Here is a 57671-nt window from a genome sequence, read left to right on the forward strand (position 1 = left end):
CCGCGAGAGCTTCTTTTTTTTATGAAAACGCCGCAAACGATGCGGTTTATCTGGCAAACACCGCGCCCTTGGCCGCAGAAGCCGCCAAGCGGGCGTAGCGGCGCAGGAAGGGGGAAGTGATTTCCCGTTCCCGTGGCTTCCATTTTTCCCGTCGGGCCGCGAGCTCCCGGTCGTCCACCAGAAGGTTCAGCTTTCTACCGGGGATGTCGATCTCAATGCGGTCGCCTTCCTGGACCAGCCCGATGGGGCCGCCTTCCACCGCTTCCGGGGAGGCGTGACCGATGGCCGCGCCGCGGGTGCCGCCGCTGAACCGGCCGTCGGTGATCAGGGCCACGTCCTTGTCCAGGCCCATCCCGGCAATGGCCGAGGTGGGGGTGAGCATTTCGCGCATTCCGGGGCCGCCCTTGGGGCCCTCGTTGCGGATGATCAGCGCGTCGCCAGGGTTGATCCGGCCTTCGAGAATGGCCGCCACGGCTTCTTCCTCGCCCTCGAAAACCCGGGCCGTGGAGGTGCGGACCAGCATCTCCGGGGCCACGGCGGACTGTTTGACCACCGCGCCGTCCGGGGCCAGGGATCCCTTGAGGATGGCTATGCCGCCCTCGGGGCTGTAGGGCGCGGTGATCGGACGAATGACCCGGTCGTCCAGCACAGCGGCCTTTAAGGCCCGCAGATTGTCACCGAGACTGGCGCCGGTGACGGTCTGGACCGAGAGATCCAGCAGTTCGGCCTTGGCCAGTTCGGCCAACACCGCCTGGATGCCTCCGGCCCGGTGCAGATCCTCGATGTGGTCGCTGCCCGCCGGGGAAAGTCGGCACAGGTTCGGCGTGGAGCGGCTCAGTTCATCAAAGATGTCCAGGTTCAGGTCCAGATTCGCCTCGGCGAAGATGGCCGGCAAATGGAGCACGGTGTTCGTGGAGCAGCCCAGGGCCATGTCTGCGGTCACGGCGTTGCGCACCGACGCCGGGGTGACGATGTCTCGGGGCCGGATGTTCTTTTCCAGCAGTGTCATGACCTGGGCCCCGGCCTGTTTGGCCAGGCGGATCCGGGCCGCGGTGACGGCGGGGATGGTCCCGTTGCCGGGCAGGGCCAGGCCGATGGCCTCGGACAGACAGTTCATGGAGTTGGCCGTGAACATCCCCGAACAGGAGCCGCAGCCGGGACAGGCGCAGGTTTCCAATTCGTCCAGTTCATCCTGGGTCATCTGCCCCTTGCGCACCTTGCCCACGCCCTCGAAGACGGAGATCAGGTCCACGGCCTTGCCCTGCCACGCTCCGGCCAGCATGGGCCCCCCGCTGACCAGGATGGATGGGATGTTCAACCTGAGCATGGCCATGAGCATGGCCGGAACCACCTTGTCGCAGTTAGGGATGCAGACCAGGGCGTCGAAGGGATGGCCCATGGCCATGGCCTCGATGGAGTCCGCGATGATCTCCCGGCTGGGCAGGCTGTAGTGCATGCCCGGATGATTCATCGCCAGCCCGTCGCAAATCCCGATCACCGGAAACTCCATGGGCGTGCCCCCGGCGGAGCGGATGCCGTCCTTGACCGCCCGTGAGATGGTGTGCAGGTGAATATGGCCTGGAACCACCTCGTTGGCCGAGTTGACCACGCCGATCAGAGGGCGACGCATTTCGTCCCTGGTCATCCCCAGGGCGTGCAGAAGGGAGCGATGAGGGGCTTTTTCCAGGCCTTTGGTCATGGTGTCGCTACGCATGGGTACTCCTTAAAGCGGGTTTGGTTCGGCAAGATTTAAATAAATTACAAAAGTTTGAGGTCATTCTTGGTCATCTTTTTTCCCACAACGCCACCCAGCTGCTCAAAATTCCCATGCCCACGAGAACGGCCAGAAAACCCAGAATCTGAGGGGACGGCAGATAGTCCAGGCGCAGCCACAGGGGCGGGAAGTGGAGCAGGTCTCGCAGGCTGAGTTGGACGCCTTTGAGCATCAACAGGGCCAGAATTCCGCCGAGCAGGCCGAGCACGGCGCCGGTGACGAGCATGGGCAGTTGGATGTACCACCGGGCCGCGCCGACCAGGCGTAGGATTTCCACCTCGTTCCGGCGGTGCAGTTGGGACAGCTTGATGGTGTTGCCCACCACCAGGGCCAGAACCACGCCGAGAAAAAGGATCAGCGGCCAGATAACCTGATTGCTGAACCGGGCCCAACCTCGGGCCAGGTCCAATTGCAGAGGATTGAAGCTGACCTTCTCCACCCCCTCCAGGGACTCCAGATACAGATATGTGGCCTTGGCCCAGGTCTGCTGGTCGTCGTCCCGGACCGAGAAGGTCAGCAGAGCCGTGGCTGGAAGGGGATTGTGGCCTTGCAGCCAGACGAAGTCCCCGGTCCCGCCGAGTCGCTGCATGAGCAGTTCCAGGGCCTGGTCTCCGGAAAAAGTCTTGATCTCCGCGAGGTGCTCCAGCTCCCGCAAGGCGTCCCACTGGGTCCGGACCAGTTCCTGTTCCGCCTCCGGCTGCCAGTAGATCTGGAACTGGATGTCCCCGCCGGCGCGTTGCAGCTCCAGATCCAGATTATGCAGCACGAGCAGGAACAGCCCGCCCAGGAAGGCAACCAGGGTCACGGCGGCCAGGGTGAGTACCTGGATCCAGGGATGACGACGGATATCCGTCACTCCCTGGAGCATCAGCTTGAGCACGATACGGAACATCAGCGTTCACTCCGGACGGTTCATGTCGGAACGTCCATGTCCCAGTTGGTCCAGTTCACGGCCCCGTCCTCAAGGTGCAAAATCTTGGCGTCCGGCACGCAGGCCAGGATTTCCTGGTTGTGGGTGGCCAGGACGATGGTCGTGCCGTGGGCGTGAAACTGGAGGAAGATGCTCATCAGGCGCATGGCCAATTCCCGGTCCAGGTTGCCGGTGGGCTCGTCGGCCAGGAGCAGTTGCGGCCCCACCACCACGGCCCGGGCGATGGCCACCCGCTGTTGTTCGCCGCCGGAGAGTTGGGCGCAGGGAACGTGCATCTTGTTTTCCAGGTCCAGGCCCCGGAGGACCGCCCGGACCCGCCGTTCGGTGTGGGTGCGGGGCATGTTCCGCACTTCCAGGGCCAGGGCCACGTTGGCGAACACGGTGCGTTCCGGCAGGATTTTGAAGTCCTGAAACACCACGCTTACCTCCCGGCGCAGGAGGTGAATCCGCCGGGCCTTGAGGGTATGAAGGTCGAACCCGGCCACGGTTCCCTGGCCCCGTTTCAGGGGTATCGCGCCGTGGAGCAGGCGGAGCAGGGTGGTCTTACCCGCGCCGCTGGGCCCCACCAGGAACAGGAAATCGCCCTTGCGAAGCTCCAGGGAGATGTTCTTCAGGGCCCACTGGGTCCCGAAGCTGTAGGAAACGTGGCGCAGGCTGATCATCACGTTCGCGGGGTCATCCGCATTTGGTGTAGCCGCAACCCTGGCAGACGAAGCAGCCTTCCTGGAAGATCAGCTCCTTGCCGCAGTCCGGGCATTCCGGCTTGACCAGCGAATTGGTCATTTCAGCCTTGCGGCCCTGGAGATACCGGCTTTCAAGAATCCAGGACACGGCGTCCGGGATGGACAGCAGCATGTCCTTTTTCTGGAACACCGGGTGCTCGCCGCCAATGCCCTTGAGCTGACTGACGATGTCCTCCACGCCCACTCCGGAACGCAGGGCCAGGGAGACCAGCCGACCGATGGCCTCGGCCTTGGCCGTGATGGACCTTCCGGACTTGCCGATGGTGGCGAAGACCTCGAAGGGCCGCCCGTCCACCTCGTTCACCGTGAGATACAGAAAACCATAGCCGGTCTTGACCTTCTGGGTGAAGCCGTAGACCACGTCCGGTCGATCCCGGACCACGCGATGGGACTTTTCCGCCTCCTTGGGCTTGCCGCCGTCTCCGGTGCAGAGCACCTGGGTGCTTTTGCAGCCGTCCCGGTAGACCGTGACGCCTTTGCACCCCATTTCATAGGCCATCCAGTAAATGTTCCAGATGTCCTCCTGGGTGGCCGCGTGGGGCAGATTCACGGTCTTGGACACGGCGTTGTCCGTGAACTTCTGGAAGGCGGCCTGCATTTTCAGGTGCCAGATCGGCTCGATGTCGTGGGCCGTGACGAAGACCTTGCGGACGTCCTCCGGCAGGTAGTCGATATGATGAATGGTTCCTTTGGCCGCAACTTCCTCCATCAGTTTGGGGCTGTGGCATTCGGCCTCGTGCAGGGCCTGCTCGAACCAGGAGTTGGCCTCCAGCAGCCGTTCCCCGTCCATGACCTGACGCACGAAGCTCAAGGCGAAGAGCGGCTCCACACCGGACGAGCAGCCGGCCAGGATGGACAGGGTGCCCGTAGGCGCGATGGTCGTGGTGGTGGCGTTGCGAAACGGCCCCTGATTGTGTTCGGCGAAGGTGGACTCCGCGAAGGCCGGAAAGGGTCCGCGTTCCTCGGCCAGCTTTTTGGAAGCGCTTTGGGACTCGAACTGAACGAAATGCATAATCTTTTCGGCCAAATTCAGGGCTTCCTGGCTGTTGTAGGGAATATGCAGCCGGAACAACAGGTCGGCCCAGCCCATAACGCCCAGTCCGATCTTGCGGTTCATCCGGACGGTCTCGGTGATCTTTTCCAGCGGATAGCGCGACGCGTCGATGACGTTGTCCAGAAAACGGACGCAAAGATGAATGTCCCGCTTCAGGTCGTCCCAAAGGATGTCGTCCTTGCCGGAGTTCTGGACATACCTGGAAAGATTGATGGAACCGAGGTTGCAAGCCTCGTAGGGGAGTAGCGGTTGTTCACCGCAAGGATTCGTGCTCTCGATTTCGCCCTGCTTGGGGGTGGGATTGTCGCGGTTGATGCGGTCCAGGAAGATGATGCCGGGGTCGCCGCTTTCCCAGGCCTTTTGGACCAGCAGGCCGAACACCTCGCGGGCGTTGAGTCGGGCCTTGACCTGTTTTGTGTGTGGCGCGAAAAGGTCATATTCCTCGTCTTTTTCCACGGCCTGCATGAACACTTCCGTCAATCCAATGGAAAGATTGAAGTTGTTCAGATCCCCGTCTCGTTCCTTGGCCCGGATGAAATCCAGAACATCCGGATGGTCCACCCGGAGGATGCCCATGTTCGCGCCGCGCCGGGTTCCGCCCTGTTTGACCTGCTCCGTGGCCGTGTTGAAGATCCGCAAAAAGGAGATCGGTCCGGAGGCGATGCCGCCGGTGGAGCCGACCCGGCTTTTCTGGGGCCGCAGGCGGGAGAAGGAAAAGCCCGTTCCGCCGCCGGATTTGTGGATCAGGGCCGCGTACTTGATGGCGTCGAAAATCTCCTCCATGGAGTCTCCCACCGGGAGCACGAAACAGGCGGCCAGTTGACCGAGATCCGTGCCCGCGTTCATCAAGGTCGGCGAGTTTGGCAGGAAGCGGTATGTGGTCATCAGCTCGTAAAACCGATGGGCCAACTCGTCCACGGAATACGGAGAAGCCGGGTATTTGGCCTCTTCCTCGGCGATGGCTGAGGCCACGCGCCAATAGAGTTCCTGGGGCGTTTCCAGGATTTCCCCTTGGCCACCCTTGCGCAGATAGCGCTTGTTCAGAACGACTTCGGCGTTGGGCGGCAGAACGGGATGGGGAAGGTCATCGGGAACCGTCGTCGGTTCCGAAACAATGCCGGCGGCAATGGAGGGTGACGTCACAAGCGGTCTCCTAGGTAAAAAAGCATGATCGCCGCTCATCACGGCGGTCATGCGCGGTTTAAGAAAAGGGTAACTACTACTCAGCTCATCCAAAATTCGGACTGGATACCCGTGAAGGCGGGTATCCAGCTTCGGGGTGAGGCTCTAACCAAGCTGTGCTGAATAGTTACAGAAAAGGAGGTCATGGAACAGGTCGGAGAGTCGGGCCTACTGTATCATCCAGCGGCCCTGATCCACCTTGACGATGATCAGGGAGTCGGTATCCAGGCCGTTGTGGTCTTCCTCGGACAGGGTGAAGATGCCGCTGACCCCGACGAAGCCGGAGGTTTGACGGATGGCGTCCCGGATAGCCGTTGGATTGTCCGGGCCGACCTCGCGCAGGGCGTTGGCGATGAGCATGATCGCGTCCCAGGCGTAGCCGGAGTGGGTGTTCAGGGGATACTGGCGCTCGAAGTCGTACACTTCGCGATAGAGCCGGATGAATTCCGTAACCACGGCCTTTTGCGGATCGTCGTCCGGAAGCTGGTCCGCGGCCATCAGCTTGGTGGAAGGCATGTAGGTGCCTTCGGCGGCGTCGCCGGCCAGTTCCAGATACTTGGGGTCCGGAATCCCGTGGCAGTGCATCAGGGGAATGTTCAGACCCAGCTGCTGGACGTTCTTGCTGACCAGGGCCGCGGCCGGGCCGATGGTCCAGCAGATGATGAATTCGGGATTCGTGGCTCGGATTTTGACCAGTTGGGTGGTCATGTCCGTGTCCGTGGGGGCGAACTGCTCGTTGGCCGTGATGGTGATCCCGAAATCCTCGGCCAGACTGGTCAACCAGGTCAGACCGTCCCGGCCGAAGCCGTCGCCGGCCGTGAGCAGGCCGACCCGGGTCACGCCTTGGCTTTGTAAATACTCATAGACCCGGCTCACGGCCACGGAGGAACGCTGCGGGCTTTTGAAGATCCAGTCGAAGTCTCCGAAGCGTCCGCCCATGATTACGGGATCTCCGCCCACGGTCATCACGGTGGGCATTTGGCGCTGATGCAGATAGGCCTTGACCGCCATGCCGGTGTCCGTACGGGTCGGTCCGACCAGGGCCGTGACCCGCTCCCGCTCCACCAGTCGGCGGGCGGCCAGCAGAGCCTTCTGGGGATCGCTCTCCGTATCCGCGACGACCAGTTCCAGAGGGCGACCGTTGATGCCCCCGGCCTGATTGATCCGGTCCACGGCCATTTCCGCCACCAGCTTGGTGGGCGTGCCGATGAACGCCGCCGGTCCGGAGAGGGCGAAGAACGCGCCGATCTTGATGGGTTGTCCGGCGGGAGCGGTTCCGGAAACGCAGAGCAGGGCCAGGGTTGCGATAAAAGTAACAACTTGTTTTTTCATGTAAAAACCTCCTTGTGCAACGACAGGGTCAATCTTGATATTCCTAATGGATAGCCCGAGGAAAGTACACCTGAAGAAAAAGGCGGAAAGCGGGAAAAAGTGGAGCGGCGTTCAGCGTTGAAAATGATCAAAACCTTGAGATCGCATTTTTTTTCCATTGAGAAGGATTCCGGGTTCCGCCGTCACGACGCCCAATCGCCGTACCGTGGAATTTATTTCCCGCAGCCGCTCCCAATCCGTTGCCGCTACAACTCCCAGCAATGCGTAGTCTTCCCCTCCCAGCACCGCCCATTCGGCCCCGTCCACCCCGCTTTGCCGGGCAAACAGGCGCAATTCCGGATGTAGCGCCTCAGTGCCCAGGGTCAGGGAACATCCCAGGCCCGCCCCCAGGAAACGCGGTAAATCACGGGCCAGCCCGTCGGAAACGTCCATCATGCCGCGTACCTCGGGTGTCCGGCTCAACGCCGTGGCCGTCGAGACCCGCATGACGGGTCGCAAATGGGCCTGGACCGCGACGGGGCAATCCGCCGGAGTCGAGTTGTTCTTGATGGTATTTGGATTCAGGCCGCCCTCGAGAAGGGCCAATCCCAGCCTGGCCAAGCCTATTTCGCCCACCAGAAAAAGCACGTCTCCAGGTCGGGCTTGAACCCGGCGCAGAAACCTGCCGCCCTCGGGCCGTTCCCCCCAGATGGTCACGGCCACGCCCAGATACGGCGCATCGGAGAGATCGCCTCCGGCCAGATACAGGTCATGTTCCGCGGCCAGTTCGGCCATGCCGCGAAAAAAGGCTTCCCAGAATCCACGTTCCAGGTGTTTGGGGGCCATCAGGTTCAGGACGAACCCCAGGGGTTTGGCCCCCATGGCCGCGATGTCGCTGATGTTCACGGCCAGGGCTTTGTAGCCGATATTCTCCGGCGCGAAGTAGGCCATCCGGAAATGGGCGTCCTCCAAAAATAAATCCGAGGACACGCACAGGGATTCCCGGCAGTCGATCACGGCGCAATCATCGCCCCGGCCAAGAGGCAGCCGGTGGTGGGTGCTGGGAAAATAGCGGTCGATCAGGGCCAGAAAGGCGTCTTCGGAGCGAAGGCCGTCGGGATGGGGGGGGGCAAGGGGGATTGCGGTGGTCATGCGGTGAAGGGTTGGCTTGGTGTGGGCAAATTACGGTTCGTCGATCCGCTACGGTCTTTTCGCTCGAAGCGCTCCAAAAAGCAACGAGCGCATTCCCCGAGCCCCTACCCAAGTAGTTGACCTTTTCTTCACAAGAAGGAATAAAGGTTTTTTTCCACTGTTCGCGGATTCGCGTTCCAAGCCTCGCGGCTTTTCATTCGTGATTTTGGCCCCAATTTTCATCCCCCTGTCAAGGAGGTTGTCTCGATGCTGTTTTCTTTTGGCCCCGGTCCCCAAGGCCCATACGACCCGCGGGATCCATTTCCGCAGTTCAAGGTCGAGGAGATGGATTTTTCCAAGTTCCATCGCTTCCTGCGGTTGGGCCTGCTTGGTTTGGCGTTGATCATCCTGTGGTCCGGACTGAACTGGGCCCAGGGCTTTTACACCGACTGGCTCTGGTACAGTTCCCTGGACCATCAAAGCGTGCTTTGGAAGGTCGTGACCACCAAAGTGTGGTTGTATGTGGGAGCGGTGCTCGTCTTCCTGGCCCTGGCCGTCCCCAATCTGGTCGCGGTGGTCCGGATAACCGGGCGGATGTTTCCCCGGGGCGGGCACAAGTTGCCGCCGGGGATTTACGACTCCGCCCGGAGCGTGCTGATCTGGCTTGCCGGCGGCGTCGTGGCCCTGGGGGCATTCATGCTGGCCTCCGGACCGGCAGGAGAGTGGAACGTCGTCCTGCGCTACCTGCATCAGGTGCCTTTCGGCGAGGCCGACCCGATCTTCAACAACGACTATTCCTTTTACATCTTCAGCTTGCCCGCCCTGGAATTTTTCCGCTCCTGGCTGGTGGGCCTGACCGTGCTCGTGGCGATCATCGTCGCGGCCTTCTACTACATGAACAGCATCCTGCGCGGCGAGGCCTTTGCCTTCCGGGGGCCGATTCTTTCGCATCTGGCCGTCCTGGGCGCGTTCCTTTTCGTGCTTATCGCCGCGGGCCATTGGCTGTCCAGGTACGACCTGCTCTATTCGACTATGGGCGCGGTCTACGGGGTGGGCTATACGGACAATCTGTTCAACCTGCCCTCCAGGGCGTTCATGGCCGTGGTGGCCTTGGTCGCCGCGGGGGCGCTCCTGGCCGCGGCCAAGACCGGGCGCAAGGAATTGGCCGTCTGGTCCGTGGGCGCGTGGTTCGGCTTGAACATCGTCCTGGGCAGCCTGGTTCCCGGGCTGATCCAGCGTTTGGTCGTGGAACCCAGTGAATTGGCTCGGGAAACGACCTACTTGGCCAACAACATCAGCCACACCCGTCAGGCCTTTGGTCTGGAGGGGCTGCGGTCCATGAGCCATCCGGCCCTGGGCGAGGTGGACCATGCCACGGTGGAGGCCAACCAGGGCACCATCCAGAACATCCGGCTCTGGGATGAAGGCCCGCTGATGCAGAGCTACAACCAGATCCAGTTCTTCCGCCTGTACTACGACTTCCTGGCCGTGCATACCGATCGCTATACCGTGAACGGCGAACTGCGTCAGGTCATGCTGGCCACCCGGGAGCTTTCCGCGGAAAAACTTCCCACCGAGGCCCAGCGCTGGGTCAACCGGCACCTCCAGTTCACCCACGGCTACGGCGTGGCCATGAGCCCGGTGACCGAGGTCCAGTCCGGCGGCCGTCCGGACTTTTTCGTCCGCGACCTTCCGCCCACCGGGGAGATTCCCCTGGACCGCCCGGAACTCTACTACGGCCTGAAGAGCCTGGATTATGTGATCGTGAACAGCCGGATGCAGGAGTTCAATTTCCCCGGCCCGGACGGTCCGGTGTACACTCACTATGAGGGTGACGGCGGGGTCCAGCTCGGCTCCTTCTTCCGCCGCCTGATGTACGCCTGGCAGTTCAAGGACGTGAACATCCTGATTTCCGGAGAGGTCACGCCGGAAAGCCGTATCCAGTACCGGCGCACAGTACCGGAGCGCTTCACCACCGTGACCCCGTTCCTGCTGCGCGACCGGGAAGCCTACTCCGTGGTGGCCGACGGTCGGCTGTACTGGATCCAGGACGCTTACACCACCACGAATCGTTATCCCTATTCCACGCCCTGGGAGCGTCGGTTTAACTACATCCGCAACAGCGTCAAGGCCGTTGTGGATGCCTATCACGGAACCCTGACCTACTACGTGTTCGACGAAAGTGATCCGCTGATCAGCACCTATCAGGCCATGTTCCCGGACCTGTTCAAACCCCAGTCCGAGATGCCGGAGCACCTCCGGGCCCATGTGCGCTATCCCCAGGATCTGTTCACGGTTCAGACCCAGATGCTGCTACAGTACCACATGGAAGACCCGGTGGTCTTCTACAACAAAGAAGACCAGTGGTCCGTGCCCATGCAGCATTCCTTCGGCCAGACGGAAATCCTGCGGCCCTACTATATCGTAGCCCGCCTGCCAGGCGAAGAGAAGGAAGAGTTCCTGCTCATCCAGCCCTTCACGCCCATCAACCGGCACAATCTGGTGGGCTGGATGGCCGCGCGCAGCGACGGGGAGAATTACGGAGACATGATCCTGTTCCGCTTCCCCACGGGCCGCCACGTGGACGGTCCCAGCCAGGTGGAGGCGCGCATCGACAACGACGCGGTCATCTCCGAGCAGTTCACCTTGTGGGGCCAGGTCGGCTCCGAGGTCTTCCGGGGCATTCTCCTGGTCATCCCCATCGGGGATTCCATCCTCTACGCCGAACCGGTCTTCCTGCGCCCGGAAACCATTGATTTTCCGGAGCTGCGGCGGATCATCCTGGCCGACTCCCGGCAGGTGGTCATGCACCAAACCCTGGACGCCTCCATCAGCGCCCTGGTGGGCGACCTCCCACCCGTGGCCCCGGTGGTGGAGACCGTGGAAGATGAGGATGCGCCGAGGCCGCTGATTCAGCTTCCGGACTTCAACCAGGGCCTGCGGGACGCCGTGGACAAGCTCCAGGAAGTGGTGGATCAGTTGCGTCGATTGATGCAGTAGCCGTCCCCTGAACAACCATCCCGAAGCCGTGCCCGCTGCACGTCGCCCAGGCGACCAGCGGGCACGGCTTTTTTTTGTGTAAGGTGACCACCGAGATGAAGCCGGAGGAAAGGGACCGGGTTCAGCTTGGGGCCTTTGTCGCCCTGGACGCCTTGGCGCTCCAGACGCTCCATGACCAGCTCCTGCTCGCGGCAGAGATTGTCCATGCCTGGCCTTGGGCTGCCCGCCGGAATCCCTCGGGCTTGACGCTGACCGGGAGAGATGGTTTCTCGACCAAATGGGGTAGGGTTTGACAAGGTACGGTTTCGGGTACGGCCCCGGGGGCACGGAATTCGGGGACGAATGACAGCGAGCGTTGCCAACGGCAAAAGGAGTCCGCAATGAGCAAATACATCGGCGCAGTGGATCAGGGGACCACGTCATCCAGGTTCATCATTTTCAACAGGAATGGAGAAATCGTGGCCATGGATCAGAAGGAGCACGCCCAAATTTTTCCCAAGCCGGGATGGGTGGAGCATGATCCCCTGGAGATCTGGACCAATACCCAGGAAGTTATCGCCGGGGCGCTGCGCAAGGCCGGAATCCGGGGCCGGGATCTGGCCGGCCTGGGCATCACCAATCAACGCGAAACCGTGGTGGCCTGGGATCGACGAACCGGCAAGCCCTTTTCCAACGCCATTGTCTGGCAGTGCACCAGGTCGCACGAGATATGCAAGGAACTCTCCGCGGACGGCGGCGTGGATCGGTTTCGGAGCAAGACCGGTTTGCCCGTGGCCACGTATTTCAGCGGCCCGAAGATCAAATGGATCCTGGACAACGTGCCCGAGGCCCGCGAGGCAGCGGATCAAGACCGGATCATGTTCGGAACCATGGAGACCTGGGTCATCTGGTGGTTGACCGGGGGCCCCATGGGCGGGGCGCACGTCACCGACGTGACCAATGCCTCCCGGACCATGCTCATGGACCTGGCCACCTTGGAATGGGACGACGAAATCCTGTCCGTCCTGGGCATTCCCCGCCGGGGCCTGCCCCGGATCGTGCCCAGCAGCGCGGCCGAGTCCTGGGGGCCGACCATGGAAGATGGGCCGTTGGGGGACAGGGTGCCGGTCTGCGGGGCCCTGGGGGATCAGCAGGCCGCCCTGGTGGGACAGGCCTGCTTTGAAATCGGCGAGGCCAAGAACACTTACGGCACGGGGTGCTTTTTGCTGCTGAACACCGGTCAGACCCCCATGCCGTCCAAGCACGGCCTGGTGACGACCCTGGCCTACCAGATCGGCGCGGAGAAGCCGGTGTACTGCCTGGAGGGGTCCATTGCCGTGGCCGGATCCCTGGTCCAGTGGTTTCGGGACAATCTGGGGCTGATCGAGCAGGCCCGGGATATCGAGCGCCTGGCCAAGCTCGCCGTGGACAACGGCGGGGTGTACATCGTCCCGGCCTTTTCCGGCCTGTTCGCGCCCTATTGGCGGCCCGACGCCCGGGGAGCCATCGTCGGCCTGACCCGATACGTGAACAAGAATCACCTGGCACGGGCCGTGCTTGAAGCCTGCGCTTATCAGACCAAGGACATTGTCCAGGCCATGAACAAGGATTCCGGGGTGGACCTGAAAAAACTCAAGGTGGACGGCGGCATGGTCGCCAACGAGCAGCTCATGCAGTTCCAGGCCGACGTCTTGGACGTCCCGGTGATCAGGCCCATGGTCACGGAAACCACCTGCCTCGGCGCGGCCTACGCCGCCGGATTGGCCGTGGGCTACTGGCAGAGCAAGGAGGAGCTGTGCCGGAACTGGTCCGTGGACAAGATCTGGGAGCCCGGGATGTCGGCAACGGACCGCGAAGCCGGGTATAAAGGCTGGCTGAAAGCCGTGGAGCGGACCTATATTTGGGTGGAATGAACCCGGTAAGTTACACTGGGTTGTTCATGGTTTGACAAGGCACTTTTTTGCTTTCCGAGACCAGGGTCTGCAATCTGATCCGAGAGCAGATCAAAGCTATCGCAAAAGATCTGAACCCCAATAAGGAATGTGAACCATGAGAAGTATTTTGACGATGAGCTTGATTTTATTCGTGCTCAGCCAGACCCAGGTTTTCGGGCGATCGGTTTACGATCCTTCCGCGGAAGAAGCCCATATCAGCTTGGAAGGGACGACGGCGACCTTTGCCGGCAGTATTTCCGACCTGAATGTGACGAAATTTTTGGATTCGGTCGAAGGGCGCGTGGTGGAAACGCTGGTCGTCGTTTCCGGGGGCGGCGAAATCAATGCGGGCATGCGGCTGGGAGAATGGGTCTTCGACAATCAGGCGGATGTCGTGGTCGAGACGATGTGCATGTCGTCCTGCGCCAATTACGTCTTCACGGCAGGGCGGCGCAAAATCATCCGCGCGAACGCCATTGTGGGGTGGCATGGCAATGCGTTGCAGGAGAAAGGAATGACCGACGCGGATGTGCGGGCGGAGATCATCCAGGCCTACGATCAGCTTGATGAACAGGCGAGAAGCAAACTCGATCTGGAAGCTCTGCTCGCGCAAGGCACCCAACAGTTGCGCGAATACATGGAGAGCAGCAAGGCCGATCAAGCTCGGTTTTTTGAAAAAATCGACGTCGACGAGTATATCTGCCGAGTGGGAAACGAGGAGTACGGCGTCAGGGATTTTTTTCTGCTTTCCGTAGAAGACATGGCCAAGTTTGGCGTGCGGGACGTGCTGGCTCCGGATGATTACGAACTGACGGATCTGGAACCGTATCGGCGCATGGGGAAAAGTGTTGAATTTGTCCGGCTGACAAGGACGTACCGCAACTGCAGGATTTCTCGGTAGTTCAGATGGAAGCAGCGGGAAGTGTCCCGAACGGTAAATGCTATTCTATGGAAGCCATCATTGCCGTCGGTTACCGAGTCAATTCCGAGCGGGGCACCGGACTGATACACGGTAATATATTCCCATATGCACGACATAAAAATCCCATATTTCAGTTGACTGTCTCCCGATTACACGATATTTTTCCACCATGGACAATACTCAAACTCTCTACCCTCGCCTTCTTGAGACACGCATCGCCGAGGCAATGGCCGATACACCCGTTGTTTTAGTAACCGGTCCTCGCCAAGCGGGCAAAACCACGCTTGTGCGGCGGATAGCAGCGCAAGAAATGCGCTACCTCACTCTGGACGATGAACTTACATTGTTGGCGGCAAAAGAGGATCCCGTGGGCTTGATCAGAAGTCTCGATCGTGCCGTGATTGATGAAATCCAGCGTGCCCCTCAATTGTTGCTCGCTATAAAAAAAACAGTCGACGAGGATCGACGCCCAGGCCGTTTTCTTTTGACGGGGGCCGCCAATTTGATGGCTCTGCCGATGGTGGCTGACTCGCTTGCCGGGCGGATGGAAACGTTGACTCTGCTACCCCTGTCGCAAAGCGAAATTCACGGTAGCAACGCAAACTGGGTCGACAGCGCTTTTTCCGGCCATCTCTTAACCGCGACACAACCGTTTCTGGGCAATGACTTGATCGAGATTGTCTTGCGGGGAGGCTATCCTGAAGCTGTATTTCGGTCTTCAACTCGACGCAGGGCTGAATGGAGCAGACAATACATCAACTCCATTATCCAACGTGATGTTCGTGATGTGGCGGAGGTCGGAAAACTTGATCATCTGCCCAGATTTTTGCGGGCGCTGGCGCAAGTTTCCGGCCAGATGTGCAACTATTCCCAGCTTGGAGGGCAAGTCGGGCTGGATCACAAGACCGCTGCCCGTTACATTGGCGTGTTCGAACAGATGTATTTGCTGATGCGCATTGAAGTCTGGGCGCAAAATAGACTGAATCGCATCGTTAAAACGCCTAAAATACAGTTTGTCGATTCCGGTCTTTTGTCGACGCTGGTTGATGTTACGCCCACACTTGCACAAAAGAATCGTAATTGCTTTGGAAAAGCCTTAGAGTGTTTTGTTTATGGTGAATTACGTAAACACATGGCTACGGCGGAGAGCGATTGTCAGCTTCTTTACTACCGCGATCACGACCAATACGAGGTGGATTTCATCATTGAGAATGCAGCAGGAAATCTGGTTGGAGTGGAGGTGAAGGCTGCCGCGACAGTGACGGTTGGCGACCTCAGAGGTCTGAAACGACTATCGAGTGTCGCTGGAGAACAGCTCAAGATGGGCGTAATTCTTTATGATGGCTCGGAGACCCTGCCCCTTGGAGACGGCTTTTGGGCGGCTCCGCTGTCATCTTTGTGGGGCCGAAGTGAGCATCGGGGTCTGGGGACATGATACTTATACTGGTTTAGGGTGAAACAATAAAAAAAATTTCTGATGACGCCTTTATGCCGCCCTTTCAGGGCTATTTTTGTTTTAACTTCATCTACCCAGGGCGTTGCCCTGGGCTATAATATGTCGCCCCGTTGGGGCTTCAGACAAGCCCTGAAAGGGCGAACTACCGTAGCCCAGGGCAACGCCCTGGGTAAAACGCCCCCCAACAATAATAGCCCTGAAAGGGCGGCATAAAATGATGCAACGCTACCCAAAAACAGCGATGGCCCTCTTGGAACGCCAACAAATTTAAATATTCAACCTCAAGCAGTATAATTCCAAGCAGAAAATACACCGGATAAACCGGTGATTTTCAAGTTCACCGCCGATTCATCCAACTCCCCACGAAAACATCCGGCCCGCCAGCTCCCCTCTTTGCTCGTTCACGGACAGGAAAACGAGCAGAGCCGCGAAGAACTACACCAAGCAGCGCAGCACGGAGAATTGCAATCCGAACCGGACCTGGAAAACGTCCAAGCCCTGGAAGCCGAAGCATAGCCAAAATGACTTTCTCCCGACCTGACCGTCACCGCCGGACCGGAACGGCGATGACGGCGATACGCTTTCTTGTATCACGCAGTCATTTGGAATATGGACCTAAAGCAGCACGGTCATCAGCATCCTTGACCCTTTCTTTGCTCCGGATTTTCAGTCCAGGCTGAAGGAGGAGAAGGCGCTTCGGAGAAATCTGGATTCGTTAAAAAAATGAATACTAGCGAGCCAAGAGAAGACTTGGCCCCTCTCGTTATTGACCGATCCTTGGGCGGGATCCGGACGGGACAGACAGCGTCGCCGTGGGAACCAGAAGATTTGTGGAAAGCATTCAGGCGAAGCTGGGTTTCAAGGCGGTTGGGAGAAAAATCATAGAGAAAAGCACTAACGTTGAGTCGGCGTTTCGTGAGGAACCAAATATTTTCAATGCCCATTTTGAGGTTGAAATTGGGTTTTAAGCAACAATAACAGTCTGTTTTCGAACGTAACTTTAGAAAATTCAGCATATTAGCTCGGTCCGACTTCAACTTCTTCGTGGCATCTCGGACTTCATTATGCCACTGTCAGCAGGATCATCAAAAAGAACGAAAAACATCAAAAAACAAGACCTGACCCCAAATCACTGTGGCCGCATTCGAGCATCCTGGCCCAGGCCCCGAAGTTTCTAACCGCATTTTTCATACGAGGTGCCGAATGGAGGTGAAAGAAAAAGTCGAGTACTGGGTTAATTCTGCCAAGCACGATTTGGATGTGGCTGAATCTCTTTACAAAAGCGGCAAGTATGATTGGTCCCTATTCATTGCTCATCTTGTCCTGGAGAAGCTTTTCAAGGCTCTTTTCGTCAAGCGCAAAGAGGCTTTTCCGCCACGAATTCATGATCTAGTCAGATTGGCTGCCATGGCGGATGAGAGCTTTGACGAGGAAACCCTTGATTTTTTGGATGGCGTCAACACGTTCAACATTTCAACAAGATATCCTGACGAAAAGTTAAACTTTTATCGAATTTGCACGAAAGAGTTCGCTGCGGCAAACTTGAAGCGCATCAAGGAGGTCCAAGAATGCCTGCTGAAAAAGATATATTCATAAACAAGGCAAAAATGTTTCTCGACTTTTTGCGTCAGGACGGCATCGATGTCGCGGACGCTTACCTTTTCGGTTCGGTGGTGGAAGGCAGGGCCAACGATGAGAGCGATATTGATGTCGCTGTTGTTTCCAGAGATTTCCAAGGTATTCCTTTTTATGACATGCAAAGAATCGGCAAGCATCGCAGACGGGTTGACCTGCGTCTGGAAATACATCCATTCTCCTTGCATGACGTACAGACTGATCCCTCACAATTTTATTTGAAAATAAAGCAGGTTGGAATTCAAATATCCTAGCCAATGACATATGAACAGTACCCATGAACATATTTTGAATACGGACCTAAAGCATGGCCAACAGCATCCTTGACCTTTTCTTGCTTTCGGCTCCAGTCCAGGCTGAAGGAGGAGAAGGCGATTCGGAGAAGGGTGGTTTCACAGTAATAAAGAAAACTTCGGGTCAAGAGTAGACATGATACCTCTCGTTTGTGGAAAGCATTCAGGCGAAGCTGGGTTTAAAGGCGGTTGAGAAACTCCGCGACACCCTGCTGCCCAAACTCATGAGCGGCGAGGTGCGGGTGCACTGCGAACAGTAGGCGGCAATGGAACAGGACAAAATTCAGATTTATCAGACTGCCGATGGCGAGACCCGGATTGATGTCCGCTTGGAGCGGGATACGGTGTGGCTTTCGCAGGCGCAGATGGTCGAGCTGTTTGGGCGCGATCAATCGGTTGTTTCGCGGCACATCCGCAATGCCCTGGCCGAGGGAGAGGTAAGCGAAAAAAGCAATATGCAAAAAGTGCATATTGCAACTATTTTGTGGTCAAGAACCACCCCTTCGTCGATGGCAACAAACGCAGCGGCGCTTTTCTGTTCGTCGATTTTCTGCACAGCAATGACTGCCTGCTGAATCCACAGGGCGAACCGGTGATCAACGACACCGGCCTGGCTGCTCTGACCTTGCTGGTGGCGGAATCGGATCCAAAGCAGAAAGAAGTACTGATCCGGTTAATCATGAACATGCTGGCGCATTATCGTGTTAGCCAAGAGCAGACTTGACCTTTCTCTGCTCTGCCGTGGGAACCAGAAAATTTGTGGAAAGCATTCAGGCGAAGCTGGGGTTCAAGGCGGTTGGGAGAAGAATCATTGAGAAAAGCACCAACGCTGAGTCGGCGTTTCGTGAGGAACCGGACACTAACGATGTCCATTTTGAGGGTGAAATTGGGGTTTTAAGCCACAATAACAGTCTGTTTTGGAACGTAAATTTTGAAAATTCAGTATATTAGTTCGGTCCGACCCCAATCCACACAGTACACCAGCAATTTTTTGATTCTTACTGCATCATATCAAGAAGTTGAATGCTAAAACTGAAGTATTTTGCGATAAAAGTTGTCTGTATGATCCTAAAATGGCCTTTTTTGAGGGTCAAGTTGAATAAAAATAGGTGGTTGCTTGTCTCAGAGACCCAGTCGACCAGATCAGGCCGATATGGCGGCTATGCCCACAAGGATATTTCCTTTGATGAGCAAGGACGGCAAGTGGCCTTGCAGATTCAGGAGTGCCTTGCCGGAAAGTAATTGGCTCGCAGTGCTTTGGTCAGCCAAAAAAAGCGGACTGCAGACAGGCGGGTTGAGTCAAAGCGGAAGGGAACAGCATCGCCGGAGGAACCAGGAAGTTTGCGGGGTGCGTTCAGGCCAAGAAACAAGTCCGCTCCTCAAGTCGCAGGCAACAACCCCAGCCCCTTCAAATCCCCCCCCAGATACGCCCTTTCGTTTTCGCCGAGCATGCCCAGGGACAGGCAGATCAGGGTCCAGAGGTGGACGGTGTGCCAGTCGTGGCCGAAGTGGTCGGCCAGGTCGTGGATTTGGGAGTGGCAGTTGTGGCAGGGGGCGATGCAGTAGGTGGCCCCGGTGGCCAGGATCTGATCCCGCTTGCGCAGTCCGTAGGCCCTGCGGGCTTCGGGAAAGCCGGCCTGGAGGGCTCCGCCTCCGCCCCCGCAGCAATAGTTGTTGGACTTGCAAGGATACATTTCCACAAAGTTCTCGGGGCCGACCACGCTTTTGACCACGAAGCGCAGGTCATTGGCGATATCGTCGCCCAGGGACTTGCGGACCAGCTGACAGGGGTCCTGCACGGTGAACTTGATGCCCAGGTCGCGGTTCCAGTCGCTGGTCACGGGCAGCTTGCCCTCCCGGATCCAGCGGGCGTACCAGGTGATGATGCTCTCCAGGCGAAAGTTCGGGGTGATGCCGAATTTTTGCAGCCCGACCCGGACTGCGTAGAATTCGTGGCCTCACTCCGTGTTCAGCCAGACCTTGGCCCCCAGCTCCTCCACGGCCTTGACCTTCTCCCGGACGATGCGCTCCCAGGCCGCGTCGTCCGCCGCGAACATGCAGTAGTTCTCCGCGGCCCAGCCCAGGGAGCCGTACGTCCAGTCCGCCCCGACATGGTCCAGGATCTTCCACAGCGGAACCATTTCATCCGGCTCGGTCATGGGCTCCCGGGAATTCTGATTAAGGAAGAAGAAGGAATCCGGCTTGTTCATGGGGGCCCGCAGCCGCTCAAAGCCCTTTTGGGCCGCATGCACCTCTTCCAGAACATCGCCGACAACGAATTCAAAATCCTCCGGGCTGGCGCCCATGGCCGAGCCGGTTTTGGTGCGCAGGGACTGGTCGCAGGAGGCGACAACGCCTTTGGGGCGCGTGTCCCTGGGCCAGCAGGTCCGGGCGTGGTAGATCAGGCTGGGGATGTCGATGTTCATCGGGCAGACGTGCTGGCAGCGCTTGCACATTGTGCACATCCAGACCCAGGGGGTTTGGAGCAGTTCCGCGTCCAAGCCCAGGGCGGCCATGCGGACGAATTTGCGGGGATCCATGTCCGCCAGGCCGGACGCGGGGCACCCTGAGGAGCACAGGCCACAGGCCAGGCACATGGTGTAGTTGGCGTCCCGGGGCAGGAGCTCATGGGCCCGGCGTCGAAAGACGGAGGCGGTGATGTCGGTGGAGAGCGTGGAGGAGGGTTCCGGGTTCATGGTTCACCGTTCACGGTTGGAAAATGGCGTTGTATTTCGACGGAAGAACATCGCTCTGCCGGTCGTTCAGCCCTCAAGCTTAGCCCAGGCCTTTTCCTGAGGCAATGGTTGTGCATATTCCCCGGCTCGGATAGATACGGCTCATTTCATCATCTCAACTTCATGATAAGCAGAGCCATGCAACAGATGCAAACGGATGTACTGATCATCGGCGCGGGGGCCGTGGGCACGGGGATTGCCCGTGATTTGGCCTTGCGGGGAGTTTCCTCCGTGGTCGTCGAACGCGGGGACATCAATTCCGGAGCCTCCGGGGGCAATCACGGGTTGCTGCACAGCGGGGGGCGGTACGTGGCCGGGGACGTTCATTCCGCCAGGGAGTGCCGGGAGGAGAACGAACTCCTGAAGCGTCTGGCCCCCCAATGCATCGAGGAGTGTGGCGGGCTCTACGTTGCCGTGGCCGGTGACGACGAGCGGTATATCGCGGATTTTCCGGGATGGTGCGAGGCCGCGGGGATTCAGACGCAAAGCGTCGCACCGGCCGATGCCCGGAGCATGGAGCCCGCTCTGAGCGAGAATCTGATCGCCGCCTACACCCTGCCCGACGCCTCTCTGGACCCGTTCCGCCTTTCCCTGGAAAATCTGGCCCATGCCAAGGCCCTGGCCGGGAGCACCCTGCTGACCCGGACCGCGGTTGACGGCTTTGAGCTGGATCGCGGCCGGATTGCCCGGGTTCACTTGAAGGATATGGCCCGGGGAGAGACCCGGACCGTCGAGGCCTCCCAGGTGATCAACGCCGCCGGGGCCTGGGCCGGGCGCGTTGCCGGACTTGTGAACTCCAGGGTCGGAACGTCGATTCCCCTGCTGTGCTCCCAGGGAACCCTGCTGGTGACCCACGACCGGTTGTCCGAGCGGGTCATTCATCGTCTCAGGCCCCCAGGAGACGGCGATATTCTCGTTCCCGGAGGCACGGTTTCCATTCTGGGAACCACCAGCGTGACCATCCCGGACCCCGATCTGGCCAGGCCCTCTGTTCGGGAGGTGGACGTCAACCTGACCAACGGCGCGGAAATGGCCCCGATTTTAGCCTCGACCAGGTATGTTCGGGCTTACTGCGGCGTTCGCCCGCTCCTCGCGGACGACGGTTCTTCCGAGGCGGACCGGGATGGGCGGTCCGCAAGCCGGGGCTTCCTGCTTTTTGATCATGAAAACGTCGGATTGGGCAATTTCTGTTCCGTGGTCGGGGGCAAGTTGACCACCTATCGGTTGATGGCTGAACAGACCGTTGACCTGGTCTGCGGCCGCCTGGGCAACAGCACCGCCTGCCGGACCAGGGAAGTACCGTTGCCGGTCATGGACGCCTGCTCCTGGACCGAGCCGGGGCGCTCGGCCAAGGTCTGGGTCATGGGGCACGCCTCGGACGACGAGATTCTTTGCGAGTGCGAGTTGGTCTCGGCCAGCGCCGTGGATGGCCTGCTGCAAGACTGCCGCGACATTTTTCCCGATCCTGACCTCCAGCTCCTGGGCAAGCGCAGTCGGATCGGCAAGGGGGCCTGCCAGGGGGCGTTTTGCGGTTTGCGCGTGGCATCGCACCTTTATGACACCGGGGCGCTGTCCTCGCGGCGCGGGCTGGGGGCCATGCGTGTTTTTTTTCAGGAACGCTTCAAGGGCCAGCGCCCGATTCTCTGGGGGGCGCAAATGGTTCAATCGGAACTCGCCGAAGCCCTGCACTGCGGTTTGCTGGGCCTGGAATTTCCGGCTCCAGAGTCCCCGGAGGTCGAATTGTCACATGAATGACATGATGCAGTGCGATCTAGCCATTATTGGAACGGGCATCGCGGGCATGGCCGCCGCTGTTTTCGCCGCCAACCGGGGGTTGTCCGTGGTCCAGGCCGGGAGCACCGGAGCTCTGGCCTATACCAGCGGCGTTTTCGACGTCCTCGGGGCGTTGCCATCGGAGACCGCGGGCGGTCGGCCCACGGTGGTCCGCAAGCCCTTTGCCGCGATGGCGGACCTGTTCCGGATCGAGCCGGGACATCCCTATGCAGGGGTGCCCGCTGAGGAGATTCGGGCGGCTTTCGCGGAAGTTTCGGCATTTCTGGCGGACATCGGACTGCCCTACCAAACAGGCGGGGACGATAACTATCGCCTGCCGACCCCGGCCGGCACGGTCAAGCACTCCTGGTGCGTTCCGGAGACAGCCCTGGCCGGCTGCCTGGCCCTGGAGAGCGGCAAACCTGCCTTGATCGTCGCCCTGCATGGCTTGAAGGGCTTTTCGTCCAGGCAGATTGCCGCGAATCTCGCCGAAGTCTGGCCGGGTCTCCAGCCCGTGTCCGTCCCCATGCCCGGCCACACGGGGGGCGAATTGTATCCGGAGCAGGCGGCCCGGATGCTGGAGACGGCTTCGGCGCGAAAAGCCCTGGCCGAAGTGGTGGCCCCGCACGTCCGCGGCGTGGAGGCCGTCGGGTTTCCGGCCGTGCTGGGCATGCACCGCCCCGGAGATGTGACCCGCGACTTGGCCGAGCGTCTCGGTGTGCCGGTGTTTGAAATCCCGACCATGCCCCCGGGAGTGCCCGGAATCCGGCTGAAGGAAGCCTTTGAGAGCGCCTTGCCGGAGCGCGGGGTGGCCCTGTTTTGCCAGCAGAAAATGTCCGGTATCGTGCCGGAACCGGCTGACCCGTTTGTCCTGCGGATCACCGGGCAGCCCGTGGAGCGCGAAGTGCGCGCCGCCAAAGTGTTGCTCTGCTCGGGCCGGTTTCTGGGAGGCGGGTTGGCGGCCCGCCAGGATCTGGGCATTGTGGAGACGGTCTTCGACCTTGCGGTCCGGCAGCCGGAGAGCCGTTCCGGATGGCATCGACAGGACTATTTTGATCCACGCGGTCACCCGGTGCACAGGACGGGTTTGGCCGTTGACCAGCAGTTTCGTCCCTTGGCCAAGGACGGGCGTCCGGTCCACCCAGGCTTGCACGCGGCAGGATCAATCCTGGCCCACCAGGACTGGATTCGGATGAAGTGCGGCGCCGGAGTGGCTATTGCCACGGCCTACAAGGCCGTGGAAGCCCTACGGCGGGGCCGGTGAGAAAAATGATGACCTGATCCGCTTTTCCGGTTAGAGAAGGGCGATCATCAACACGTCAACCCCACAACAAGGAGTGAGCATGATGAGAAAGTTGTTCGGCTTTATGGCGATGATCCTGATTCTGGCCTTGGCCCATCCCGGCTTCGCCCAGGTCTGCGAGCATCGCGGCAATCTGGACGAGCGGTTCTGCGACAACGATAGGGATTTGGTCGCCGACTTGCTGCCCGCGGGGCAGTGCAAGGATCCTTCTACCCTGGTCTTCACCTATACCCCGGTTGAAGATCCGGCGGTGTACCAGGACGTGTTCTCGGATTTCATGAGCTATCTGGAAAAGGCCACCGGCAAAAAGGTCATCTACTACACGGTGCACTCCAACGCGGCCCAGGTTGAAGCCATGCGCTCCGGTCGGCTGCATGTGGCCGGATTCTCCACCGGCCCGACGGTTTTTGCTGTAAATCTGGCCGGATACGTGCCCATCGCGGTCAAGGGCGGTCCGGAAGGTTTTCAGGGTTACAACCTGATCGTGCTGGTCAAGCAGGACAGCCCGATCCAGACCATGGAAGACCTCAAGGGCAAAACCGTGGCCCATACCTCGGCTTCCTCCAATTCCGGCAACCTGGCCCCCCGTGTGCTGTTCCCGGAACTGGGCGTCACCCCGGATGAGGACTACAAGGTCGTCTACTCGGGCAAGCACGACCAGTCCGTGCTGGGCGTGGCCCACGGCGACTACGAGGCCGCTCCGGTGGCCTCGGACGTTTACGAGCGGATGCTCCGTGCCGGACGCGTCCAGGAAGGACAGCTGCGGACCATCTACACCAGCGAGAAGTTCCCCACGTCCTCCTTCGGCTATGCCAGCGAACTCTGTCCGGAGCTGGTCCAGAAGATCGTCGGCGCCTTCCACACTTATCGCTACACCGACAAGATGAAGGAAGCCTTTGACGGCGCGGACCGGTTCTATCCCGTGACCTACAAGGTGGACTGGGGCATCATCCGGACCATCAACGAGGCCCTGGGCGAGACGCTGCAGTAATTTCAGGTGGTAGGGGCGGTTCGCGAACCGCCCCTACTCATTAACTCTTAACGCCGGATGGAGCGGGCAAAAACGTCGCCCGCTCCTCTCGGCGCAAATCCGCGCAGGGGATATCGTGACGGAGCATTCCACGAAAGGAAGCGGGGGCAAGGCCCCAGCTTCCTTGATTGTTTCCAACCTGGTCAAGGCATACGTTCCGGGCAAGCCGGTCCTGAACGACGTTTCGTTTTCGGTCGGCGGGCAAACCACGGTGGCCATCATCGGGCCGTCCGGCACCGGGAAGTCCACGCTCTTGCGGTGCATCAACCGTCTGATCGATCCCACCGGAGGGACCATCAGCGTGGCCGGCCTTGAGCTGTCCAGGCTGTCCGGCAGGGCCCTGCGCGAGGCGCGCCGCCACATTGGGATGGTTTTTCAGGAGTTCAATCTGGTGGAGCGGTTGACGGTGATTGAAAACGTCCTCTGCGGCCGGTTGGGCTTCGTGCCGGTCTGGAGGGCTTTTTTGCGCAAGTTCGAGCAGGCCGACATCGACCGGGCCTTTGAGCTGATCGACAAGGTCGGATTGACGGACTTCGCCACCACTCGGGCCGACGCCCTCTCCGGAGGCCAACGCCAACGGGTGGGCATTGCCCGGGCCGTGATGCAGAACCCGGCCTTGCTCATGGCCGACGAACCCACGTCGTCACTGGACCCGAAGACCTCCGTGGAGATCATGGAGCTGCTCAACGACTTCTCCTCGTCCCAGGGCATCCCGGTATTGATCAACATTCATGACGTGAATCTGGCCAAACGCTTCGCGGACCGGGTCATCGGCATGTCCCAGGGGGCGATTATTTTCGACGGGCCTCCCAAGGAGCTGAGCGACACCCATCTGCAACAAATTTATGGCGGCGAGGGCTGGCTGACATGAGCGCGACCGCCTCGCGAAGACCCTTCAAGGCCAACTGGGGCGCGCGCATCGGCTGGGTCCTGCTGGCCCTGTACTGCGTTTACGCGACCTTGTCCCTGGATTTCACCTGGTCCCGCTTCGTGACTGGATTAGACAACGGGGCGAGGTTTCTGGGGGCCATGTTTCCGCCGGAGTTCACACGGTGGCGCATGCTGGTGGACAATCTGATCGAGACCGTGGAGATCGCGGTGATCGCCTCGGCTTTCGGCGTGGCCTTTTCCCTGCCCATCGGCTTGATCGCGGCCCGGAATCTGATGCCAACCTGGGCTACCTGGCCGGCTCGGACCCTGATCGCCATCTGCCGCTCTTTCCATCCGGTGATTTTCGCCATTCTGTTCGTCAAGGCCGTGGGCTTCGGGCCTTTGGCGGGCATCATCACTCTGGTCTTCGCCTCCATCGGCTTCATCGGCAAGCTCTTCGCCGAGGCCATCGAGGAGATCTCCCTGAAACCCGTGGAAGCCTGTCGGGCCGCGGGTGCGCCCTTCATGAGCGTGATCTTCATGGCCGTTCTGCCCCAGGTGCTGAACCGGTTCATCGGGTTCGCCACCTACCAGTTCGACGCGAACCTGCGCAATTCGACCATGGTCGGGATCGTGGGCGCCGGCGGCATCGGCGGGACCCTGTTCGCCGCGTTCCAGCGCTTTGACTACGACTTCCTGGCGGCCATTCTGCTTTCCATCATCGCCCTGGTCATGCTCGGTGAGTATCTGGCCTCCATCGTCAAGGCGGTGTTCAATGACTAGCCGCAAATGGCAACGCTTCACCCCCTTGCAGCGCCTAGCCCGGTTCAGCGTCTTTCTGGCCGCCGGGATCGCCTTGGCCGTATCCCTGCGCACGGTGCACGTCGTGCCCGAGTTTCTGTACGACGCCCCAAGCCAAATGGGGGACATGTTTTCCCGGATGTGGCCGCCGGCTACGGGGTATTACTGGACCGGCGTGCACAGCGCCCTGGTGGAGACCATGCACATCGCCGGGATGGGCACCATTCTGGCTCTGTTCCTGGCCCTGCCCGTGGCGCTGATGGCCGCCAGGAACATCACTCCGGTCCCGGCCCTGAACTGGCTGGCCAAGCTGATCCTGGTCTCCTCCCGTTCGGTGAACACCCTGGTATGGGCCATTTTGTTCGTGGCGGTCTTCGGTCCCGGAGCCCTGGCCGGGACCATCGCCATTGGTTTCCGGTCCATCGGCTTTTGCGGGAAACTGCTGGGCGAGGCCCTGGAAGAATGCAACCCCGGCCCCATCGAGGCACTCAAAGCCGCGGGCGCGCCTTGGACGAGCATCATTCTCAAAGGCTACTGGCCCCAGGTGGCCCCGGCCTTCTGGGGCATCAGCCTGTTTCGTTGGGACATCAATGTCCGCGAATCCGCGGTCATCGGCCTGGTGGGCGCGGGCGGCATCGGCATGGCCCTGGACACGGCCATCAACCTGTTCCGCTGGAACCAGGTGGCCTTGATTCTTTTGTGCATCTTCGCCATCGTGATCGTCGCGGAAATCGTGGTGACCAAGATTCGCCAACGCATTATTTAAGCCATGCGCCCCCTGCACCACATGCCCCGCGACACGGCCAGGGCCGTCCAGGTCGTGCTGACGGACATCGACGACACGTTGACCGACGACGGTCGACTGGGTGCCGCTGCTTATTCCGCCCTTGAGCGGCTCCAGGCTGCGGGGCTGATCGTCGTGCCCATCACGGGGCGGCCCGCGGGCTGGTGCGATCAGATCGCCAGGATGTGGCCCGTGGACGCGGTGGTGGGGGAAAACGGGGCCTTTTATTTCCGGTACGACCGCGAAAAACGGGCCATGATCCGGCGGTTCTTCAAGAGCGAGCCGGAGCGGGCCGCGGACCGGGAGCGTTTGGCCGGGCTGCGGGACGTGATCCTGGCCCAGGTTCCCGGGGCCGGACTGTCCGCGGACCAGGCCTACCGGGAAGCTGACCTGGCCATTGATTTTCGGGAGGACGTCCCCGCCTTGCCGCCGGAAGACGTGCGCCGGATCAAAGTCTTGTTCGAGCAGGCCGGGGCCCAGGCCAAGATCAGCTCCATCCACGTCAACGGCTGGTTCGGGGACTGGGACAAGCTGACCATGACCCGGCTGCTTCTGGCCGAGGCCTTTAACATGGACCTGGACGCTCTGGCGTCCAGAATCGTCTTTGCCGGGGACTCGCCCAACGACGCCCCGATGTTCGCCTTCTTCCCCCATGCCGTGGGCGTGGCCAATGTTTTGGATTTTGCCGGAGAACTGGAAGCCGAACCGGCCTGGGTCACGCCGTCACGGGGAGGCGCGGGATTCGTCGAGTTGGCCGAGCTGCTTCTTCTGGCCCGTCGCGATTGATCCGCCCGCTCCTTTGAAGCGTATCTCCGCCCTTGTCCAAGAACGGTCGGCTTCAATCGAAATCGAAATCGAAATCGGTATCGAAATCGGAAGGCAACGTATTCACCCTGCCTTGGAAGGATGCTTGTTCAAAATCGATTTCGATCACGATTTCGATTTCGATTTCGATATCAGCCCGGTCGAAATCGTGCCGTAGTGAAAATCGCGGCCCGCATTTACTTTAACCGCCCACCGACGTAGGATCGACAAGGTCCGTAACCAAACATCATCGGCTCGGAATCCGACACGGCGGTTTGTTCCGATCTTTTTCCTTTTGGAGGTATCTCATGGCATTGATTACATTACGGCAGTTGTTGGACCACGCGGCGGAGCACGGCTACGGCGTTCCCGCCTTCAACGTGAACAATCTGGAGCAGGTCCAGGCCATCATGTACGCGGCCAACGAGACCAACAGCCCGGTGATCCTGCAAAGCTCCGCCGGGGCGAGGAAGTACGCAGGGTCCGTGTTCATCCGCCATCTGATCCAGGCGGCCCTTGAAGAATGGCCGCATATTCCGCTGTGTCTGCACCAGGACCACGGAGCTTCTCCGGCGGTGTGCGCCCGGTCCATCCAGTCCGGCTTTTCCTCGGTGATGATGGACGGCTCACTGATGGACGACGGCAAGACGCCCTCCACCTACGAGTACAACGTTCAGGTCACGGCCCGTGTTGTTGAGATGGCCCATGCCTGCGGCGTGTCCGTGGAAGGCGAGCTGGGCGTTTTGGGGTCCCTGGAGACCGGAATCGCGGGCAAGGAAGACGGCGTGGGCGCGGAAGGCAAGCTGTCCCGGGAGCAGATGCTCACGGACCCGGAGCAGGCCGCGGACTTTGTGAAGAAGACCGGAGTGGACGCCCTGGCCATTGCCATCGGCACCAGTCACGGGGCCTACAAGTTCACCCGCCCGCCCAGCGGCGAGGTTCTGGCCATCAGCCGGATCAAGGAAATTCACGAGCGCATTCCGAACACCCACCTGGTCATGCACGGCTCCTCCTCCGTGCCCCAGGATTGGTTGGCCATTGTCAACGAATTCGGCGGGGATCTGGGCCAGACTTACGGCGTGCCGGTGGAGGAGATCCAGCAGGGCATCAAGTTCGGGGTACGCAAGATAAACATCGACACGGACCTGCGTCTGGCCTCCACCGGGGCGATCCGGCGGCACATGGCCCAGAAGCCCAAGGATTTCGACCCGCGCAAATACCTCGGCGTGGCCCGGGAAGCCATGAAGCAGATCTGCCTGGATCGCCTCCGGGCTTTCGGCACCGAAGGCTACGCCTCCAAAATCAAGCCGATGTCCATGGAAGTCATGGAAGAGCGCTATGCCAAGGGTGAGCTGGCCGCGCTGGTTCGGTAAAGAGAGAGGCTTATGAGCACATACACGGTTCGCACCGCCTGCCCGGACTGCGGGACGGAGCAGGAGCAAGCGCACACCGCCCAGGACATGGAGCGGCGATACGGCTCCGGCGGCAAGGTCACGGCCACCTGTCCGCAATGCGTCAAGGATTATGAAAACGAAATGCGCACGGCCTGCCTGGAATGGGACGAGGTCTGCCAGATGCAGACATCCCGTCGCGGATAGACCTTCAGGTTCCATCCGGGTATTCTCCAACGCCGCGCAAACGATGGTTTGCGCGGCGTTCGTCGTTTGGCAACTTTTCAGCGCATACGTCGCATGGGTGTTGAACCGCCCTGGATTCCGGCCTTCGCCGGAATGACGAGGAACAGTTCCCAAGTCAGTCATACCGGCGAAGGCCGGTATCCAAGGCGTTTTTGCTCAGATCATCTGGGTTGTTACGTCGTTTGTTTCCAAAACGCGTTGCTTGGCCTACGGTCCAGGATTTTCGCATGTCCCAGTCTCTCTCCCGCCACCTTCCAGCCGTCTTGAAGATCAACCCCCGGTTGGCCTTGTTCGCTCTGGGGGCCACGGCGGCTTCCGGATTCGGCCAGACGTTTTTCGTCTCGTTTTTTGGCGCGGAAATCCGACAGGCCTTTGACCTGACCCATACGGCCTACGGCAGCCTGTATAGCGGGGCCACGCTGTGCAGCGCCCTGCTGCTCCTGCGGTTCGGCGGCCTGGTGGATACCTGTACCCTGCCCAGGGTGACGGCCCTGGCCATCGGCATTCTGGCCGGAGGGTGCCTGCTGGTCGGGTTTGCTCCGGGCGCGCTGGTTCTGGCCGCTGGATTTGTCTGCATTCGCTTCGGCGGACAGGGCATGATGTCGCATATCGGGATGACCACCGCGGCCCGGTACTTCGCGGCCCATCGCGGCCGGGCCGTGGCCCTGGCGGCCATGGGGTTTCCCCTGGCAGAGGCCGTTTTACCGGCCGGAGCGGCACTGCTTCTGCTCTGGGTTGGCTGGCGGGTGCCCTGGGTCGTGGGGGCGGGCCTGCTGTGTCTGCTGATCCTGCCGGTGCTGACTTTTTTATCCCGCGGTGCGCCGTCGGCCCATGAAGTCGCCTCCAAGGACCACTCAGAGGCGAGTCCGGGCACGAATTTGGGCACGGACCGCAGCCGGTTCAGCCGCCGGGACGTGCTTCGCGACCCCGGATACTACCTGATCCTCCCCGCCACGCTGCTGACCCCGTTCACGGTCACGGCCCTGTTTTTTCATCAAATGGCCTTTGCCGATGAACTGGGCTGGTCCCTGGAACTGCTGGCCGCCGGGTTTTCCGTCTACGCGGCCTGCCACCTCGGCGCGTTGTTCGTTGCCGGGCCGATGGTGGATCGCCTGGGCGCGGCCCGTGCCCTGCCTCTGGCCCTGGTCCCGATCGTCACCGGCCTGGTGCTGCTGGCCTCGGTTCCCTCTCCATTGATCGTTTATGCCTATCTGGGAATGGTCGGGGCCACCCAGGGGCTGGCCGCCACGGTATCCGGCGCGATCTGGGCGGAACGCTACGGCGTCCTGCACCTGGGCGCGATCCGCTCCATGAACCAGGCGGTCATGGTCGTGTCCACGGCGGTATCCCCGATCCTGCTGGGATTCTTTCTGGATAAGCATGTCGGGATCGCGACCTTGGCGCTGTGGCTGGCCGGGTGCGCGGCCCTGGCCGCGCTGTTGGCCAGGCTGGGGGCCTGGCTGGAAGGGCGAAAGCTGGGGGAAGCGTGAACGCGTTGAGGCCGCGAATTTCCGGACTCGGAGAGGCCCAGGACCAGTTTGTTCACTGCAAAATCTCAATAACTTCAGAGTGATCGAAATCGAAATCGCTATCGAAATCGGAAAATTAGCAGGAGTCGATTTCGATCACGATTTCGATTTCGATACCGATTCAGAACGCCCGTAGTGCGAGAACAAATCTGCCCTGCGGAGAGGTGTGGCGCGGTTGCGGCACGGGGCCTGGGGTGGTAGACGCTGGCTCTTTACCATGACAACAAGACCGTTATGAGGATAGTCCATGCTTGATGTAAAAATGATCCGTCAGTCTCCGGACCGGGTGCGCAAGGCCCTGGACGACCGGGGGGCCGAGGTCGATCTGGAGACCTTTCTGGCCCTGGAAGAACAGCGTCGCACGCTTTTGCAGGAAGTGGAGGGGCTCAAGGCCCGGCGCAACCAGGCTTCGGGCGAGGTAGCCAAGCTCAAGCGGGCCAAGGAGGACGCCTCGGCCTTGATCGAGGAGCTGTCCATTCTGTCCGACCGGGTCAAATCCCTGGACTCTGAACTGAAGGAACTGGATCAGCGTGTTCAAGACTGGCTGCTGGGCGTGCCCAACGTGCCCCACGATTCCGTGCCCCTGGGCCGAACCGAGGAGGACAACCCTGTTTTGCGCACCTGGGGCGAGCCCGTGCGTCCGGACTTCCCGCCCCTGGAACACTGGGATTTGGGAGCCCGTCTGCACGGTTTGGACTTTGAGCGCGCCGCCAAGATCACCGGAGCCCGGTTTGCCCTGCTGACCGGCTGGGCAGCCAGAATGGAGCGGGCCCTGATCAACTTCATGCTGGACCAGCATACAGTGGAACATGGCTATCTGGAATGCCTGCCGCCGTTCATCGTCAACCGGGACAGCTTGACCGGCACCGGCAATTTGCCGAAATTCGCCGAAGATCTGTTCAAGCTCGAAAAGACGGACTTTTTCCTGATCCCCACGGCCGAAGTGCCGGTGACCAACATCCATCGCGGAGAAATCCTGACCGAGGACGCCCTGCCCCTGGCCTATGCCGCCTACACGCCCTGCTTCCGCTCCGAGGCCGGTTCCCACGGCAGGGATACGAGGGGCCTGATCCGTCAGCACCAATTCAACAAGGTGGAGCTGGTCCGCTTCGCCAATCCGGACGCCTCCTACGCGGAGTTGGAACTGCTCTTGGGCCATGCCGAACGGATTTTGCAACTCCTGGAACTGCCCTACAGGGTGATCACCCTGTGCACCGGAGATATGGGTTTTTCCGCGGCCAAGACCTACGATATCGAGGTCTGGCTGCCGGGTCAGAACACCTACCGGGAAATCTCCTCCTGCTCCAACTTCGAGGACTTCCAGGCTCGACGGGCGGACATCCGCTTCAAGCCCACGGCCGGCGGCAAGCCCCGGTTCGTGCATACCCTGAACGGCTCGGGCCTGGCCGTGGGCCGAACATTGGTGGCCATCCTGGAAAATTGCCAGCGGCAAGACGGCAGCCTGGTCATCCCCCAAGCGTTGCGGCCTTATATGGGTGGGGCGGAAGTCGTGTTGCCGAGGTCATAGCGAACAGAGGGCAGGATTTTTGTGCTCTTTAGAATTGTAATGATTTCATTGTGGTAGGTTGCAGGGTGCTCAAAGGAAAGCCCCAGGGAGGGGCGACACCCAGCGAAATCGAAATCGCCGCTATCGCTATCGAAATCGGAAAGTTGCCGGAAATCGATTTCGATCACGATTTCGATTTCGATACCGATCTAGAGCTTCCGCGGTTCGAGAACAAAAAATTTCCTGGAACAGAGGGACATGAAAGGTAGACATGTACGCCATTGAAGCTGAAAACGTAGGCAAGCGCTATTATGTCCAAGGTGTAGGCCAGCAGACCCTGTTCAGCACCCTGTCCGGGGTGTTCAGCGGGGGGGGCAAGCAGGAATTCTGGGCCCTGCGCAACCTGAACTTCAAAATCCCCAAGGGCAAGACCGTGGGCGTGGTCGGTCCCAACGGCTCGGGCAAGAGCACTCTTCTGGGCCTTGTAGCCGGAACCATCACCCCCACCGAGGGCGTGCTCCGCACCCATGGCCGGATTTCTTCGCTTCTGGAGCTGGGCGCCGGGTTTCACCCCGACCTTTCGGGCCGGGAAAACGTTTTTCTCAACGCCTCGATCCTGGGCATCCCCCGGGACTACATCCAGAAGCGCTTCGACCACATCGTGGATTTCGCCGGGTTGCGGGACTTCATCGACACCCCGGTGAAGCACTACTCCAGCGGCATGTACGTGCGTCTGGGCTTTGCCGTGGCCGTGGAAATGGACCCGGACATCCTGCTCATCGACGAGGTCCTGGCCGTGGGCGACGCGGCCTTTCAGATGAAGTGCCTGGACCGGGTCCGGCAGTTCCAGAAGAAAGGCAAGACCCTGTTTCTGGTCTCCCATGCCCTGGAAACCGTTGGCGAGTTCTGCGACGATGTAATGCTGATCCACGACGGTCAACTTTTGGACCAGGGCGACCCGTCCACCGTGATTCTCAGCTACCTGAAATCCTACATGGTGCGTATCGGGATGCTTAACGTGGAGGAGCACGGCACCCGGGATGTGGAGATTGAGGAAACCCTGCTCCTGGACGATACCGGCACGGAGACGAATATCTTCGAGGCCGGCAGGGAGATGATCATTGAGGTACACTACAAGGCCAAGAAGCGGATCGACAAGCCGGTCTTCGGCTTCAACATCAAGACCGGGAACGGGATCTACGTCTTCGGCTCCAACACCCAGATTTCCAAGACGTCCATCGAATTCATCGACGGACGCGGAACCATGCGTCTGCGTATCGCGCCGTTGACCCTGAAAAGAGGCAACTTCTTTCTCTCCCTCTCCATCCATTCCTGGGACCACGCCACCCAGTTCCATCGCCGAGAGGATTGGTACCCCTTCGTCATCCGGGACGCCAGTGAATCTCCGGGACTGGTGCATCTGGACACGGAATGGCGGTTGGAGCCGGAACTCCCGGATGCTTGATTCGTTGGACTTTCCCGTCTCTTTTTCGCCTCCCCGTTACTGTTAAGCTGTTTCAGCGCATAAATGCCCCCTGGCCGTAACGGCCAGGGGGCGTTTATATTCATGCCTCCACTGCCAGCACACTTGCCCGCGGGCACCAAGATGTTCGTACTCTTTCTCGACGCCCAGGTTTGGGAGTGCCCGGGCCCGCGGCTGGTGGACTTTCTGGAGCCCGAGGCCTTTGCCCGGCGCATGGATCAACTGCTCAACACCGATTCACGGGAGGAATGATCATGGTCTAGGTGCAAGCGAACACAAACTTCTGTTTCAACTTCCCCTGGTGGGACCGCCTGTTCCGCACCTACCAGGACCAGCCCGTCCAGGGCCACGAACACATGCCCATCGGCCTGAACATCTTTCGGGACGTGAACTTCCAAAAACTCCGCAAGCTGCTGCTCATGCCGTTTGCGTGAGCGCCAGCCGGCTCCAGTCTGTCCATCCGTGGCACTGCATTACAATACCGCTCCCCTTGCCCAGGCTGATCAACAGGCCGCCCAGTGCGGAAATGATCACCACGGCCCAGGACGGGGCTTTTTCCAGCAGTACGAACCCCGTCAGGGCCAGGGCGAACTCATACGGGCCGTAGCCCGTCAGAACTCCTTGCTATTCAAAAAAACGGAAATACGTTCCTGAGCGGACGGCGTTCGTTTCACAGCAACTGGTCCTCTTTGTTGAAAAACGTGCGACAGCCCAACTGAAGCATGGTGATGATGGTCAGGGCCACGGCGCCGAGGATGCCGAGCATGATGGCGATCTGGTAGGCAATGGCCGTGGTCGGGACGGTGCCTGAGAGGATCTGGCCGGTCATCATCCCCGGCAGAAAGACGATGCCCATGCCGACCATGGAATTGATGGTCGGCATGATCGCCGAGTCAAAGGCCCCGTTGATGATTCCCCGGGTGGCGGCCTTGGGCGTGGCGCCGAGGATCAGGGCTTCCTCCACCAGATGTTTGCGAATGGTCATGCCCTCCAGCAGCGACTTCACGCCCAGGGAGATGCCGGTCATGGAATTGCCGATGATCATCCCGGCGATGGGCACGAAGTATCGCGGTTCGTACCAGGGCGTGACCCGCACCACCACCAGCAGGAAATAGACGATGCAGGTCAGGGTGCCGAAGCACATGGAAAAGGCCACGACCTTGCGCAGGGGAGTGGTCAGCCTGTCCCGGAATTTCCGGAATACCGTGTGGATCGCGAACGCTTCCATGACCACGATGATCAGGCCGGTGACGTACGGGCTCGGATTGTCGAACACGTAGACCAGCACGTACCCGACCAGGACGAGCTGCAGCGTCATGCGCAGCGAGGAGAGCACGATCTCCTTCTCGCGGCCGATGCCCCGGAAACGGACGATGGCCAGGACAATGAGCACGAAGATGTAGGCCAGGCCGACCTGGAGCATGGTCAGATCAATGACGTCGTTCATGAACGCGCCTCCTCTCGACGCACTTTCCCTCCGGACATCTCGATGATCGTGTCGGAGTACTTCCGGGCCACGGCCCTGGAATGGGTGACCATGATGATGGTCTTGCCCGCTGCCCGGACATGGGCCGTGAGCATGTCGAAGATCAGTTGTTCGGTTTCCTCGTCCAGGGCCGAGGAGGGTTCGTCCAGCAGATAGACCCGGGGCTCCAGCAGGAGCACCCGGGCCAGGGCCAGCCGCTGGCGCTCCCCGCCGGAAAGCTTGTCCGCCGCCTCGTCCAGGGATTTGGCCAGCCGGACCTGCTCCAGCAACCGCTTCAGAACTTCGTCGCCCGGCGGATCCTTTTCCTGAAACCGCGAGCCGGCCAGCAGATTGTCCCCCACCGTGCCCTCGAAGATCGCCGGACTCTGGGAAAGCATGACCACGTCGCGACGGTGGCGGACCGAGTCCCTTTGGCCCAGGTTCTCGCCCTGAAACAGGATGCGTCCGCGGGTGGGCGAGATCATCTTGTTCAGCAGTCGCAACACCGTGGTCTTGCCGCTGCCGCTGGCCCCCACCAGGGAGGTGACCTGCTCCGTACCGAGCACCAGGCGCGGCAGGTCCAGAATGTTGTCATAGTGCACGTCGATGAATTCAAACACCGTTGATCCTTCCTAACTGAGTGTTGAAAAAGTCCTTATCCGGCAGTCAGTTCAAAAACCCCAAGTGCAAGGAGCAAAAAAGCTATCCGGACACGTCCTGTGTCCGGCCCCTACGGGCTGTGGCTTCGCCACATTTTCGATTTGCCGTCCTGGCAATCGAATCAAGGTCGAAGCGTATTTATTCATACGTGAGAGTTTGAACTTTTTGCGGCGACGCAGCAATTGGGAGTATTTCAACGGACTGCTAACCGGTTTCCGGAGCGCCTTGTTTCCGAACTTCCCCATGCCCCGGCATGGTTTCGCCCACAAGCTCCCGCAGCCGTTCCTTGGCCACGGCCAACCCCTCCAGCCCCTTTGCCGTGGCCCGGTAGTGCTTGCGCGTCACCTTCCCGTCCTTTTCCGTGCGGGAGACCAGGTAGCCCCTGCGCTCCATGGCGTGCAGCATCGGATACAGGGTCCCCGGACTCAGCCGATACCCGTGCTCGGCCAGTTCGTCGATCATCCACTGCCCGTAAATTTCCTGCTCCGAGGCGTGGTGGAGCACGTGCAGCCGGACCAGGCCGGAGAGCAGGTCGTGGTGTTCCAGCATTTTCGTGGTGCTTTCTCGTGGCATGTTGAACCCGCCTTTTTTCGATATCGAAATCCGATATAACTTTTCCTTGCCCTGATGGCAAGCGGAGTAAATCGTCTTCCCGCCGTTACTTTCGGGTATGTTGACCGATACATGCGGTTGGAGCAAAATGAAACGTATTGCGAATGCCTTGCGAAATCACTGCTCGGCCAACTGAGTGTTGAAAAAGTCCTTATCAGGCATTCCGTTCAAAAACCCCAAGTGCAAGGAGCAAAAAAAGCTCAAGGTCGAAGCGTATTTATTCATACGTGAGAGTTTGAACTTTTTGCAGCGACGCAGCAATTGGGAGTTTTTCAACGGACTGCAAACCGGCAACACCGGAAGGGCGGAAAAGCGACTCTCCACGTCACGAACACTCGTGTTCAAAATACCAACCGGAGCATGACATTGGACCGATTAACCCTCGAACGTCGTCAGGTCTGGTTGTACCTGTCGACGATCATCGCGGGGCTGCTGGTTGGCAGCGCGTGGCCCGGCGTGGGTCGCCTCTTCGAAGCCCTGCTCTGGCCGACCTTGATCGTCCTGCTCTATGCGACCTTCATCCAGGTGCCGTTGCTGCACCTGCGCGATGCATTCACGGATCACCGATTTCTCGCGGCAACGTTGACCGGAAACTTCCTCATCCTGCCCGTCCTGGTCTGGATCCTGGTGCAGGCGCTGCCTCCGGATCCGGCCTTGCGGCTGGGCGTCCTGTTGGTTCTCTTCGTGCCCTGCACGGACTGGTTCATCACGTTCAGCCAGTTGGGCGGCGGGAACGCGGCCCGGGCCATAGCGGTGACCCCGCTGAATCTGCTTTCGCAGTTGCTGTTTTTGCCCGTCTTTTTGTGGTTGACGCTGGGAACCGAGCTTTCCGCCGTGCTCGGCTTTTCCGAGGTTTGGCCCGCCCTCTTGGTCGTTCTGGTCCCCTTGCTCGCGGCCGCCGGGTCCGAGCGCTGGATCGAGGCCCGCGGGCGAGGGGCCGTCCTGCGCGAGCGATTGGCATGGTGGCCCGTGCCGCTCCTGGCCTTGGTGGTTTTCCTGATTGCCGGAGCCCAGGTCGGCGCGGTTCGCGGCGCACTCGGCCAGCTTGCGGTGGTCGTGCCGTTGTACGCGCTGTTTCTGCTCCTGGCCGCGCTGACCGCCAAAGGACTAGCGACATTCATGCGCCTGCCCGCGGATCAGGGCCGCACCCTGGCGTTCAGCCTCGGCACCCGCAACTCCTTCGTGGTCCTGCCCTTCGCCCTGGCCCTGCCCGCCGGCTGGGAAATCGCCGCCGTGGTGATCGTGGTCCAGTCCCTGGTCGAACTCTTCGGCATGGTCTTCTATCTGTGGTGGGTGCCGCGTAAGCTCTTCAGGTGAGAAAGTTTTCCAAGATCAGCCTCAGCGTCATCCTGACCGCCTCCCCATCGCCGGTCACGTTCGAGGCCATCGCGCTCAATTCCTCTCCCGTGCCTCCAGATCACGGAAAGCTACAGCCAGTGTTTGCGCTTGAAGTAAAGGAGCATCGTCACCGCCACGCCCAGCATGAAGAGCAGGACGAGGGGGTAGCCCCATGACCAGCGCAGTTCGGGCATGAATTCGAAATTCATGCCGTAGACCCCGGCGATGAAGGTCAGGGGGATGAAGATCGTGGCGATCAGAGTGAGGACCTTGATGGTCTCGTTCATGCGCTGGCTGTTTCTGGAGAGGTGCAGCTCCAAAAGGCTGGACGCCAGGTCCCGGAGGCTCTCCACGATGTCCATGGCTTGAACGGCGTGGTCGTGGACGTCGCGAAAAAAGACCCGGGTCTCGGGTTTGATCAGGGGGGAGTCGTCGCGCGTCATCCCGGCAAGGGCCTCTCGGACCGGCCAGATGATCCGGCGCAAAAGGATCGCCTCCCGTCGCAGGCTGTGGAAACGGTGCAGGTCGCTCGGCCCGGGGGCGGTCAGCAGGGCTTCCTCCAGGTGCTCCAATTCCGTGCTGATGCTTTCCAGGACCAGAAAGTAGTTGTCCACCACGGCGTCCAGCAGGGCATAGGCCAGGTAGTCGGGACCGCTCTGGCGGATGCGACCTTTCCCGATGGTGATGCGCTGGCGCACCGCATCGAAGACGTCCCTTTCCGACTCCTGGAAGGAGAGCAGGTAGGTGTCGCCCAGGATCAGGCTGAGCTGTTCGACACGGAAGGAATCGCGGGCTGGTTCGGGGACCAGCATTTTGACGACGATGAACAGAAAGTCGTCGTGGACCTCCAGTTTGGGCCGGTGGTCGGTGTTCAGGATATCCTCCAAAACCAGTGCGGACAGGTTGAATTCACGGCCCAGGGCCGTGACCACGTCAACCTGGTGCAGGCCGTCCACGTTGATCCACGTGATCCCCTGCCCAATGGATTCGGCAATGCCCTCGGCGCTGTCGCGAAGAGGCCACGTCTTCACCTCCGCCGCGTTGTACGTCACCACCCGCAAGGAGGTCTTGTCGGCCATCCGCTCCCCCACATGCACCATGGTGCCCGGAGCGGCCCCGACCTTGGCTTGTCGACTCTTCATGAATCTGCTTCTCATTCGTTCACCAATCCATTGCCTGATACGTCCAAGAGGAAGAAAGCAACCTGTGACAAAACCCCATGCAAACATCCAGAAAGCGCCGTACCCTTAAGCTATACTGCTTGAGGTTGAATATTTAAATTTGATGGCGTTCCAAGAGGGCCATCGCTGTTTTTGGGCTCGCGTTGCATCATTTTATGCCGCCCTTTCAGGGCTATTATTGTTGGGGGGCGTTTTACCCAGGGCGTTGCCCTGGGCTACGGTAGTTCGCCCTTTCAGGGCTTGTCTGAAGCCCCAACGGGGCGACATATTATAGCCCAGGGCAACGCCCTGGGTAGATGAAGTTAAAACAAAAATAGCTCTGTAAGGGCGGCATAAAGGCGGCATCAGATTTTTTTTTTATTGTTTCACCCTAAACCAGTATAATCCGCGCAAAAGCGAACAGGATACCCGTCTTCGCGGTCATGACTGATTCGGATGCGGCGTGGGATCGGCGAAGAATTTCGCCCACCCGCCAGCCGCCGCCAACTGGCTGCCGGCCTGGGTATGCGTCCTGGGAAACCTGGAGCTTTACGCCGTGATAATCTTCCTGTTTCCGACCTTCTGGAAGGCGTGACGGTCAAAGCCCGGAGTAGGAGGAAGAGCCACGGGGCTACCCAATCAACGTTCACGCGCCCCAGCGGTCCCGTCTCCTTCTGCCAGCACTTTCCAGACAAAAATATTCTTGGCGATTTCGTCGTCCAGGGCCAGTTCGGTTTGCTCGTACTTGATGCAGAAGGCCGGGGTCTTGCGGTGGACCGTGACCACCACGCCGGGATTCAGGCCAAGGGAGATGAGCTGTTGCAGGTTGGAGTGGCTGCCGGGCTTGATGTAGGTAATGGTGCCTTTCTCGCCGGGTTGCAGCTCGTTCAGTCCGACCACCGTGTTGCTGATGGTTCGCTGTCCGGCATGACAACACGGGCCCTTGGGGATGGGCTTGCCGTCCGGGCAGAATTCCGGATGCCCCAGCAACGTGCAGATGGATTCTTCCACCTCGGGCAGCAGGGCGTGCTCCACCTCGCAGGCGATCTTTTCCATCTCAGCATTCTTGAGTTTCAGGATGCTTTTGAGCAGCACCTCGGCCAAGCGGTGCCGACGCATGATTTTCTCGGCGTGGGCCTTGCCTTCTCGGGAAAACAGGATTTTTCCCTCGCTGGAGACGAGCAGGCCCTGGCGTTCCAGTTCGGCGACGTCCTCGTCCGAGAACTCCACGCAACAGTGCTTTCTGACGTCGTCCAGAGCATACTTCCCGCATTCGCTGGCGCAGAGGACGGCTTCCAGAATTTCTTCGTGTTTGTGTTCCATAATTCATGATCCTTGCGATCGAAGACGTTATGTGAAGGTGATCCCGGCCAGGCGGCAGAGGTGGTTCAGCAGGCTGGCCAGGATGATGGCGTAGACAGTGACCGTAGCCAGGATCAAGGCTCCGGCCCGTGCGCCGCGCTCCTTGAAGAGCACGATGGTCGCGTTGATGCAGGGGGCCAGGAAGGTCATCAGCACGAGATTGACCACGATCTGCAGATTCGTGAACAGAGGGCTGAGATGCTCCAGTTCGGCCACGCCGCTTTCGCGGCGGATCATGGTCTTGATGAACACCTGGACGCTCTGTTCCGGCAGGCCCATGACCATGTTGATCACCGGTCCCAGGGCGGCTTCCAGGGCGCTCAGGCCACCCACGCGCTGGAAGAGAAAGATGAACATCGAGGCCAGGACAAAGACCGGCAGGGCCTCCTTGATGAAAAACCAGGTTTTCCTGGAGGCCATTTTCATCACCGCCCAGGGCTTGGGCAGGCGCATGGTCGGGATTTCCAGGATCAACTGTGAGCGCTGTCCGGGAATGATCTTATTCGCCAGCCAACCGGCCAGGAGCAGTTGGGAAAAGATCAGTCCGTAGATCGTGATGGAGGCCGAGACGGGCATCTTGGCCAGGATGACCATCATCACCGCCAAGAGCGGAGCGCAGGGCAGGCAGAGGAAGACCAGGAACGAGGCGATGTTCTTTTCCTTGGTCGTGCTGAGCACACGGGTGGTCAGGATGGACATGGTCACGCAGGAAAAGCCCATGACCAGAGGGATCACGCCCTTGCCGTTCAGGCCGATCAAGCGGAAGACCCGGTCCAGGAGCAGGGAAAGACGCACCAGGTATCCGGAATCCTGAAGAGCCCCGAAGGCGATGTAAAAGCAGAAGATCACCGGCATGACCAGCCCCAGGGCCAGAAAAATCCCGGTGGGGATGACGCCGAAGTCCGGGTCCATGAGCATGTCCCGGAGCAGGGCGCTGGGAATGAAGTCGATCAGGGCCGTGAGCAGCGGGATCAGGTGGGGCTCGAAGAGTTCGTCGTGAATCGTGTCCACCAGGAACGTGGCCCCGAAGGCACCGATGAAATAGTACAGGAGCACGAGAATTCCCAGGGCAATGGGGATGCCCGTGGAAAGTTGGGTGCACCAGTCGCCGAAGGAGAGAATCAATGAACTCTTGGAAGGCGGCTCGACCTTCTGGACCTGTTCGGCGATCCTGGCGGCCTCGGCTTGGTACTGGTTGCTCAGTTCGATATCCACGGCAATGGGGCTTTCCCGGCGGGTCTCCGCGGCGAGCCGGCGGAGCTGGTCCAGCATCCCGGCCCCGTATTTGTCCAGGATGTAGCGCTCCACGGCCGGGTCTTCGGTGAGCAGAAGAATGCCCAAGGCACGGGAGGAAAACGCGCCTGAAGGTATGAGTTTCTCCACCACCGCGAGAAACCGGTCCACCCGCGGGGAGTAGGCCGCGACAGGCTTTGCCGGACGAACGTCGTCCAGGGCCCGGGCCAGTTCGCGAACCCCGATCCCTTCCCTGGCGATGGTGGTCATCACGCGGACGCCCAGTTTTTCCGAAAGCTTTGCATAGTCGATTTCAATGCCCCGGGACGCGGCCTCGTCGACCATGTTCACCACCAACAACATGGGCAGCCCGTATTCCGCGAACTGCAGGGCAATGGCGATGGTCCGCCTCAGGTTCTTGGCATCGGCCACCAGAACGATGCGCAGATCCTCGCCGGGGATTTCCCGGGACAGCAGGATGTCCCGGGAGGCGCGTTCATCCTCGTTGGTGGAGAACAGGGAATGGATTCCCGGAGTGTCCAGGGCGACCCCGTCCCGCCCCTTGAGCCGCCCCCGGGGAATGGAGACCGCGATGCCGGGAATCGCGACTTCGGCGCAGTCGGAAGCCGTCAGCCGGTCGTACAAGGTGCTCTTGCCGACCTTCATCGTGCCGAGGAACACGTAATGGGGGATGGGCCCCTTGGCGGCGTCGGAGTGGCAGGTGTCGCAGTGTTCGCAGGTGGTCATGGTTCTCTCACGGTATTCTCGCAATGGTCGGTTATATGGAGGCGGAAGAGGGGAGCCGTCCGTTCTCTTTGGTCGTCGAGTTCCTTCCCAAGCTTTCTGAAGTCCGTCAAGGATACTTGCTTCAAAATGGCGGCTCGTGATTCGTCGGGAGTTCTTCTGTGATTGATTTTTTTCGTGTCTGCTGCCACGTTGTCGATGAATTGATCGAATATCAGGCGGACCCATAAAGACAAGTCTGTCCGTCAAACCAAGGAGGGAGCATCTTGAAAAAGACCACTCTCATTACCAGCCTGGCTCTGGGCGGTTTTTTACTGTTCGCAGGCACGGCAGCCGTTTCCGCCGTAGCCCTGGACGGGGAAAAGCTCATTCAGGAGCGGTGTTCCCAGTGTCACGGTCTGAGAAAGGTTGAGCGGGCAACCAAGGACCAAGCAGGTTGGGAAACCACGGTGGACCGGATGATCGGCAAGCGGGCCGGATTGCTCAATGCCGAGGAGCGGGACGCAGTGGTGGAATATTTGGCGAACCGGTAGGACGATTTCGTGAACAAGGATGTCACAAGTTCGGCCGTTATCGCCTTGGCGATGGCGGCCGTGCTTTTTTGGGCGTTGGCATGTCCTGGTTTTGCGTTGGACCAGGGCGACCTGGAGCACTTGCTGGTCACCCGGTCTTGTCCAGGATGCGATCTCAGTTAGGCGGATTTGAGCAAAGCCGATCTGAGAGGGGCCGAGATCGATGACGCGGAATGGAACGGGGCAACTCTTGACGGGGCCGTATGGATCGATGGCCGCGTGTGCGGAACTGGTTCCAGAAGCGGATGCAGGTTGGATTGAAATGAGGGCTTGCGATTGATGTTTTGCATGGATTCAGAACATCCAGGAGCAGGATATCTTTCTGGTAGAGGTAAGGAGGTCACATGTCACGTCATTGTCATCGTCCGCGCTTTTCGCTGCTCGGGCTGTGCTGGTTGTGGCTCGTCAGCCTCACCGGCTCGGGCATGGCTCAGGTTGGTTTTTCGCCGCCGGACGAACTGGAAGCGACCATGTTCCGTCTGATGGACAAATGGCAGGTGCATGGAACATCCGTGGCCTTGGTGGAGGACGGGAAGGTGGTTTGGGAGGAAGGGTATGGGTGGGCGGACATGGAGGCGTGGCTTCCGGCCCTGCCGGATACGGTCTTTCAGGCGGCCTCCATTTCCAAGGCCGTGAGCGCGGTACTGGTCTTGCGGTTGGTCCAGGACGGGCTGTTGGATTTGGATGAACCGGTTTCCCGGTACGTGACCCGCTGGCGACTCCCGGAATCGGAGTTCGACCTTGACGGGGTGACGCTGCGCCGGATTCTCAGCCATACCGCCGGGCTTTCCGTGCCGGGGTACATGGGCTTTTTGCCGGACCAGCCGGTTCAGGCCTTGGAAGCATCCCTGACCTCGGCTTCGGACGGCGGCGATTCGGGCGTGGCCGTGATCCTGCCGCCCGGGGAGCAGTGGGCCTACTCCGGTGGAGGCTACACCCTGATGGAACTGCTGGTCGAAGAGGTCACCGGGAGGCCTTTCGCTCAACTGGCCCGGGATCTGATTTTGAATCCGCTGGGCATGGAATCGAGCAGCTTTGGCGACGATCCTCGGCTCCACGGCCACAAGGCCTGGTCCTACACCGCGGACAACGCCGCCGTGCCGGAACGCCGGTTCACGGCCCTGGCCGCGGCCGGCCTGTGGTCCACGGCCGGAGATCTTGGCCGCTTCGCCGCCGGGTTGACCGCGAGCGGACCGGAGGAAGGAGAGGGCGGTCCCAGCCTGGGTTTGGAGCGCTCACTCCTGCGGGACATGCTTTCCCCTCAGCCCGGCGCAAAAAGCGGACTGGTCTTTTCCGGAAGCCGCTGGGGGCTTGGGCTGGGGCTGTTGGAACTCCCGGAGGGCCAAGGCTTGTTGGCCTTTCATCCCGGCGACAATCTCCCGGCTTGGCATTCCTTGCTGGCATTCCTGCCCGGCCATGAGCCGGACGGCTCCCAGGTACGGGGCCTTGCTGTTTTGACCAATGGCGAACACGGAGACGAACTGGTTCTGGACGTCGTGTGTCTGTGGCTGGAGGCGATGAGGGTGCGAGGTGTCGAGGAATGTCTGGAGAGGACACCCTGAGGTAAGTTGAAAAAAACTACAATGAATAAAAGATGCGGACAAACGTCTTTGTTGCCATTAAATCGATGTCTTGACGCATTCAAAAAGGTGATTTTCGCGGTGCTGTTCGCGGGAGCTTGCCTTTTCTAGATGGCGGGGATAGATATAAAGAAATTTTTCAGAAACACATTCTGTTTGTACTTTGTACCCAAAATGGGCTCCGGTTTTTTACCGGAGCCCATTTTATTTTTTGTTTTTGGCAAAAAGAATGATTTCAGTGGACGCGTGATCGCGAAAGGAGAAGGAAAATGCTCGCTTATGTCAAAGGATGGATCGGGTCCGCCGTCAAAACCGAAACCGAGAAGGAGGTTTTCGCGGAGCGGTACAATATCTTCAAGGAGCTATTGGAGAAGAACACCGCCTCGCTCCATGTGATCAATGACATCGAAGACATGATGCTCAATCCGGACGCGTTCGATTACGACGAGGTCGTTGCTTTGTGTGAGCGTCTCGTGGCCATTGTTCGCGATCTTTCATCCGATCTGGATGCGCTTTCCCGGAATCGGTTCACGGATCTCAGGAGCGTCGCCGACAGGATCGGCCGGTCCGTTCTCAAGGAGCTGCGGGGACGGCAAAGGCTGGAAAAGAGCAATTGGACCATCTCCCTGGCCAACTTGAGTCGCGAGAAAAGCGCGTTAGTGGGGAACAAGGCGGCCAACTTGGCCGATATTTCAAACAGGGCGCATTTGCCCGCGCCCAAGGGGTTCGCGGTCACGGCCTTCTCGTGTCACCATTTTTTCAAGCAGGCGGGAATCTATGAAAAGGTCAGGCGTAAGCTGCGGCAACTCGACGTCCGGGACATGGAACGTCTCGAAACGGTCTGCGCCGAGATCAAGGATCTGATTCTCGGCTCGCGGTTGCCCGACGACGTCGCGAGAGCCGTCATTCACGAGGCCCGGGTTTTAACCGGTGATCTCGGCGAGGATCTGCGTTTCGCCGTTCGCAGCAGCGCCAGCGCCGAGGATTCTCCATCTTCTTCCTTTGCCGGACAGTACGACAGCGTCTTGAACGTCCCCGTCGAAAATCTGCTTGCGGCCTATAAAGAGGTCGTGGCCGGGATATTCAACCCCAGGGCGGTATTCTACCGACGCGGCAAGGGATATCGGGACATCGACGATCTGATGAGCGTTCTGTGCGTGGCCATGGTGGATGCCGTGTCCAGCGGTTGCCTGTACACCATTGATCCGAACTATCACGTGACCGACAACATCTGCGTCAACGCCAACTGGGGCCTTGGGGTGAGCGTCGTGGACGGGTCGGCGAGAACCGACTACTGGCGGATCTGTCGGGAGACCAGGGAGGTTCTGGAGCGGGAGATTGCCGGAAAAGACACCATGCTTTGCATGGATAGGGAACAGGGGCTGCGCCTGAGCGAGACGCCCCCGGCCCGGCGGAAGGCTCCCTGTCTGACCCCCGAACAACTCCGCGTCCTGACCGACTACGGGTTGAAGCTGGAACAGCATTTCGGCACGCCTTTGGATATTGAATGGGCCCTGGATCAAGCCGGCAAGATCATCATCCTGCAAGCCCGCCCCTTGCAGAGGGTCACGGACGACCTGCCCGTCGAAGAGCTGGGGAGGGACGTCCACGTGCCCCGCGAGCGCGTCCTGATCCACGCGGGCATGACCGCCGCCCCCGGCGCGGCCAGCGGCCCGGCGTATATCCTGGAGGACGATCAAAGCCTGGCCGGCATTCCCGAAGGCTCCATCCTCGTGGCTCGCCAGACGTCGCCGACCCTTGTTCCGGCCATGAGCCGGGTCAAGGGGATCGTGACGGATGTGGGCAGCGTCACCGGGCATATGGCTTCCGTGGCCAGGGAGTTCAAGATTCCGACCCTGGTCGGGATCGAAACCGGGACGCGGACCATTCAAGCCGGGGACATCATTACCTTGGACGCCACCCGCAGGACCATTTACAAGGGAGAAGTGCCCGCCGTCATCCGGCAAAAGGCTCCGGCCAACCTGATCGCGGACAGTCCGGTCCATATCCGTGTCCGCGGGGTGTTGAACAAGGTCGTTCCGCTGAACCTGCTCGACCCGCGAAGCGCGGAGTTTACCCCGGAGGGCTGCGCCACGTTGCACGACGTGATTCGTTTTGCCCACGAAATGGCGATGCGGGAGATGTTTCACCTGGGAGACGGGCTCAGGGGCCGATCCGGGGCCGGACGGATTGGAAAAAAGCTGCGCGATACGCCGCTGAACGCCTATGTCCTGGACCTGGGCGGAGGGATCGAACGAACGGGGAACTCCGCGAAAGATGCGGGCGAGGTCGCCGTGGAGGAGATCGCCTCGGTGCCGTTCCAGGCCCTGCTCAAAGGCGTGACTCATGAAAAGGTGCGCTGGTCCGGTCCGGTTCAGGTGAACATGCGGGGACTCTTGGCCGTGGTCGCGAAGGGCGTGCTCAACGATCCGCTCCTGCGTGGAGGCCTGGGAGAGCCCAATTACGCCATTATTTCCAAAAGGTATCTCAATTTCAACGCCCGGCTCGGCTACCATTTCGCGACCATCGACTCCTTTTGCTCCGAGCAGGTCAACTCCAACTACGTGACTTTCTCGTTCAAAGGCGGGGCAGCGGACGTTGGACGGCGGACGAGACGAGCCGAACTGATGGCCCTGATCCTCAAAAGGATGGGGTTTCGGGTCGAGCACAAGGGCGACCTGCTCAAGGCTGAAATGCGAAAGTACGATGTCGGGCGACTAACGGAGAAGTTAGACCTGATCGGGCGTCTGTTGGGCTCCGTGCGGCTGCTGGACATGGTCCTGACCGACGATGGAGAACTTCAGTGGTATGCGGAGGAGTTCTTCAAAGGCAACTACACCTTTGAACAACAGTCTTCGCGAGTTTTGGGCCGCTGATGTCCGCAAGGAGTAGGGGCGACCGGCCGGTCGCCCCTACGGCCTGGGCATGAACAACCGCAACCGGAAGTGTCAACCAATTTACGCGGCAAAATGAACCAGCCCACACATTTTGTTGCCGTGAAAATTCGCCGCAAATGCAGGGGCGACCCTCGCGGCCGCCCTGGGTGGGCGAGGAGTGGTCACGTCGTCAAGCCTTTGATCTGGTTAATGAATTGGCATTCGTGTGGAGGCAGCTGTAGGATTGACGGCCTGTTGCCCTCCGGATCACTCTGGAATACGGGATTGAGCGGAGACAGGCATCGGAAAACACAGATCGAAAGGAGTCCTCTTCATGCTGCACCTGCCCGTAGGGATCAACGCGCTGGATACAATCCATTCCCGTGGATTCGCCAATACGGACGAGACGGAGTCCGTCAGCCAGTCGGCGTTCACGCCCGGAGCCCGCATCCTTTCCCGTTCCCTCCGCCTTGATAAGAGCCTGCTTCTGGAAACCAGTAAATTCTCCGCGTCATGACCTCCCCTTCCTTGGACGCCTTTATCCGCAAATGGCGCAGCGCAGGCGGGGCGGAGCGGGCCAATGCCCAGCCGTTTTTGTGCGATTTGTGCGAACTGCTGGGCGTGCCCGGTCCGGACCCGGCCCAGCCCGAGGACCGGAACAACGCCTATGTGTTCGAGCGCCGGGTGATCTTCCAGCACGGCGACGGCTCCTCCAGCCACGGGTACATCGATCTGTACAAGCGCGGCTGTTTTGTCCTGGAATCCAAACAGGGCGTCCGGCGCAAGGAGGCCGAACGCCTTTCCCAGGCTGGGCGGGACAGCGCCCGCGCGGCCAAAAAGGGCATCGGCCCGCGCCACTCTCCGGCCTGGGACGACGCCATGCTCCGGGCCAAGGGCCAGGCCGAACAGTACGCCCGGGCCCTCCCGGCGGAGGAGGGCCGCCCGCCGTTTCTGGTGGTCGTGGACGTGGGCCATTCCATTGAGCTGTACAGCGAGTTCACCCGCACCGGCGGCGCCTACGTTCCCTTCCCCGACCCCCAAACCCACCGTCTGCTGCTGTCCCGTCTGGATCAGGACGATTTGGACCTGTTGCGCGCGGTCTGGACCGATCCGCTGTCCCTGGACCCGGCCCGACGCACGGCCCGGGTGACCCGGGAGATCGCGGACCGGCTGGCTCGGCTGGCCCGCTCCCTGGAACTGGCCGGACATGCTCCGGAAGATGCGGCCGGGTTTCTGATGCGCTGTCTGTTCACCATGTTCGCCGAGGATGTGGGCCTGCTGGAGAAGGAATCCTTTTCCAAGCTGCTGCGCGAGCTGCGGGACCGGCCCGAGAACTTTCCGCCGATGATCGAAAGCCTCTGGCAGAGCATGAAGACCGGCGGATTTTCCCCGGCCCTGCGCTCCCAGGTGATGCACTTCAACGGCTTCCTGTTCGAGGACGTCCGCGCCCTGGCCCTGACCCGGGATCAGATCGAGCTGCTCATCGAGGCGGCCCGGGCCGACTGGCGGGAGGTGGACCCGGCCATTTTCGGCACCCTGCTGGAACGCGCCCTGGACCCCAGGGAGCGGCACAAGCTGGGCGCCCATTTCACCCCGCCGGCCTATGTGGAGCGGCTGGTCATGGCCGCGGTGATCGGTCCGGTGCGCGGGGAATGGGAGGCGGTGCAGGCCGCGGCCCTGACCTTTGCCCGGCAGAACAAGACGAACGAGGCGATCAAGGCGGTCCAGGCCTTTCACCGCAAGCTGTGCCGCGTCCGGGTCCTGGACCCGGCCTGCGGCACGGGCAATTTCCTGTACGTGATCCTGATGCACCTCAAGCGCATCGAGGGCGAGGTGCTCCGGCTGGAACAGGACCTGGGCTATACGTGGATCCGCCTGGAAGGCGGCCTGACCATCAACCCGTCCCAGTTGCTCGGCCTGGAGGTCAATCCGCGGGCCGCGGCCATCGCCAACCTGGTGCTCTGGATCGGCTATCTGCAATGGCACTTCCGGACCATGGGCCATGTCCGCCCGGCCGAGCCGGTGATCAGGAAATTCACGAACATCACCTGCCGCGACGCCCTGCTGGATTGGGACGCCATCGAGGAAGTCCGCGACGCAAAGGGCCAGATCCTGACCCGCTGGGACGGCCGCACCACCCGCCCCCATCCAACCACGGGCCGCGAAGTGCCCGACGAGACGGCCCGGGCTCCGGTCCTGCGCTACGTCAATCCCCGCCCGGCGGTCTGGCCCGAGGCCGACTACATCGCCGGCAACCCGCCGTTCATCGGTCCGGCCCGGATGCGCGAGGCCCTGGGCGACGGCTACACCGAGGCCGTCCGCGCCACCCACACGGACGTACCCGAGTCCTGCGACTTCGTGATGTACTGGTGGAACCACGCCGCCACCCTGGCCCGCCAGGGCAAGATCCAGCGCTTCGGTTTCATCGCCACCAACAGCCTGCGCCAGACCTTCAACCGCCGGATTCTCCAACACCACATGCAGGCCGACCCGCCCCTGTCCCTGCTCTACGCCGTACCCGATCACCCCTGGGTGGACGAAGCCGACGGCGCGGCCGTCCGCATTTCCATGACCGTGGCCGCGGTTGGAGAACAGGAGGGAGTTCTTGAAACAGTTGTCAGTGAGAACAGCAGTGGTGAATTGGGGCGGGATGTGGTGTTGGAAGCCCGGCGGGGCCGGCTCTGGTCGGATTTGACCGTTGGTGCGGATATTGCCTCAGTCTCAGCGCTGAAAGCCAATCAGGACATAAGTTGCCGAGGCGTTCAACTCATCGGCTCCGGTTTCATCGTCACCCCTCCGGAAGCCGAACGCCTGGGGCTGGGCCGCATCCCCGGACTGGACCGACATATCCGCGAATATCGTCATGGACGGGATATCACGGCCCGGCCACGCGGCGTAATGGTCATCGACCTCTTTGGCCTGCGGGCCGAGGAAGTGCGGGAGAGGTATCCAGAGGTCTATCAGTGGGTCGTGGAGCGAGTGAAACCGGAGCGTGACCAGAACAACAGAAAGGGATACCGGGAAAACTGGTGGATTCACGGCGAACCGAGAGGCAATTTTCGTCCGGCTCTCGTCGGCCTTCAACGGTACGTCACGACTTCAGAAACCGCCAAGCACCGCTTCTTCGTCTTCCTTGACCAGTCCATTCTTCCGGACAACATGCTGGTGAACATCGCCCATGAGGACGCTTTTGTCCTCGGCGTACTTTCCAGCCGGATTCATGTTGTCTGGGCCTTGGCCGTTGGCGGAAAGCTGGGAGTGGGCAACGACCCTCGCTACAACAAGACCCGCTGCTTCGAGACCTTCCCTTTTCCCGTCGCGACGGAAGACCAGAAGGCCCGAATCCGCGAGCTGGCCGAGCGGTTGGACGGGCATCGCAAGAGTCGGCAGGAGCTGCATCCGGATCTGACCATGACCGGGATGTATAATGTGCTGGAGAAGCTGCGCTCCGGGGAAGCGCTCAGCGCCAAGGAGCGGACCATTCACGAGCAGGGGTTGGTGGCGGTGCTCAAGGAGCTGCACGACGAGTTGGACCGGGCCGTGGCCCTGGCCTATGGCTGGCCCGAGGAGATGACGGACGATGAGATTCTGGAGCGGCTGGTCCGGTTGAACCAGGAACGGGCCGCGGAGGAACGGCGGGGCCTGGTGCGCTGGTTGCGGCCCGAGTATCAGAACCCGGGCGGGATCAGCGGGGAGCGGGCGGCCCTGGGCGTCAGCACCGCGCCGGAGGCCGTTGTCGCCAAGGGCAAAAAATCCCCCTGGCCCGCCACCATGCCCGAACAGGTCCAGGCCGTCCGCGCCATCCTGGCCGCCTCCCCGTCACCGGCCACGGCCGACGCCATCGCCAAATCCTTCACCCGCGCCCCCCGCGCCCGAATCGCCGAAATCCTGGAAACTCTGGCCGCCTTGGGCACGGCTCGGGAGGTGGAGGAGGGGCGGTTTATCGGGCAGTAAAGAAGCGAGTAAAAGTAACCTGGACAGTGTGGCAGTTATTCCCGTGTCGCGTTTGACCCTCCGTAGGGGCAGGCCTTGCGCCTACCCTGGAAGGTCGCAATAATGCGGGACAGCGGCAATATGTCGGCATTCAGCGCGATTGCTTAGAATCAGGGCAGGCGCAAGGCCTGCCCCTACGGCAATAATTGCCAGAAAAATATTCCAAGATATCATTGCCTGAACCGCACGGTAACTCGGAATACGCCCATCTGGACTTCAATGGTCACAGGTTCGCTGATGTGGGCTCGGATGTAGCCTTTGCGTAATTGTTCCATGCTGTACGGCATACGATTGCTTCCACTCCAAATGTCATTTAAATGTTTCAACATTTGGTACGTTGGTTTCCCGAAGCCAGGGATGATTCAGGACATGTTGACATTCCAGAGTTGAACCGCCCGTTTCGCTCAGGGCACGAAGGTCGCGAAGAAGATTCCTCCCGTCGGTGAGGGGCAATGTTTTTTGAAAGCAGCTTTTTCCCTGCTTTCCAAGATCTTTTCCTTGCCTGCCCGGTGAAACCGGGTTCACTGGGATGTACCCAGCGCCTTGAGTGACCAAACGGGAGCGGGCGGTTCGTTTCTTCATCCGAGGTTGGCTTTATGTCCCGCTCTTTTGGTGATCACATTGGCTGCCGCATAAAGCCAACCTCAGTACAACGCATAATGCTGACATCGGCGTCTAGAAGGATTTGGTAGATGCTTCTTAATAGCCTGGAATGGTAGTATGAGTGCGGGTTTTTATTTCGGAAAATGCTTGCCAAATCAGCAGGTGGTAAAGCCAGGAATTTTTGGGGGCGGAATTTTGTGAGTTCCGCATAATAACACTGTTAGCCGCCATACGAGGAGGAGACTCTTTTGGGAGAAGCACTCATATTTCTAGCCAATGCGATTTCGAGCGGCGCAATAGGGCATTACGTCAGCCGAGGATTGAGCAGAATAGACAGCGAGCTGCCAATTCTGCTACAGAATGAATCCGACATGGCGAAGATCGAAGCCATTATCGAAAGTAAAGGTCTGTCTGGCGAAGTCGCGGCTTTCGCAGAACAAGCCCGGTACCACCAAGTCAACAATGAGAATGTCGGCAATGTTGTTAACTTCAGCGGAGGCTCGAACTACGGTTATATCGCAAACAAGATCGAAGTAAAAAATCAGAAGAAACAAGTTCGTATTGAGGCACCGTCAGGGACTATTGCATCCAGTGTCATACACCGCAACTATACGAAATATTTGATTGACCGCTACCACAAGTTTAAGAAAGAGGATGTTGGAAAGGCCAAGATGAACTACGCCGTTTTCTATGAGGCTATAAAACGTGAGTTCGGTGCGAAATGGGATCACATACAGCTTAGTCGGTTTGAACTCGTCGTGTCCTATATTCAGCAGCGCATTGAACGAACCGTGTTAGGAAAGAATAACAAAGTCAATGGTAAAAAGTCGTACTCCACCTTTACAGAGTATTGTGCCAAGCATGGCGGCTAACAAGGCCAGGCACGGCGACGGCTTTTTCGTTGCGGCTTCGCCTCCACTACAAAACCGCGCGTGCTGGCTGCGTTATCCAAAAAAATAGACAGATCGGAAGAAAAATGCAGAGAAGACCAGATCGCTTCAATACGAATAGAAAGATTCAATCTTTCTCAGAGAGTAACGCATCAGTCGCCTTGGTAAAGAACGTGAAATACTGAGGCAATCCTGAACACAAGAAAAATCCTGGTGATTTCGGATTAACACCGCCATCTTCGCCAAGGACTGCAAAATCTCTTTGTGATACAGTTAAAATCTTTACTAGAAAAATTGCTGTTGCCTACTTAAAGGCCGGTTTACGTAAAGGCATGATTAGCGAACAAATGAAAGGAAAATGGCCCCAGAATATATGGGCAGTTACTAGTGATGGAATTCCTTTGGAAGCTCAATTAGAGAACCCTGAGGCTGGGGTGTATCATGGCTATCCAATGCCAGAATCTGATCCTTTCTCCCATGAAGTAATTAAAGAGTGGAAAGCTCGTGACAAAAAAGATTGATTTTCGCCAAAGCTGGTCTAGTGTCGGCTCCGGAACACCTGAGTTCGCAAACACGTTAGCTCAGTTGGAAATTTATGCTGGAGGTTACAATCTTACAAGAAATGAGAATATTTTTTCTCAATCCATTCAGGACCATGTGATTGTATCATCCTATCCATTAGCATTGTGGATGCTACAAAATTGGTGGAGGCTGCTTTACGAGCCACTGCCGGCGAATAACAAGCCTGATATTAGCTGGCGGATGGCGCACGAATTAGGGGCGGCAAATCATGGATTTGTGTGGCCAAAAATCCTTTTTGCAAGTGACAGCCAAAACGTGCAAGTTTGGTCAATTCCTTCAGATGCAAATTGTCAGCAGTCTGTTAGATATATTAACGGGTTAAATAACCCTGTGTCTATTAGTATCGCCGATTTTCGACAAGCGCTTTTTGATTTTATCTCCACAGTCGAAAATAGATTGGAGGCCTTTAGGTTGGAGTCCTCTGATGTTTCAGCGTTGCTTACTCTATTAAAAGAAGAAGAGCAAATTGAAGAAAGCAGAATTTACCGTAAACTTGAGGCCCTTATGGGATTTGATCCAGATGAATGCTCTTCATATACAATGGAATATGCAATCAGGCTATATGAAGAGTATGGAGAAAGTACATTGTCGGAGTTAGCGCCAGTCTATGGGAAAATGGGGCAAGAAGAACCATTGAAGCATATTGAGAAATTTATAAGCGCTACAGGTGTATACGGAAAACCAACATTCTCAACAACACAAAAAGCAAGTAGCACCTGCTCTGATACAGTACCTTGGAAAGTAGCGGTAGAGAATGCTCGAGAATTGAGAAATGAAATCGGAAACACAAACAACCCAATTGATACTAAAACTCTCTTTGAATTATTGGGTATAGCCTCGTCGGCTATAGACAAGTGGGAGCCTATGGGTAGATCTAGTGTATCAGTAGGAATACCAACCGGCGATCAAACAATTAAATTTGTACCTCGCAAAAAGCACCCTATTAGTAAGCGGTTTGAGTTGTCGCGCTATGTCGGTGATTTCATGCAAACTGCCAGCAATCAATGGCTGACTAATACGGACTTAGGCACTTATAGACAAAAATATCAAAGGGCTTTTGCAGCAGAGTTCTTATGCCCAATAGATGGCTTAATTGGTTTTTTGGAGAACGATTTTTCCAATGAAGCCATTGAGGATGCAGCATATCACTTTAATGTAAGCGAGCAAACAATTACATCTCTGCTAGCGAACAATCATTATACTGAATGCCAAACGATAAATGAGTCACCATATCATATTGGATACAATTAACTTATATTTGGCTAACAAGGCAAATTAACTCGGATCGCAAATTCCGCTGCGCTTCATTTGCGAACAGTTATTTGCGACGTTTCGGCATTACACCACTGCTGTTGTAGATGCGTAGATTTATTCTCAATATTGCGGATACAACAGTGTTGATTCTTGAAAATACCCCGTACGTTCTCGATGAAGTCGCTTCTGAGCAAGTACGACAACGACTAGAGGTGATCGAAGAGAGGGTGAGCTTGCTCAGACGAACTGGGACGCTTACGGATGAGACACTGCGCGATTATTACGGGGAAAAGCGTTTTGAACAGGTTGCCGAATCCAATGCAATTGAAGGTTCCAGGCTCAATATGGGGGAAACAGAGCTTGCGGTACTAAAGGGAATTACGATTACAGGGCATGACCCAGCGTACACAAAGGACGCTATCGCGTTGGATCACGCGCTGACTCGGATTGCGGAGCTGGCGCGAGTCCGCGAGACTCCTGCCAATATCCAGCAACTCCACGAGATTCACGCTCTTCTCTTAGGGGATCGGCCGGGAGCCGCCTTGGATTGAGCCAGAAGGCTTTCCCAGTCTTCCGGAGGGCATCCTTTGTCCAGCATTTTTCGGAAGACCTTGTACGCGTCGTTTCCACTGTCGTACGCCCTTTTTGTCTGCTCGTCGTTGACCCAGGCATAGACAATGATTCGCTTTTTCCGATGATAACGGAAGAAGAGGCGGTATTGTTGAAAAAACTTGGCTCGAAGCCAGTGCTTGCGTTGGCCGCCCAACGTTCCGCCCTGGCGGTACTCCGGGCGCCCTGGATCCTGGGGAATGATCTCGAAGGCCAGCCTGGTGATGGCCGCAAGACGTTTGGCGACATTTTTTTTCTGATACCCATCAGGGTCCTTGTCCCTCAGACTCGACACTTGCGCCGCAAGCCGTTCCAACTGGTCCAGGAACAACGGGTGGGCGTAAATTGACCATCCATTGACGACGAGTTGCCGTGGAGCGTCGCTCATCCGTCTTCATCCAGCGGCTGGTCAAGATCCACCTGGATGTTCCGCGTCAAGGACGTGATTCGTTGGGCAAGACCACTGTCAACCGTCTGAATCCGTTCCGGATGCCGTTCCATGTCTCGGGCCAGAAACGCGAGAAATCCCTCCAGTATTGGATCATTATCCACCTCATCGACACGAGCAATGGACACTTTTCCGGCATCAATGCTGTACTTGAGCTTGTCCCCTTTCCCAAGCCCAAGGGTTTCACGGACGATCTTGGGAATGGTGGTCTGGTAGCGTTCCGTCAGAGTTGACTCGAACAAGGTTGATGTCGGCATGATAACCTCCTTCATGGTATTGGTCGAAGGTAATGCGTGTGCATTGCAGCGTCAACTCCGATTTATATTTCAAATGACTGCACCCCTTCCAACTCAAATCATATCCTGGCCGTGGCCAGAAACACGGCATGCAGGACGGTGATCAGCAGGATGAACAAATGGCGGGACGTGGTGGGCGAGAGGCGGGCGAAGCTGTAGGACAGGCGGTTGTCGCGGCAGCGGTGGATGCAGTCTCCGCAGAGGGTGCAGGACAGGCCGGGTTTCCGGTTGACGAGGTGTCCGGGCTCCAGGGCACCGTACCGACAGGCTCGGGCGCAGCGACCGCAGGCGTCGCAGTCCTGATTGATGCGCAGCCGCCAGGGCAGCAGCCGCCCCAGGACCACCGCGGCCAGTCCTACCGGGCAGAAGACCGTGCAGTGGGCCATCACGCCCATTTTGCGGGATATCGCGGCCATGATCCCCACGCCTACCAAGCCGAACCCGGCGGCCAACGTCACGGCCCAGGTCCAGTGAACGTCCAGCAGGCGCAGTCCCAAGGCCGTGAGCATGATCAGCGCGAAAATGGCCAGGCGGGCCGGGAAGGCCCAGGGCGGCAGGGCTTGCGGGCGTTTGGTCCGCAGGGCCGCCTGGTGGTCCCAGGCCCCGATGTAGCAGAGATGGCTGCACCAGGCCGGTCCCACCAAGAGAACCGTGCTCAAAAAGAGAATGAGCATGAAGAACCCCTCCCCGCGATAGATCGGTCCGGCCAGAATCAAGGCCGGAACCGGCAAATGCAGGTCCCCGGTCATCAAGAACCGCTCCCATCCGGCTAAGCCCAGGGCCAGTTGGCCGAAAAAGATCACGGAAAAAAACAGCCACATCCGGGCACGCACCTGCGAGGCCCGCTCCGGGTTGGTCAGCTTGCCGGCGATCCATGCCGCATAGAGCCCCATGCCCAGGATTTGCAGCGCGCCGAAGCCTGGAAAAAAGCGGTCAACGAGAAGGATCGGGAAGGAAACCTTGGCCTGGGCCAGCGCCAAAGCGACAATGGTGAGCAGGAAAGCTCCGGCCTGGACCGCGGCCGCATCCGATTTATGGCTGAATCGTTCACGGAGGGCGCGGGTTTCCAGAAGCAATGCGCTGGCGCCGGTGACCACGGCCACCGAGCCCAGGATCAGGGCCAGCCGCAGCCACGGCAGACCGACCACCTGCCGAAACTGGATCAGGTCCATCATGGCCAGCACCCAGACGGCCATGCCCGCGGCAAAGGCCGCCTGCAACACCGGACGGACCCAGGCCCGGCGCAGAAAAAACAGCACGGGCAGGGTCAGGCAGACCACGACCATTCCCAGATCCCCGGAGCGCAGATAATGGGCCGCCAGCAGCAGACAGGACAAGGTCGGTGGGGTCAGAGCGCCTAAAGTGCATAGGGTGGTGCGCAGGGTGGTGCGCGGTGGAGATGATGTGGGCGGGGTCATGCGGGCTCCGTGGCAAGAGGAAAGTGAAACCCACCGATAGGCCGAAAATATTCGCACCTGCCTTGATCTGGATCAATTCTCGGCGCACATGCTCTTTTGCTCTTCTACGTTACAGAATTTGATTCAGATCAAGATGCGGGATTGCCGCGGGGGCCAGAGTCGAGACAAGCTTGCGCCAAATCTTCGATACTACCTCCCGTGTTGACGGATTTCCTGGAACGTGGTTTCAGACGAGAAGCTGAATGCGACCATGAACCGCTCTGGTGCAACGTGGCTGACGACCATGGGCACAGGCGATAACGCCGACACGCTGCTCAAACCCGCCGATCAGGCGTTGCTGCGGGCGAATGCCAGCGGGCGCAACCGGGTTGAGAG

Annotated in this window: 51 protein-coding genes; 33 read left to right on the forward strand and 18 right to left on the reverse strand. The window is 59.4% G+C overall.

Going from position 1 to position 57671, the window contains the following annotated elements; translation table 11 throughout:
- Positions 1 to 46 precede the first annotated feature (46 nt).
- From ilvD to thiL, 6 genes are all read right to left on the reverse strand, one after another.
- Complete coding sequence (ilvD, locus tag GY33_RS0108520; protein WP_031386929.1) at positions 47 to 1714, reverse strand: dihydroxy-acid dehydratase; 1668 nt, start codon at positions 1712 to 1714, stop codon at positions 47 to 49.
- 70 nt (positions 1715 to 1784) lie between these two features.
- A complete protein-coding gene (locus tag GY33_RS0108525) occupies positions 1785 to 2666 on the reverse strand; it encodes a cell division protein FtsX (protein WP_031386930.1) in 882 nt (293 codons plus the stop codon).
- A 20-nt stretch (positions 2667 to 2686) separates the two neighbouring features.
- Positions 2687 to 3367, reverse strand: coding sequence for a cell division ATP-binding protein FtsE (ftsE, locus tag GY33_RS0108530; RefSeq protein WP_031386931.1), 681 nt, complete (start codon positions 3365 to 3367; stop codon positions 2687 to 2689).
- A gap of 13 nt (positions 3368 to 3380) precedes the next feature.
- A complete protein-coding gene (locus GY33_RS0108535; RefSeq protein WP_051822432.1) occupies positions 3381 to 5645 on the reverse strand; it encodes a vitamin B12-dependent ribonucleotide reductase in 2265 nt (754 codons plus the stop codon).
- Positions 5646 to 5852: 207 nt separating this feature from the next.
- Positions 5853 to 7016, reverse strand: a complete 1164-nt coding sequence (locus GY33_RS0108540; protein WP_031386933.1) for an ABC transporter substrate-binding protein — start codon at positions 7014 to 7016, stop codon at positions 5853 to 5855.
- Between the two features lie 111 nt (positions 7017 to 7127).
- The gene (gene thiL, locus GY33_RS0108545) at positions 7128 to 8147 is read right to left on the reverse strand and encodes a thiamine-phosphate kinase (protein WP_051822433.1); all 1020 of its coding nucleotides are present in this window, start codon (positions 8145 to 8147) and stop codon (positions 7128 to 7130) included.
- Positions 8148 to 8393: 246 nt separating this feature from the next.
- Between thiL and GY33_RS0108550 the strand changes: the two genes are divergently transcribed.
- Positions 8394 to 11126 carry a UPF0182 family membrane protein gene (locus GY33_RS0108550; RefSeq protein WP_051822434.1) on the forward strand — a complete coding sequence of 911 codons (2733 nt, stop codon included), beginning with the start codon at positions 8394 to 8396 and terminating at the stop codon, positions 11124 to 11126.
- On the opposite strand, the gene GY33_RS21400 is transcribed toward GY33_RS0108550, so the two are convergent.
- The gene (locus GY33_RS21400) at positions 11102 to 11332 is read right to left on the reverse strand and encodes a hypothetical protein (RefSeq protein WP_152555145.1); all 231 of its coding nucleotides are present in this window, start codon (positions 11330 to 11332) and stop codon (positions 11102 to 11104) included. The genes GY33_RS0108550 and GY33_RS21400 overlap by 25 nt on opposite strands.
- Positions 11333 to 11506: 174 nt before the next feature.
- On the opposite strand from GY33_RS21400, the gene glpK reads away from it, so the two are divergent.
- The 6 genes from glpK to GY33_RS0108590 all read left to right on the forward strand — a co-directional run bounded on the left by glpK (position 11507) and on the right by GY33_RS0108590 (position 17306).
- A complete protein-coding gene (gene glpK, locus GY33_RS0108560) occupies positions 11507 to 13018 on the forward strand; it encodes a glycerol kinase GlpK (RefSeq protein WP_031386937.1) in 1512 nt (503 codons plus the stop codon).
- Positions 13019 to 13172: 154 nt separating this feature from the next.
- Positions 13173 to 13940, forward strand: a complete 768-nt coding sequence (locus tag GY33_RS0108565) for a hypothetical protein (protein ID WP_152555146.1) — start codon at positions 13173 to 13175, stop codon at positions 13938 to 13940.
- A 190-nt stretch (positions 13941 to 14130) separates the two neighbouring features.
- On the forward strand, positions 14131 to 15396 hold the full coding sequence (locus tag GY33_RS0108570) for an ATP-binding protein (protein ID WP_031386939.1): 1266 nt from the start codon (positions 14131 to 14133) through the stop codon (positions 15394 to 15396).
- A 345-nt stretch (positions 15397 to 15741) separates the two neighbouring features.
- Positions 15742 to 15933 carry a hypothetical protein gene (locus tag GY33_RS0108575; RefSeq protein ID WP_031386940.1) on the forward strand — a complete coding sequence of 64 codons (192 nt, stop codon included), beginning with the start codon at positions 15742 to 15744 and terminating at the stop codon, positions 15931 to 15933.
- 687 nt (positions 15934 to 16620) lie between these two features.
- Positions 16621 to 17013, forward strand: coding sequence for a HEPN domain-containing protein (locus GY33_RS0108585; RefSeq protein ID WP_031386941.1), 393 nt, complete (start codon positions 16621 to 16623; stop codon positions 17011 to 17013).
- Positions 16986 to 17306 (forward strand): nucleotidyltransferase domain-containing protein, encoded by a 321-nt coding sequence (locus GY33_RS0108590; RefSeq protein WP_051822435.1) that lies wholly within the window; start codon positions 16986 to 16988, stop codon positions 17304 to 17306. Before GY33_RS0108585 ends, GY33_RS0108590 begins: the two co-directional genes overlap by 28 nt.
- A 218-nt stretch (positions 17307 to 17524) precedes the next feature.
- Here GY33_RS0108590 and GY33_RS21685 read toward each other — a convergent pair whose 3' ends face one another.
- Positions 17525 to 17815: a hypothetical protein gene (locus GY33_RS21685; protein WP_031386943.1), complete on the reverse strand. Its 291-nt coding sequence runs from the start codon at positions 17813 to 17815 to the stop codon at positions 17525 to 17527.
- 14 nt (positions 17816 to 17829) lie between these two features.
- Here GY33_RS21685 and GY33_RS21690 point away from each other — a divergent pair, with 14 nt between their 5' ends.
- Entirely contained in the window at positions 17830 to 18069 is a 240-nt protein-coding gene (locus tag GY33_RS21690) for a Fic family protein (RefSeq protein WP_031386944.1), read from the forward strand.
- Between the two features lie 655 nt (positions 18070 to 18724).
- Here the strand turns inward: GY33_RS21690 and GY33_RS20455 are convergent.
- The gene (locus GY33_RS20455) at positions 18725 to 20041 is read right to left on the reverse strand and encodes a (Fe-S)-binding protein (RefSeq protein WP_084184983.1); all 1317 of its coding nucleotides are present in this window, start codon (positions 20039 to 20041) and stop codon (positions 18725 to 18727) included.
- A 177-nt stretch (positions 20042 to 20218) separates the two neighbouring features.
- On the opposite strand from GY33_RS20455, the gene glpA reads away from it, so the two are divergent.
- The 14 genes from glpA to GY33_RS21240 all read left to right on the forward strand — a co-directional run bounded on the left by glpA (position 20219) and on the right by GY33_RS21240 (position 34035).
- Positions 20219 to 21835 (forward strand): anaerobic glycerol-3-phosphate dehydrogenase subunit A, encoded by a 1617-nt coding sequence (gene glpA, locus GY33_RS0108630; protein ID WP_326923844.1) that lies wholly within the window; start codon positions 20219 to 20221, stop codon positions 21833 to 21835.
- Complete coding sequence (glpB, locus tag GY33_RS0108635) at positions 21828 to 23117, forward strand: glycerol-3-phosphate dehydrogenase subunit GlpB (RefSeq protein WP_031386950.1); 1290 nt, start codon at positions 21828 to 21830, stop codon at positions 23115 to 23117. Before glpA ends, glpB begins: the two co-directional genes overlap by 8 nt.
- A 79-nt stretch (positions 23118 to 23196) precedes the next feature.
- Complete coding sequence (phnD, locus tag GY33_RS0108640; RefSeq protein WP_051822437.1) at positions 23197 to 24147, forward strand: phosphate/phosphite/phosphonate ABC transporter substrate-binding protein; 951 nt, start codon at positions 23197 to 23199, stop codon at positions 24145 to 24147.
- A gap of 115 nt (positions 24148 to 24262) precedes the next feature.
- Positions 24263 to 25057, forward strand: coding sequence for a phosphonate ABC transporter ATP-binding protein (phnC, locus tag GY33_RS0108645; protein ID WP_031386952.1), 795 nt, complete (start codon positions 24263 to 24265; stop codon positions 25055 to 25057).
- A complete protein-coding gene (gene phnE, locus GY33_RS0108650; protein ID WP_031386953.1) occupies positions 25054 to 25839 on the forward strand; it encodes a phosphonate ABC transporter, permease protein PhnE in 786 nt (261 codons plus the stop codon). The genes phnC and phnE (GY33_RS0108650) overlap by 4 nt, the downstream gene beginning before the upstream one ends.
- Positions 25832 to 26623, forward strand: a complete 792-nt coding sequence (phnE, locus tag GY33_RS0108655; protein WP_031386954.1) for a phosphonate ABC transporter, permease protein PhnE — start codon at positions 25832 to 25834, stop codon at positions 26621 to 26623. Before phnE (GY33_RS0108650) ends, phnE (GY33_RS0108655) begins: the two co-directional genes overlap by 8 nt.
- A 3-nt stretch (positions 26624 to 26626) precedes the next feature.
- Positions 26627 to 27427, forward strand: coding sequence for an HAD-IIB family hydrolase (locus GY33_RS0108660; protein WP_031386955.1), 801 nt, complete (start codon positions 26627 to 26629; stop codon positions 27425 to 27427).
- A gap of 326 nt (positions 27428 to 27753) precedes the next feature.
- The gene (gene fba, locus GY33_RS0108670; protein WP_031386957.1) at positions 27754 to 28818 is read left to right on the forward strand and encodes a class II fructose-bisphosphate aldolase; all 1065 of its coding nucleotides are present in this window, start codon (positions 27754 to 27756) and stop codon (positions 28816 to 28818) included.
- 12 nt (positions 28819 to 28830) lie between these two features.
- A complete protein-coding gene (locus GY33_RS0108675; protein ID WP_031386958.1) occupies positions 28831 to 29043 on the forward strand; it encodes a hypothetical protein in 213 nt (70 codons plus the stop codon).
- 266 nt (positions 29044 to 29309) lie between these two features.
- Positions 29310 to 30572: an MFS transporter gene (locus GY33_RS0108680; RefSeq protein ID WP_035271681.1), complete on the forward strand. Its 1263-nt coding sequence runs from the start codon at positions 29310 to 29312 to the stop codon at positions 30570 to 30572.
- 286 nt (positions 30573 to 30858) lie between these two features.
- Positions 30859 to 32139, forward strand: coding sequence for a serine--tRNA ligase (gene serS, locus GY33_RS0108685; RefSeq protein WP_031386960.1), 1281 nt, complete (start codon positions 30859 to 30861; stop codon positions 32137 to 32139).
- 250 nt (positions 32140 to 32389) lie between these two features.
- Positions 32390 to 33583 (forward strand): ABC transporter ATP-binding protein, encoded by a 1194-nt coding sequence (locus tag GY33_RS0108695; RefSeq protein ID WP_051822439.1) that lies wholly within the window; start codon positions 32390 to 32392, stop codon positions 33581 to 33583.
- 102 nt (positions 33584 to 33685) lie between these two features.
- Positions 33686 to 33853: a hypothetical protein gene (locus GY33_RS21235; RefSeq protein WP_153304583.1), complete on the forward strand. Its 168-nt coding sequence runs from the start codon at positions 33686 to 33688 to the stop codon at positions 33851 to 33853.
- Between the two features lie 11 nt (positions 33854 to 33864).
- Positions 33865 to 34035, forward strand: coding sequence for a hypothetical protein (locus tag GY33_RS21240; protein ID WP_153304584.1), 171 nt, complete (start codon positions 33865 to 33867; stop codon positions 34033 to 34035).
- A gap of 236 nt (positions 34036 to 34271) precedes the next feature.
- Here GY33_RS21240 and GY33_RS0108710 read toward each other — a convergent pair whose 3' ends face one another.
- The 3 genes from GY33_RS0108710 to GY33_RS0108720 all read right to left on the reverse strand — a co-directional run bounded on the left by GY33_RS0108710 (position 34272) and on the right by GY33_RS0108720 (position 36299).
- Positions 34272 to 35048, reverse strand: a complete 777-nt coding sequence (locus tag GY33_RS0108710; protein ID WP_031386963.1) for an ABC transporter permease — start codon at positions 35046 to 35048, stop codon at positions 34272 to 34274.
- On the reverse strand, positions 35045 to 35686 hold the full coding sequence (locus GY33_RS0108715; RefSeq protein WP_031386964.1) for an ABC transporter ATP-binding protein: 642 nt from the start codon (positions 35684 to 35686) through the stop codon (positions 35045 to 35047). The genes GY33_RS0108710 and GY33_RS0108715 overlap by 4 nt, the downstream gene beginning before the upstream one ends.
- Before the next feature lie 244 nt (positions 35687 to 35930).
- The gene (locus tag GY33_RS0108720) at positions 35931 to 36299 is read right to left on the reverse strand and encodes a PadR family transcriptional regulator (RefSeq protein ID WP_235185495.1); all 369 of its coding nucleotides are present in this window, start codon (positions 36297 to 36299) and stop codon (positions 35931 to 35933) included.
- 405 nt (positions 36300 to 36704) lie between these two features.
- Between GY33_RS0108720 and GY33_RS0108730 the strand changes: the two genes are divergently transcribed.
- On the forward strand, positions 36705 to 37655 hold the full coding sequence (locus tag GY33_RS0108730) for an arsenic resistance protein (protein WP_084185064.1): 951 nt from the start codon (positions 36705 to 36707) through the stop codon (positions 37653 to 37655).
- 110 nt (positions 37656 to 37765) lie between these two features.
- Here the strand turns inward: GY33_RS0108730 and corA are convergent, their stop codons facing one another.
- The 3 genes from corA to GY33_RS0108755 all read right to left on the reverse strand — a co-directional run bounded on the left by corA (position 37766) and on the right by GY33_RS0108755 (position 42178).
- A complete protein-coding gene (corA, locus tag GY33_RS0108740) occupies positions 37766 to 38818 on the reverse strand; it encodes a magnesium/cobalt transporter CorA (RefSeq protein ID WP_051822440.1) in 1053 nt (350 codons plus the stop codon).
- Positions 38819 to 39475: 657 nt separating this feature from the next.
- Positions 39476 to 40159 carry a metal-dependent transcriptional regulator gene (locus tag GY33_RS0108750; protein WP_051822441.1) on the reverse strand — a complete coding sequence of 228 codons (684 nt, stop codon included), beginning with the start codon at positions 40157 to 40159 and terminating at the stop codon, positions 39476 to 39478.
- A gap of 27 nt (positions 40160 to 40186) precedes the next feature.
- Positions 40187 to 42178 carry a ferrous iron transporter B gene (locus tag GY33_RS0108755; RefSeq protein ID WP_031386970.1) on the reverse strand — a complete coding sequence of 664 codons (1992 nt, stop codon included), beginning with the start codon at positions 42176 to 42178 and terminating at the stop codon, positions 40187 to 40189.
- A gap of 263 nt (positions 42179 to 42441) precedes the next feature.
- On the opposite strand from GY33_RS0108755, the gene GY33_RS0108765 reads away from it, so the two are divergent.
- From GY33_RS0108765 to GY33_RS0108800, 10 genes are all read left to right on the forward strand, one after another.
- Complete coding sequence (locus tag GY33_RS0108765) at positions 42442 to 42708, forward strand: hypothetical protein (protein ID WP_031386972.1); 267 nt, start codon at positions 42442 to 42444, stop codon at positions 42706 to 42708.
- Positions 42709 to 42876: 168 nt separating this feature from the next.
- A complete protein-coding gene (locus tag GY33_RS21965) occupies positions 42877 to 43008 on the forward strand; it encodes a hypothetical protein (protein ID WP_407637380.1) in 132 nt (43 codons plus the stop codon).
- Between the two features lie 83 nt (positions 43009 to 43091).
- Positions 43092 to 44309: a serine hydrolase domain-containing protein gene (locus tag GY33_RS0108770; RefSeq protein ID WP_051822442.1), complete on the forward strand. Its 1218-nt coding sequence runs from the start codon at positions 43092 to 43094 to the stop codon at positions 44307 to 44309.
- Between the two features lie 287 nt (positions 44310 to 44596).
- Positions 44597 to 47203, forward strand: coding sequence for a PEP/pyruvate-binding domain-containing protein (locus tag GY33_RS0108775; RefSeq protein WP_035271684.1), 2607 nt, complete (start codon positions 44597 to 44599; stop codon positions 47201 to 47203).
- Between the two features lie 334 nt (positions 47204 to 47537).
- Positions 47538 to 47720, forward strand: coding sequence for a hypothetical protein (locus GY33_RS0108780; protein ID WP_031386975.1), 183 nt, complete (start codon positions 47538 to 47540; stop codon positions 47718 to 47720).
- Positions 47717 to 51157 (forward strand): class I SAM-dependent DNA methyltransferase, encoded by a 3441-nt coding sequence (locus tag GY33_RS0108785; protein ID WP_035271686.1) that lies wholly within the window; start codon positions 47717 to 47719, stop codon positions 51155 to 51157. The genes GY33_RS0108780 and GY33_RS0108785 overlap by 4 nt, the downstream gene beginning before the upstream one ends.
- Positions 51158 to 52047: 890 nt before the next feature.
- Positions 52048 to 52671 carry a hypothetical protein gene (locus GY33_RS19750; RefSeq protein WP_051822443.1) on the forward strand — a complete coding sequence of 208 codons (624 nt, stop codon included), beginning with the start codon at positions 52048 to 52050 and terminating at the stop codon, positions 52669 to 52671.
- A gap of 350 nt (positions 52672 to 53021) precedes the next feature.
- Entirely contained in the window at positions 53022 to 53210 is a 189-nt protein-coding gene (locus tag GY33_RS21525) for a hypothetical protein (RefSeq protein ID WP_200874853.1), read from the forward strand.
- Positions 53194 to 54522, forward strand: a complete 1329-nt coding sequence (locus GY33_RS21010; protein ID WP_152555148.1) for an ImmA/IrrE family metallo-endopeptidase — start codon at positions 53194 to 53196, stop codon at positions 54520 to 54522. Before GY33_RS21525 ends, GY33_RS21010 begins: the two co-directional genes overlap by 17 nt.
- A 107-nt stretch (positions 54523 to 54629) precedes the next feature.
- The gene (locus tag GY33_RS0108800) at positions 54630 to 55076 is read left to right on the forward strand and encodes a Fic family protein (protein WP_152555149.1); all 447 of its coding nucleotides are present in this window, start codon (positions 54630 to 54632) and stop codon (positions 55074 to 55076) included.
- On the opposite strand, the gene GY33_RS0108805 is transcribed toward GY33_RS0108800, so the two are convergent.
- From GY33_RS0108805 to GY33_RS0108815, 3 genes are all read right to left on the reverse strand, one after another.
- Positions 55031 to 55522 (reverse strand): type II toxin-antitoxin system YhaV family toxin, encoded by a 492-nt coding sequence (locus GY33_RS0108805; RefSeq protein WP_031386979.1) that lies wholly within the window; start codon positions 55520 to 55522, stop codon positions 55031 to 55033. The genes GY33_RS0108800 and GY33_RS0108805 overlap by 46 nt on opposite strands.
- Complete coding sequence (locus GY33_RS0108810; protein ID WP_035271690.1) at positions 55519 to 55839, reverse strand: type II toxin-antitoxin system PrlF family antitoxin; 321 nt, start codon at positions 55837 to 55839, stop codon at positions 55519 to 55521. Before GY33_RS0108810 ends, GY33_RS0108805 begins: the two co-directional genes overlap by 4 nt.
- Before the next feature lie 98 nt (positions 55840 to 55937).
- Complete coding sequence (locus GY33_RS0108815) at positions 55938 to 57296, reverse strand: 4Fe-4S binding protein (RefSeq protein ID WP_051822444.1); 1359 nt, start codon at positions 57294 to 57296, stop codon at positions 55938 to 55940.
- Positions 57297 to 57671: the final 375 nt, after the last annotated feature.

It is taken from the genome of Desulfonatronum thiodismutans (assembly GCF_000717475.1).
Classification (GTDB): domain Bacteria; phylum Desulfobacterota; class Desulfovibrionia; order Desulfovibrionales; family Desulfonatronaceae; genus Desulfonatronum; species Desulfonatronum thiodismutans.

What these genes read in the sequence shown, in the direction of transcription:
- GY33_RS0108550 (WP_051822434.1), top strand. Translation starts at nt 8,394, where the DNA reads ATGCTGTTTTCTTTTGGCCCCGGTCCCCAAGGCCCATACGACCCGCGG.
- GY33_RS0108805 (WP_031386979.1), bottom strand. Translation starts at nt 55,522, where the DNA reads ATGAGCGACGCTCCACGGCAACTCGTCGTCAATGGATGGTCAATTTAC.
- GY33_RS0108525 (WP_031386930.1), bottom strand. Translation starts at nt 2,666, where the DNA reads ATGTTCCGTATCGTGCTCAAGCTGATGCTCCAGGGAGTGACGGATATC.
- phnE (WP_031386953.1), top strand. Translation starts at nt 25,054, where the DNA reads ATGAGCGCGACCGCCTCGCGAAGACCCTTCAAGGCCAACTGGGGCGCG.
- GY33_RS0108770 (WP_051822442.1), top strand. Translation starts at nt 43,092, where the DNA reads ATGTCACGTCATTGTCATCGTCCGCGCTTTTCGCTGCTCGGGCTGTGC.
- GY33_RS0108710 (WP_031386963.1), bottom strand. Translation starts at nt 35,048, where the DNA reads ATGAACGACGTCATTGATCTGACCATGCTCCAGGTCGGCCTGGCCTAC.
- GY33_RS0108570 (WP_031386939.1), top strand. Translation starts at nt 14,131, where the DNA reads ATGGACAATACTCAAACTCTCTACCCTCGCCTTCTTGAGACACGCATC.
- GY33_RS0108680 (WP_035271681.1), top strand. Translation starts at nt 29,310, where the DNA reads ATGTCCCAGTCTCTCTCCCGCCACCTTCCAGCCGTCTTGAAGATCAAC.
- phnE (WP_031386954.1), top strand. Translation starts at nt 25,832, where the DNA reads ATGACTAGCCGCAAATGGCAACGCTTCACCCCCTTGCAGCGCCTAGCC.
- GY33_RS21525 (WP_200874853.1), top strand. Translation starts at nt 53,022, where the DNA reads ATGATTAGCGAACAAATGAAAGGAAAATGGCCCCAGAATATATGGGCA.
- GY33_RS0108540 (WP_031386933.1), bottom strand. Translation starts at nt 7,016, where the DNA reads ATGAAAAAACAAGTTGTTACTTTTATCGCAACCCTGGCCCTGCTCTGC.
- fba (WP_031386957.1), top strand. Translation starts at nt 27,754, where the DNA reads ATGGCATTGATTACATTACGGCAGTTGTTGGACCACGCGGCGGAGCAC.
- thiL (WP_051822433.1), bottom strand. Translation starts at nt 8,147, where the DNA reads ATGACCACCGCAATCCCCCTTGCCCCCCCCCATCCCGACGGCCTTCGC.
- phnD (WP_051822437.1), top strand. Translation starts at nt 23,197, where the DNA reads ATGATGAGAAAGTTGTTCGGCTTTATGGCGATGATCCTGATTCTGGCC.
- GY33_RS0108720 (WP_235185495.1), bottom strand. Translation starts at nt 36,299, where the DNA reads ATGCCACGAGAAAGCACCACGAAAATGCTGGAACACCACGACCTGCTC.
- glpK (WP_031386937.1), top strand. Translation starts at nt 11,507, where the DNA reads ATGAGCAAATACATCGGCGCAGTGGATCAGGGGACCACGTCATCCAGG.
- GY33_RS0108585 (WP_031386941.1), top strand. Translation starts at nt 16,621, where the DNA reads ATGGAGGTGAAAGAAAAAGTCGAGTACTGGGTTAATTCTGCCAAGCAC.
- corA (WP_051822440.1), bottom strand. Translation starts at nt 38,818, where the DNA reads ATGAAGAGTCGACAAGCCAAGGTCGGGGCCGCTCCGGGCACCATGGTG.
- GY33_RS0108695 (WP_051822439.1), top strand. Translation starts at nt 32,390, where the DNA reads ATGTACGCCATTGAAGCTGAAAACGTAGGCAAGCGCTATTATGTCCAA.
- GY33_RS0108755 (WP_031386970.1), bottom strand. Translation starts at nt 42,178, where the DNA reads ATGACCACCTGCGAACACTGCGACACCTGCCACTCCGACGCCGCCAAG.
- glpA (WP_326923844.1), top strand. Translation starts at nt 20,219, where the DNA reads ATGCAACAGATGCAAACGGATGTACTGATCATCGGCGCGGGGGCCGTG.
- serS (WP_031386960.1), top strand. Translation starts at nt 30,859, where the DNA reads ATGCTTGATGTAAAAATGATCCGTCAGTCTCCGGACCGGGTGCGCAAG.
- GY33_RS0108675 (WP_031386958.1), top strand. Translation starts at nt 28,831, where the DNA reads ATGAGCACATACACGGTTCGCACCGCCTGCCCGGACTGCGGGACGGAG.
- GY33_RS0108775 (WP_035271684.1), top strand. Translation starts at nt 44,597, where the DNA reads ATGCTCGCTTATGTCAAAGGATGGATCGGGTCCGCCGTCAAAACCGAA.
- GY33_RS0108780 (WP_031386975.1), top strand. Translation starts at nt 47,538, where the DNA reads ATGCTGCACCTGCCCGTAGGGATCAACGCGCTGGATACAATCCATTCC.
- GY33_RS21685 (WP_031386943.1), bottom strand. Translation starts at nt 17,815, where the DNA reads ATGCACTTTTTGCATATTGCTTTTTTCGCTTACCTCTCCCTCGGCCAG.
- GY33_RS0108750 (WP_051822441.1), bottom strand. Translation starts at nt 40,159, where the DNA reads ATGGAACACAAACACGAAGAAATTCTGGAAGCCGTCCTCTGCGCCAGC.
- GY33_RS0108810 (WP_035271690.1), bottom strand. Translation starts at nt 55,839, where the DNA reads ATGCCGACATCAACCTTGTTCGAGTCAACTCTGACGGAACGCTACCAG.
- GY33_RS0108590 (WP_051822435.1), top strand. Translation starts at nt 16,986, where the DNA reads ATGCCTGCTGAAAAAGATATATTCATAAACAAGGCAAAAATGTTTCTC.
- GY33_RS0108785 (WP_035271686.1), top strand. Translation starts at nt 47,717, where the DNA reads ATGACCTCCCCTTCCTTGGACGCCTTTATCCGCAAATGGCGCAGCGCA.
- ftsE (WP_031386931.1), bottom strand. Translation starts at nt 3,367, where the DNA reads ATGATCAGCCTGCGCCACGTTTCCTACAGCTTCGGGACCCAGTGGGCC.
- GY33_RS21400 (WP_152555145.1), bottom strand. Translation starts at nt 11,332, where the DNA reads ATGGACAATCTCTGCCGCGAGCAGGAGCTGGTCATGGAGCGTCTGGAG.
- GY33_RS0108565 (WP_152555146.1), top strand. Translation starts at nt 13,173, where the DNA reads ATGAGCTTGATTTTATTCGTGCTCAGCCAGACCCAGGTTTTCGGGCGA.
- GY33_RS0108660 (WP_031386955.1), top strand. Translation starts at nt 26,627, where the DNA reads ATGCGCCCCCTGCACCACATGCCCCGCGACACGGCCAGGGCCGTCCAG.
- GY33_RS21235 (WP_153304583.1), top strand. Translation starts at nt 33,686, where the DNA reads ATGCCTCCACTGCCAGCACACTTGCCCGCGGGCACCAAGATGTTCGTA.
- glpB (WP_031386950.1), top strand. Translation starts at nt 21,828, where the DNA reads ATGAATGACATGATGCAGTGCGATCTAGCCATTATTGGAACGGGCATC.
- GY33_RS0108815 (WP_051822444.1), bottom strand. Translation starts at nt 57,296, where the DNA reads ATGACCCCGCCCACATCATCTCCACCGCGCACCACCCTGCGCACCACC.
- ilvD (WP_031386929.1), bottom strand. Translation starts at nt 1,714, where the DNA reads ATGCGTAGCGACACCATGACCAAAGGCCTGGAAAAAGCCCCTCATCGC.
- GY33_RS0108800 (WP_152555149.1), top strand. Translation starts at nt 54,630, where the DNA reads ATGCGTAGATTTATTCTCAATATTGCGGATACAACAGTGTTGATTCTT.